Source organism: Clostridium thermobutyricum, assembly GCF_000371465.1.
Taxonomy (GTDB): domain Bacteria; phylum Bacillota; class Clostridia; order Clostridiales; family Clostridiaceae; genus Clostridium; species Clostridium thermobutyricum.
On record NZ_KB850956.1, the window covers coordinates 1,551,660 to 1,609,330 of the forward strand.

Genomic DNA, 57,671 nt, shown 5'->3' on the forward strand with positions numbered 1-57,671 from the left:
ATATTTACAACCCCTTCTGTTCTTATTTCTACATCATTTGGAATTTCATTTAATGAAAGTACTATTATATGTGGAAAAACCATTTCTATAAGTTTTCTAAAAGCTGGTCTAATATTTGGTGAAACAAGTATTATCGGTTGATTATTATTAAAATAAACCGAATCTACAGTGTTACGTACTCCATTAAATATCCTTGTAGTTGTATCTGGATCAATTGCCGGAAATGATCCTTGAATTGATTTTTGTATATTATTTGAAATAAATTCTTCTATTTCTGGATTTAAAGTTACCACTATAATTTTTCTTTCATCATCTATAAGTTGATTGCATATAGTTCTTGAAAGAGAAAATCTTACATACTCAGTTAATACTTCAATATCCTTTGTACTTCTTGAATTATCTGCTAGAGATTCCATAATTGTTACCATATCTTTTATAGGAACTTTTTCTCTTAAAAGATTTTGTAAAACTTTTTGAAGCTCTCCAATAGTTAAAAGGTCTGGTATCAATTCTTCTACTACTGCACTATATTTTTCTCTAGTATTATCAACTATAAGTTTTACTTCTTGCCTTCCTAAAAGTTCAAATGAATGTGATTTTATAGTTTCTGTTAAATGAGTTACTATAACTGTTATAGGATCAACTACTGTAAGTCCTTTTATTTCTGCTTCTTCTCTTTGATCTGTATTTATCCAAACTGCTGGAAGTCCAAATGTTGGTTCTATTGTTTTTATTCCTGATATTTCAGAACATTCCCCTGTTGGATCCATAGAAAGAAGCATATTTGGCATAAGTTCTGATTTAGAAACTACTGTTCCTCTTATTTTTATTTCATATTCATTTGTTTTTAGCTGAAGATTATCTCTAATTCTTATTGGTTGAACAACTATTCCCATTTCTATTGCACATTGCCTTCTTACAGAAGCAATTCTCTGAAGTAAATCTCCTCCAGTACTTTCATCAGCAAGAGGAATAAGTCCATATCCAATTTCTACTTCCATAGGTTCTACAGAAATTAAATTCATTACATTTTCTGGTTCTGTATTTTGAATTTCTTCATAATCTTCTTCTTCTTGAATCATATCAATTTCATTTCTCTTTCGCTCTTCTTTATATAAAAGATAACAAGCTGCTCCTGTTGATGCTGAAGCTAAAAGAAAAGGTGCTGCTGGCATATCTGGAACTATTGCTAATGAAAACATTACAAAGCTTGCTATTCCAAGAGCAACTGGAAAAGCTGTAAGTTGTTTACTTATAGTTTGACCAAAATTATCAGAATTTCCTGATCTAGTTACAAGAATACCTGAAGCTGTTGAAATAAGTAATGCTGGAACTTGACTTACTAGTCCATCTCCTACAGTTAGTCTTGTATAAAGTACAGCTGCATCTCCTACTGCTAAATCTCTTTGAATAACTCCAATTACAATTCCTGCAAGTATATTTATAACAGTTATTATTATTCCTGCTATTGCATCTCCTTTTACGAATTTAGATGCTCCATCCATAGCTCCATAAAAATCTGCTTCTGATTGAAGATCTTGTCTTCTTTTTTTAGCAGTTTCCTCATCTATAAGTCCTGAGTTTAAGTCAGCATCAATACTCATTTGTTTTCCAGGCATAGCATCAAGTGTAAATCTTGCAGATACTTCTGAAACTCTTCCTGCCCCATTTGTAATAACAACAAATTGAATAACAATTATAATAAGGAAAATAATTATTCCAACTACATAATTTCCTCCAATAACAAATTCTCCAAAAGCCTCAATTATACTTCCTGCATCTGCTTCACTTAATATAAGTCTTGTTGAAGAAATATTTAATCCTAATCTAAAAAGAGTAGTAACTAAAAGAAGTGTTGGAAATATTGATAATTGTAATACGTGTGTTGTAAACATAGTAATCATTATAATAACTACTGACATTGTTATATTTAATGCTAAAAGTACATCTAGAATTCCCTTTGGAAGAGGAATAATTATCATTAAAACTATTCCTATAACTCCAAATGCAACCATGACATCCATATTATTTTTTAAACTAAGTTTCTTATTTAACGGTGTCATAATACCCCATCCTTTTCTCAATCTTATTTATTCCTAAGCTTGTACACCATAGCAAGTATCTCTGCAACAGCATTATATAATTCAATTGGAATTTCCCTATCTATATCTATAGTTTCATACATAAGCCTTGCAAGCTCTTTATCTTCCATTATAGGAACATTATTTTCTCTTGCTATTTCTTTAATCTTTAGTGCTATATGGTCTGCTCCTTTTCCTATTACTATGGGAGCATTTCCACTATTTTCATCATATTTTAAAGCTATTGCAATATGAGTTGGATTTGTAATTACAACTGTTGCATCTCCAACAGCTTGCATCATTCTTCTAGTTGCCATCTCTCTTTGTTTTTGCTTTATTTTACCTTTTAATTGAGGATCTCCTTCCATTTGCTTAAATTCTTCTTTTATTTCTTGCTTAGTCATCTTTAAATCTTTTTTATGAAATCTAAACTGTATAAAATAATCTATTCCTGCAAGAACAATTAAGATAAGAGTTATTTGAAGAAAAATACCTATTACTAAATTTTTAATTTCATTTCCAATACTATCTATACGTAAATTAGATATTTGTAATAAAGAATCATAATTATCTACTATATAGTTATATCCAATGAAAATTACTACTGATACAACTATTAAATTTTTTACCAAATCAACAGCACTTCTTTTAGAAAACATATTTTTAAACCCATTTATAGGATTTAATTTATTAAACTGCATTTTTAAAGATTCTCCAGTTAATATAAAACCAGTTTGTCCAATACTTGCAACTATTCCTCCAATCATCATAGGTATAGCAACAGGAAGTACACAAATTAAGACTTTTATAGTAACATCAACTACAATTCCATTAATAGTCATTAAACTTATTTCTTTTAACATTCCTTCAGTTAAAAAATAAAAAAGTATATTTTTTAAATTTCCTGCTATCATTCCACTTATTCCTGCTATTAAAAGTGTACTTATAAGAATACCAACTGCAAGTCCTATATCTTTACTTCTAGCAATTTGACCTTTTTTTCTTGCTTCACTTTTCTTTTTTGGAGTTGCTTCCTCTGTTTTTTCTTCACTTCCTATAACCACAATTGGTACAGCAATAAGTAATTTAAATATATTTTCAAAAATATTAGGAATATTATGTATTGATCCTATTATTATTTTTATTGTAATTGGAAGTGCAATAATAAAAGTTATTAATGCAACTGTTATTTTTACTGGCATTCCTAATATCATTACATTTATAGCTGGAACTGCTCTAGAAACAAGAGCTAAACAAATATCTGTTATAAAAATTATTATTAAAAATGGTAATGCTATTTTTACTCCAACAAAAAATAATTCTGTTAAAGTCCTCATTACTTCCATTATTGTTTCACCATAAACTATAGTTTCTCCTAATGGAACTATCCTAAAACTTTCTATTAAGAGCTTTAATAAAAGGTGATGTCCATCTATAATAAAAAATATTGCTATAGATATCATATAAATTAAGTTTGATATTAATGTTGCATTTATATTTGTTGCAGGATCTAACATTGAAACCATTGAAAGTCCACCTTGCATATCTATAAATGCCCCTGCCATCTTAAAGAATAAAAATATTGCATTTATTAAAAATCCTATTATAACTCCAGTTATTATTTCACTTACAACTGCAAACCAAAGTGAAAAATTTCCGTTTATACTTTGTATATTAGAATAATCTATTCCATCTATTATGCAAAATGCTATTATTATTCCAAGCATCCCTTTTAATATTTGTGGTGTTCCTTTTGGAAATAAAATACTAAAGCTTAAAAATAAAGCTGTTATTCTTATAAAAACTAATGTTAATCCTAGAAAATATAATGTATTTACCATATTCCCACCTTAGGTTGAAATCTTTATAATCATTTCAAAAATTCTTTCTGTAAATCCCATCATAGTATGAAGCATAAAACTTCCTAAAAATAATCCAACAGCAGCTACTGCTAAAAGCTTTGGAACAAAAGTTAATGTTTGTTCCTGTATTTGAGTAGTTGCTTGAAGTATACTTATTAAAAGTCCAACAACCATAGCAACAATTAATATTGGTCCTGCTATTTTAAATGCTGTTTTTATAGCATCTGAAACTATTCCTATTACAAAATTTTCAGTCATATTTTACTCTCCTTTTATCCAAAACTTAGTATTAAAGACCTTACCATTAGATACCATCCATCAACCATTACAAAAAGTAATAATTTAAATGGAATTGAAACCATTACTGGAGGCAACATAAACATTCCCATAGACATTAATACACTAGCAACTACCATATCTATTATTAAGAAAGGTAAAAATATTAAAAATCCTATTTGGAAAGCTGTTTTAAGTTCACTAATAGCAAAAGCTGGTATGATAACTGTTAATGGAATATTTTCTTTAGTTATTTTTTCTTTATCTAAATTTGAGCTCTCTATAAATAACTCTAAATCTTTTTGTCTAGTTTGCTTTAGCATAAAATCTTTTAGAGGTTTTGTTCCTCTTTCTATAGCTTGTTCCTGTGTTATTTTTTGTTCACTATATGGATTTAATGCCTTATCATTTATTTCCGCATAAATCGGTCTCATTATAAATATTGTTAGAAATAAAGCTAGTCCAACTAATATTTGACTTGGTATAGATTGTTGAGCCCCCATTGCTGTTTTTAAAAATGAAAATACTACTGCAATTCTTGTAAAAGATGTTACCATTATTATTAAAGAAGGTAATATCGCAAGCATTGTGAAAAATATAAATATTTTTATATTTTGAACATATTCCTTTGGACTTCCTTTCTGACCAAAAGAAATATTAACATCTGGTACATTAACTGAATCTGGTACAGCACTAGCTATTATATCTGGTATAAAAACACTTCCTATTAAAATTGTTAAGAGTGCTATAAATAAAATCTTTTTTCTCTTACCCATTTTTTTCTTCCTTCGCCTTAATTTTTTTAGCTATAGTACTTATTCTACACATCATTTTATCTTCAATAACTTTATAAAATTCTTTTAAATCCTCTTCTTTTTGTTTTTTCTTTTTTTCAATTTCTAATATTTCTTCTTTTGTTAATTCTTTAAGTTTTTCTGTATTTCCATTTGATGTACTCATTATCCATCCCTCTTCGCCCACTTTAACTATTAAAAGAGAAATATCTTTTCCTATTTGTGTTCTATCTATAACTTTTATATATTTATCACTACTGACTTTTTTAACTCCATTATTTGCAAATTTAAAGGTTAAAAACATCAGTAAAAGTACCACACCTAATGAAATTACTAATTTTAAGAACATTAATCCTAATTCCATAATTTTTCTTCCTTACTGTACTATAATATCGTTCATGTAAACATCTAAAACTACAGGTTCTTCTAATGATTTATTTAAGCTTTCTCTTAAACCTGCTTTTAAATTCTCCTCATTTCCAGCTTTAAAATCTTCTGATTTTTTTGATTTAAAATAAAATATAGCTGAGTCTCTTAAAACTACTACATTATTTTCTAAAATTTTTACTGCTTCTTTATTTTTTGAATCATATCCTAAACTAAGATTTACTTTTACATATCTGCTTCTTTTGTCATTATCAAGATTAACCATTATTTCTCCTAAATCTTGATAAGCTTGAATAACAGGCTTATCTACATTTTGATCTTTTGATTTCATCCAAAAATAAATGCCTCCAAAACTTGTAACTCCTAATATTGCTAGAGCCAAAATTATTATAAATAAATTTTTTCCTTTTTTGCCTTTATCAACTTTTTTATCACCCATATTACCTCTCCTTACCTTCTGCTACTATTAGTATATTTACTCTTCTGTTTTTAGATTTATTTTCTATTGTTGTATTAGAAACAAGAGGCTTATATTCTCCATACCCTGAAGCACTAAATCTAGATGGATTCAATCCTTTATCACTTATAAAATACTCAACAACTGATAATGCTCTTGCAGTTGATAATTCCCAGTTATTTTTATATTCTGATGTATTTATTGGAACATTATCAGTATGTCCTTCTATAACAATTGAATTAGGCATTTCTTTTATTAATTTTGATAACTTATTTAATATTTCTTTACTATCACTTTTTAAATTAGATTTACCTGATTCAAAAAGAATACTATCTTTAAGTTGTAATATTATCCCTCTTTCATCTTCAGTAATTTCTACTACTTCATCTAAATTATTCGCTACAGAAAATCTTTTTATTTCGTCATACATAGAATGTGATGATGGGACTATTACATCTCCTTCTAATTCTCCTTCTTCTTCTCCACCTATTACTGGTACTTCTCCATTATAAAGATTATATTTAAGTACTGAATCTCCTACTTTACCTACCATAATTTCATTAAATGCCTTAGATAATTGACGAAGCTTGGCTTCATCTACTGTAGACATTGAGTAAAGAAGTATAAAAAAAGTAAGAAGTAACGTTATACAGTCTGAATAAGTATTAAGCCATTCATCGCCTCTCATTCCTCCATTATCTGTCTTCTTCCTTTTTCTAGGCATTTTTAAACAACTCCTTCGCTACTTTCCATATTACTTTTTAAAAATTCTAGTTTTTCACTTGGAGTAAGATATGTTATAAGTTTTTCTTCAACAATTCTTGGATTTACTCCTGATTGTATTGAAAGAATTCCTTCTACCATCATTTCTCTAGTTGATACTTCTAAAGCTGTCTTTTTATTTAAATTTGTTGCAATTGGAATACAAAATAAATTTGCAAGTATAGTTCCATAAAAAGTAGTTATTAAAGCTTTTCCCATTCCTGATGCTATAGTTGTTGAATCAGTTAAATTTTGAAGCATTTGAATAAGTCCTATAAGAGTTCCTATCATCCCAAATGCTGGTGCAAAAGCTCCCCATGTTTGGAACATATCAGCTCCTATCTTATGTCTGTTTTCCATTTCAGAAATCTCTAGTTCTAAAATTTCTGAAATAGTCTCAGGTTCTATACCATCTACAACCATTTGAAGTCCTTTTTTTAGAAATTCATCTTCTATAGTTGAAATTTCATCTTCTAAAGATAAAAGCCCTTCTCTTCTTGCTCTTTTTGAAAGTTCTGAGAATCTATTTATTATTTCAGATTTAGATGATTTTGTGCTCTTAAATGCCTCTCCTAAAATACGACCCATTCTTTTTAAATCAGCATTATCTATAGTTATCAAAATTGCACAAAATGATCCTCCTACTGTTATTGCTATAGAAGGCATATCCCAAAATAAAAGTAAACTACTTCCATTTGACATTGCCCAAGCTAAAAGACCTATTCCTATGACCAGCCCAACACCTGTTAATGCATCTGACTTTTTCATAATTATTCCCCCCTAAATTCTATAAGTAACTATCCTATTTTTATATTTAATTACTTCTTCTACAACTTCATCTACACTCTCTAGGACAATATACTTTTTTCCATTAGTTAAGGTTATTATTGTTTCAGGGACTTCCTCTATTTTCTCTATATGGTCTGCATTTAATATAAATTCTTTATTATTCATTCCTGTTACATCAATCATAAAATTTCTCCCTTTTAACCTATTTAAAGTTAGAGAAAGAAAACTTTCTCTAACTAAATTTTATATAAATTATCTTTTTAAATTTATAATATCTTGAAGTACTTCATCTCCAGTAGTTATCATTTTTCCACTTGCTTGGAATGCTCTAGTAGTTACTATCATATCTGTAAATTGTTCTGCCAAGTCTACATTAGACATTTCAAGCATTCCTTGAATATTATCTCCATATCCTTTACTATTATCCTCACCTAAAGTTCCAACTCCACTTTTTATAATAGCTTCACCAGAGTTTACAGAACCTGAATAAAGATTTCCTCCCATACTAGTTAATCCTTCTGGATTTTTAAAACTTGCCATAGCAATTTGTCCAAGAGCTGCAACTCTACCATCTTCTAAAACTCCTGTTATTATTCCATTTTTATCTATAGAATAAGTTTTAACTCTAAGCTCTTGATTAGAACCTGGCATTCTTACTTTATCTGGAATTTTTAAGGTTTTAAGTTCAGAATCATATGCTTTAAGTTCTCCTGCTCCATTAACAAAATTTAATACTCCATCTTCTCCTAAACTTTGTACTGGTGTACCACCTAAAACAATATCTGATTCTGTCCCACTTATTACTCCAGGATTTCCTGAAATAGTTATCCCTTGATTTATTCCTGAATCTCTCAATGCTTTATTTAATGCATTTTGAATTGAAGTTCCTGTTGTAGCTCCATTAGTTACTAAATCTGCATTTATTACTATAGTTTTATTTTTAGAATCAATTGTTGCTTCTGTTTTTGTTCCAGCAGTTATTTTTCCTATTTGTATTGTATAATTATTTAGAGAACCTCCTGGTCCTAAAGTAACTTCCATTCCAAATAAATTTACTTTTCCAGGTGATTTTAATTCTTCTCCACCTTCAATAGCATTTGACATCATTTGATCATTTATTTTTCCTGTACCTGATAATTTTATTTTATATTCTTTCATTCCATCATCATCAAGCTTTAATGCATTTTTTATTGCCCCATTAAGCTTTTCTTCTAAACTTCTAGCTGATACACCCATTAGATCTAAGAAATTACCGTTTATAATTATTTTTTCTATTTTTCCTGTTGATCCAAGCTTTACTTCAATTGGATCTGTTCCTGAATAATTTATATCTCCAACTTCAAATTTAACATCATTGTAGTTTGAATTTTGAGGCATTTCTATATCAATTCCACATATATTTACAACTCCAGGAGCTTTAGGATTAACTCCTTTATCATCTACTTCTATATGTTTAAATGTATCATTATTAGGATTTGTTATATTAGTTCCTGTAACTTCTATAGTTAAAAGGCTTTCATCAAAACTATCACCTAATGCTTTCTTTAATTCTTTTTTTAATTCAGAATTAACTTCACTTGTAGTAGCTCCTTCTTTGACTTTTATTTTTAAATTTTTAGGACCTGCCGTAACTTCTACATTTTTGCTCATTGTATCTGATACTTCATATGAAATTTTATATCCATTAAAATAGCTTGATTTTCCAAGTGTCAATTTTAATGGTGGATCAACTGTTCCATCACCTTTTATAGTAGTATTAGGAGCTACAGCATTAACTCCACCTTTTGCTTCTCCTTTTATTCCTTTAAGAGGTGTAATAGATCCTGCCATTATTACTTCTTGATCTATTCCTACTTTTTCTAATTCAGAATTTATTATATCTTGAAGATCTTTTCCTGAGATTTTTTCTTGCTCAACAAGATTAGCTTGTACTATTATTTTTTTATTATTTTCATCAATACTAGCTTTTATATCAACATCTACTCCATTTTCATTTTTTAAAGGTTCAACTGTATGTTGAAGTTCAAAAACATATCCATTTAATGAACTTCCTTCTGTAAACTTAACAGTACATCCTGAAAAACTTAAGCTACTTGGAGATGTTGAATCTGATCCTCCTATTATTTTATCTGTACTAAGATTTGAAATAGTCATAGGTTTTCCTGACACAAATACTTCTTGAGATATTCCTGCTGCTGTAACTCCTTTATTCATAGCAAGTTGAATTTGATCTGTACTAACTGATCCCGGACTTGAAAAATCTCCACTTACTATAAGTCTTTTATTTTCTTTATCTACTTCACAAGAAGTTACAGTTCCTGGTCCTACTTCTCCTAACACTACTTTATATTCATTAAGTTGAGAACCTGGTCCAAATCTTACATCTAATCCAGCTGCTGATATAGGCTGTGGTCTTTGTGATGTAGCTTGCATACCATTATCATCATTAGTTAAAGAGTATCCCATTACTCTAAATCCATCTCCTGTTAAAAGATTTCCCTCTCTATCTAAAATAAATGATCCATCTCTTGAATACATAATGTCATTTTGTGAATTTCCAGTAGGTGTTAATGTATGTGCTCCTGCTCCATGATTAACATTTAGACTTCCATTAAAAACTTCTGGTCCTTTACTTACCATAAAGAACCCATCTCCATCTATAGCAACATCTAAATTTCTTCCTGTTGGTTGCATCATTCCTTGTGTCATTACTGTGTCTATACTAGCAAGTTGAACTCCAAGTCCTACTTGTGAAGCATTTTTTCCCCCTTGATTTGCTGAAGGTGACATAGCTTCTGAAACATTTTGTCTAAGCATATCTGAAAATCTTGCTCTTGAAGATTTAAAAGCTGTAGTTCCAACATTTGATATATTATTACCAATTACATCAAGCTTAACTTGATTTACTTTCATACCACTAATTCCTGAATACATTGATCTTAACATGTCTTTTCCCCCTAAATTCTATAACTTTTCCTGTTTCCGTCATTCCACAGGATAGGCCTCCTTTATCTAGGTCCAGCCTATAAAACTACTACGCTATCTATATTTGTATATATATTTTCTTTCGCTCTTTCCCTAGATATAGCTGTAATTACTGTTCTATTTTTTATACTTGTAATTAAGGCCAAATCTTTATATATCATTAGTGAGTTTTTTGATCCTTTTTCTTCAGCAAGTTTAAATCCTTTTTCTATATTTTTCATATCTTGTTTATTAAAATTTATTTCTTTTAACCTAATTTCCGCATGCTTTGAAATAGTATAATTTATTTTTTCTATTTCATTTTTTAGAGCTTCATTAAAACTTGTATTTCTACTTACTTCTTTTTTCTTTTGATTAATATTATTGCACCCTATATCTAATACTCTATGTGCAACTCCATTAATCATTCTATACCCCATAAATTCTCACGCCTTTTTTATTTATTTTTAATTATTTTCAGGCTTATTTATATCTTCAAAATCTCCAACTTTAATTATCTTATCGTAGGTATATTCTTTTATTTCTCCTGACTCAAGTTCTACTCTTACTTTTACAACTCCATCATCTTTAAAAACACCTTTAACTATTCCTTTTAAATTATTTTTCTGCTCATCTTGTTCACTTAGCTCAACATTTTTTCCTATAAATGAAGAAGCAACTAAAAATGACATATTTCCGTTCATATTATTTATAGAAGGAAGAGAATAATCTGGAACATCTAACACCGTTACAACATCCTCTATTTTAAAATCTTTATAACTGTTTTTCCCATATTCATTTACTTCTAATGAAATAACTGTTCCCGAACTTGTTGAATTAACTCCTTTTACTACTCCTGTATATGGATTACCATTTGAATCCACAACATTAACAGTTACTCCTTTTCCAACTAATTGTTGAGCAGTATATTTTGTCATAGTTTCATTTAAATTTGTCATTTGTTCCATAGCTGAAAATTGGGCCATTTGAGATACATATTGTGTTGAGTCTATATCTTGTGTTGGGTCCTGATTTGCAAGTTCTGCAGCTAATATATTAAGGAACGCATTTTTATCCATATTATCTCCTGGTTTAATAATTTTAGTTCCTCTCTCTGTCGCACGTGCACCATCATAACTTAAATTATTTTTTATACTAATATCACTTGGCATATTTTACTTCCCCCTAAGCTAATGTATTTAAAAGTATATCTTCTTCATTTTCTTTTATTTCTTCTAAGTCTAAGTCTTCATTTTCATAATTAAAATTACTATCTTCTTTATTTTCTCTACTATTTTTATTAAATTCATTTTCATTATAAAAAGTAGTATCTTCATAAAGACTTATATCTACATTTGATATTTTTAATCCATTTTCTACTAATAGCTTTTTTATTTCACTTGAGTTTTGAGAAATTAAATTAAATGTATCTTTTGAATTAGCTTTTAAAGTTGCCTTTAAAACCTCTTCATCTTTAGATATATTTATTATTATTTCTCCTAAATCTCTTGGATAAACTTTTACGGTAAGTTCTTTAACACCATTAATATTCATATATTTTATGCTCTTTATTAAATCAGTATTTATATTACTTTTTCTAATAACTACAGGTTCATTTCCTTTTGTAGCTTTATTTAAAACCTCTAGCCTCCTATTAAATAAACTTTTATTTTCATTTTTATCTAATATTGAAGCTAATATATCATCTTCATTCTTTTCTGATACTAAGCCTTCTTCTTTCCCTTTTATTTTTATATCTAAAGGTTTTTCTTCGTTAAAATTTGATTTAATTTCTCCTAAATTCTCAATACCCTCTTTTTTATCACTTAAATTATTTAGATAATCTAATCCTTTAATTACATCTTTTAAAGATATATGCTTTTCATCTTTTTTCATATTATTATCAATATTTAATAAAATATTTTTAAAATTATCTTTTTCATATATCTTTATTAAATTCTCATCTTTTATATCGTAATTCTTTATATTTATTAATCCTTTTAATAAACTTTCAAAAATATTTTCTTTTAACTCTTTAAAATCTATATCTAGTTTTAAAGTAATATTTTCTATATTTGAAAATTCTTCTTTTGATAATTTTTCTTTTAATTCTTCTAAAAATTTAAAATCTATTTTTTCATTGTTTTTTATTAAATTATTATCTAAAAAATTAGATGTTTTTATTTTTTCCACTTCTCTTTTTAATAAATCTAAATTGAAGTTTATATTCTCTAATTTTAAATTAAAATCAGTTAAGTTTTCACTTCCACTTTCTAACTCTTTAAAATCTTTTACTAATGTTTGGATTAATGAGTACAAACTTAAAATACTAATAACATCTTCTTTTAAATCACTATCTTTAATTTTTTCTAAAGAATCCAAAATTACTTTATTATCTAAAAAGATATCCTCTTCTTTTTCGAAAGTTTTTTTATTTAATTCATTTACGTTATTTTCATCAAAAGAATCTTTTTTTTCTATTTTTTTGCTAGCTTCTTTTCCTTTTTCTAAAATGCTTTTAAAGCTATCTTCATTATTTATAGAGGTTCCTTCTTTTTTAATATTTAATTCAATATTTTTAGGTTCTAATGAATTGATATTTTTTAATAAATTTAAATTCACTTTTTCACCTCCTTTCAATATTTCTTATGTAACTATAAAGTGCAAACTCATCATTATTTATAGATTCCATTCTGTCTAACTCTTTAAAAAACTTTTCCTTATCTTTTTCTTTTAGCTTTTCTACTGTTTTTCGTTCCTTTTGTTTCACTATAAGATCTTCTCTTCTAAAATAAAGTTCTTTTTCTTTTATTTTTACTTGTTTTTCTGCTTCTTTTTTCCCAATTTCTAAAGCTTTTAAATAATTTCTTTTTATCTTCTGATAAATTAAATCTTCATCTGTTTTTATACCACTATATTTCTTTATATCCTCTTTTATAATATTTAATTTTTCTTTTTCTTTATTTAAAGCTTTCATACTTTCTCTAAAAAGTCTTTTACTCTCTTCTTCCTTTTCTTCTCTTAAATCTAAAAGTTTTTGAAGTTTAAATTCATATTTTACGCTTCCCAAAAGTTATCAATCCTTTACTTAAAAACTGATGTTAATTTATTTATACTATCAATAAAATCTGATTTTTCATCTATCCCTTGTTTTAAATAAGCTTCCAAGTATTCATGATATTGTATTGCCATATCAACTTTTTTATTAGAGCCTTTTATATAAGCTCCTATATTTATCAAATCCTCTGATTCAGTATATGCTGCTAAAAGTTCTCTTCCTATAGAAGCTGATCTTTTATGATTTTCCTCAGCTATTTGAGACATAAGTCTACTTACACTATTTAATACATCAATTGCAGGATAATGATTTTTATGTGCTAATTTTCTAGATAAAACAATATGACCATCTAATATTCCTCTTACTGTATCTGCTATTGGTTCATTAAAATCATCTCCATCAACAAGAACAGTATAAAATGCAGTAATAGAACCTTTTTCTGATGTCCCTGACCTTTCCATAAGTTTAGGTAACATTGCAAATACAGATGGAGTATATCCCTTTTGTGCTGGTGGTTCTCCAATAGCAAGCCCAACTTCTCTTTGAGCCATTGCAAATCTTGTTACTGAATCCATCATAAGAATTACTTTTTTTCCTTTATCTCTAAAGTACTCTGCAATAGCTGTTGCTGTTAATGCTCCTTTTATTCTTATAAGAGCTGGTTTATCTGAAGTTGCACAAACAACTACAGTTTTTTTCATTCCTTCTTCACCAAGATCTTTTTCTATAAATTCTAATACTTCACGACCTCTTTCTCCAATAAGCGCTATAACATTTATATCTGCTTTTGCCTCTCTTGCAATCATTCCTAAAGTTGTTGATTTTCCAACTCCACTTCCTGCAAATACCCCTATTCTTTGACCTTCTCCGCAAGTTATAAATCCATCTATTGCTCTTACGCCTGTAGGAATAATATCTTTTATTCTTTTTCTCTTTAATGGATCTGGTGGCTGATTATCAAGTGGATATTCTTCTCCTTTATCTAAAACTTCATTAGTTAAAGGATTACCAAGCCCATCTAATATTTTTCCTAAAAGGTCAAAAGAGCATTTCACATTTAAAGGTTTTTCTGTAGGAATTACTTTACATCCAGGTGATATACCTATTAATTCTCCAAGTGGCATTAAAATAACATAATTATTTCTAAATCCTACAACTTCACAGTCAATTTCTTTTCCAGCTTCGTTATACACTAAACAACGTTCTCCAACAAAAGCTTTTATTCCTTTAACTTCAATAGTTAATCCTATGACTTTTCTTACTTTACCTTCTACATAGATTGTATTTTTTTCTCTGATCTTTTTTTCTAGATTTTCAAAATCAATATTTATCATAAGTTTTACCTACCCAATAACTCTTCTTTTAATTTTTCTAACCCTATTTCTATACCAGTTTTTATTATTCCTGTTTCTTTTTCAATAATAACTTCTCCTTCTGGCAAATTATCTTTTATAGAAAATATTCCTTCTTTTATACCTAAAGTTAATTTCCATCTTTCTATATTTTCCTCTACTATAGGGATATTAACTTCATTACATTTTATTAGTATAGTTTTTTCTCCTTTTGCTTCTTCTAGAGCATTTTCTATCATTGAAATAAAAAACTCATCTTCATTTATTTTTTTATTTAATATTCTTTCTGCTATAGTAAAAGATAATTTCTTAATTTCTTTTTCTTTTGATTTTAAATAATTATTATAATCTTCTGTTGCCTTTTTTAAAATTTCTTCTGCATTTTGAACTATCTCTTCTGAAATAGAAATAGCTTTAGGAATTATTTCTTCTTTAGCTTTTTTTTTAGCATCTTCAATTCCATTATATAACCCTTGTTTATAACCTTTTTGATAGCCTTCTCTTTCTAGTTTGCTTGCTCTCTCCATAGCCTGCATTATTATTTTTTCTTTTTCTTTTTTAGCACTTTCTAATATTTCATTTGCAACATCTTTATAACACTCTTCTTTTATGTTATTTTCTTCTACTTCAGGCTTTTCACTTTCTTTTTTATAGTTAGTTGATATTTCTATTTTTTTCCCTTTTACTGCATAAGCACTTTTTGTTACACTAGATGATAATTGCATCTTCTCCACCTCTTGAAACAATAATCTCTCCTGAATCTTCTAATCTTCTTATAATACCAACAATTTTTTGTTGAACTTTTTCAACATCCATAAGTCTTACTGGTCCTAAGAATTCCATATCTTCTTTCAATGCTGCAGCTGCTCTCTTAGATTGATTTCTATAAATTGCTTGTGCAACCTCTTCAGAACATCCTTTAAGTGCAAGTGCAAGTTCTTTACTTTCAACTTGTCTAAGAACTTTTTGAATACAAACATCATCAAGAGTAATAATATCCTCAAAGACAAACATAGAACTTTTAACTCTATCAGCAAGTTCAGGATCTTCCCCTTCAAGGCCTTCTGTAATATTCTTTTCAGTTGTTCTATCAACTTGATTTAATATATCAACAAGAGTATCTACTCCACCTAAAGCTGTCATTTCTGTTTTTACAACAGAAGATAACTTGTTTTCTAATACTTTTTCTATTTCTTGTATAACCATAGGTGATGTATTATTCATTGTTGCTATTCTATAAGCTACATCACTTTGAACATCTTCAGGTAATTCTGATAAGACTTGAGCTGCTTTATCAGCTTGAAGATAACAAAGTATTAATGCTATAGTTTGAGGATGCTCTGATGTTATTACATTTAATAATTGATGTGCATCAGCTTTCCTTGCAATAGAAAAAGGTCTATATTGGGCTGTTGCCTCCGAAACTTTCTCTAATATTTCCATAGCTCTTTGACTTCCTAAAGCTTTTGAAAGTAGTTGTTTTGCATATTCCATACCACCTTCTAAAATATATTCACGTGCCTTATTTATTTGTAGAAATTCATTTAAAATTTCTTGTCTATCATCTGAGTTAACACTAGTTATATTTGCAATTTCATATGTTATTTTTTGAATATCACTTTCAGGTAATCTTTTTAAAATGCCTGAAGATATTTCTGGGCCAAGAGTTATAAATAATAATGCAGCCTTTTGAACTCCAGTGGCTTTACTTTTATCTTTAGCCATAATTATCACCTCTCATTTTCTGATAACCAAGACCTAATAACTTCTACTACTTGGTCAGGCTTTTCCTTTGCATAATTTTTAACTTCATTTTCAAGATGTAATTTTTCATTTTCATTTCCAAAATCAATAGGTTTAAACATATTTTCAGAGTTTTTAAAATCTTCTGTTCCAACAACTACATCTAATCTTTTTTCTTCTTTTTCTTCTCGCTTTTTATTAATAAATTTAACTAAGAATATAATTAATCCTATAATTAAAATTATTCCTAAAACTAACATAACAAGTTTTATAATTTTTTCTCTTTTTAATTGCTCATTAAATTCTTTTATTTGATTTTCTTGTTCCATTTTTATAGCTGGATCAAAATCCATACTTGCAACTGATATTTTATCTCCTCTTTCAGAATTAAGCCCTATTGCATTTTCTACAGATTGAGTAATAGTATTTATAGTTCCTGTATCAAGATTACCATCAATTATTACAGAAGCAGTTAATCTCTTAACTTCTCCTGGTGCACTTATTACTTGAGTTTCTGTTTTTCCACTCTCATAATTTGTGCTTTGCTCATTTTTACTCGATTTTACACCTGAATTATTTTCTCCTATTGTATTACTCATATTATTATCTACCGGACTTTCACTTGTTGCTCCATTTGAAGTTGAATTTCCTTCACTTATAATTTGTTGACTTACTATAACTTTATTTGGATCTATAACTGTCTCAGTTTTTTTCTTTGAATCAAAATCTAAATCAACATTTACTGTTGCCTTAACTTTTCCTTTTCCTAAAACAGGTTCTAAAAGTGATACTATTTCTTTTTGTAATTTTTCTTCATAATCTCTTTCACTTTTATATTGAGTATCTAATGAATTTACTCCACCTGCACTTAATCCATTTTCATAATCTATCCCTTGAGATAAAAGATTCATATTTTGATCTATTACTTCAATATTTTCTTTAGGAATATTTTGTATACTACCTGATACAAGTGAAACTATAGATTTTACTTGCTCTGTATTAAGCTTTCCTCCCACATTTAAAATAACTGCTGCTTTTCCTGGTTCTTTATTTTCCACGAAAACAGAATCTTTAGCTGGTGTTATGTGAACTCTAACATCTTCTACTTGCGGAAAGCTTTTTATAGTTCTTTCAAGCTCCCCTTGGAGCATTCTTTGTTTCTTTAAATTAAATTCTTCATCTGTCATCCCAAATGACCTACTATTATCCATAAGCTCATATCCTTTGCTTCCTTCTGATAATTGTGGAGCTAATTCTAACCTTAATCTATCAACTTCATCTTTATTAACTAGTATGTTATTTCCTTGAACTTTCATATCTACTTTATTTTCTTTTAATTGATTAGTAACTATTTGTGCATCATTTGGATCCAAATCTGAAAATAATACTTTATATTTATTTGCAGAATTATAAAAAAGCAACATTATTATTGCTATTATTATTGAAACTAGAGCTACTATAAGAGCTATTTTCACACCTTTACCAAGAGATTTAAATTTTTCCCATACCCCTTTAAAAACTTCTTTAAGCTTTCTCATTTTTCTCTGCTCCAATCTTTTATAACTGCATTCTGTTTATTTCTTGATAAGCCTCTACTATCTTATTTCTCACCTCAACTGCAAATTGTAATGAAAGTTTTGCTTCTTGTCCTGCAAGCATAACTTCATGAATATCTACATCTTCTCCTTTTATAAATCCAGTTTGTTTTTCTTCCGAAATAAGTTGTAATTCATTTATTTCATCTAATTTCTCTTTAAATTTATTAGAAAAACTTATATCTTTCGCTTTTTCTTTTTTACCATTTTGAAATATCTCTTCATTTGGCGTAAATCCGTTAATGACCATTTAACTTCCTCCTAATTATTTACCTATTTCTAAAGCTTTCATAAACATACTTTTACTAGCATTTAAAGTGTCAATATTTGCTTCATAAGCTCTAGTTGCTGCAATCATATCTGCCATTTCATTTAATACATTTACATTTGGCATTAATACATATCCATCTTCATCAGCATCAACATGTCCAGGATCATAAACTTTTCTTAAAGGTGATTTATCCTCTACTATACCAACAGCTTGTACTCCATTTCCTTTTAAATTTGAATCTAAAGCTTCTTTAAAAACTGCAATTTTTCTTACATAAGGCTTTCCATCTTCCCCTCTAGTTGTCATAGAGTTTGCTGAGTTTGATGCAATAGTGTCCATTCTAAGCCTTTCAGCAGCTAGCCCACTCGCACTTATCCTCATAGTTGAAAACGCATTCATTTAATTACCTCCCACCTCTTATTATATAGCTAATATTATTAAGTTTCCCTGATGCTTGTTGTACCAAAGCATTAAACTTAAGAGTATTAGATGCTTGATTTGTTTTTTCTATATCTAAATCAACGTTATTTCCATCACTTCTCATACTAGTTGATGTATCTTTTGCTAAAGTTATGTTACCTAAATTATCCCCATTTTCTAAATGTTTTGAATTTGTTTTTTTTAATTTAAAATCACTTATAGCTTTATTTAAATTTTCTTCAAAAACAACAGTATCTCTTTTGTAATTTCTAGTATTTATATTTGCTATATTATTAGCTATAGCTTTTCCTCTAAGACTTGAAGCTTTTAATCCTTCTTTCAATAAACTATATGAATCTGATGAATTTATAGCTTTAATAGTCATTTTTCACACTCCTCGTCTAAAATTTTATGTATTAAATTTTACAATAATTTCATCTATTATTAACATTATACATTTATATTATAATTTATTTTACAAATTTTTTCTATTTAATTTTACAAAGTTATAAAATTTCTTTTTAAAATAAAAAAAAGTTAAATCTTATTTTAGATTTAACTTCTCATTATTATTTTCTTATTCTTTCTAAAATACTTAATATTTCTTTAGGTAATTTATTGCTTTGAGACATTAATGCCATACTTGCGTTTATTAATATATCTGACTTTGAATATTCAAATATTTCTAATGCTATATCAGAATCTTCTAATGCACTTAATGCTTTTTCACTTGTTATATTTACAGAATTTAAATATTCAGCTCCATTTTCTACTCTTTTTTGAATTGATCCATAAATACTTCTAACATTACCAACTAAAGCTATTCCATCATCAACAGTTTTTATTGCTCTATTTGAATCTTCTAAAGTTTTTATACTTATATCTCTTATAGAGTTTCCTTTAGAATCAACTATATTTTGAGATTTTAAATTATATTTTGGAATAGTTATAGTTTCATCACTTAATGCCCCTGAAGTTGTTTTTATATTATTAGGATAATTATTGTCACTAACTTTAATATCTCCAATTAAACTTCTTCCATTAAATGAAGATCCCTTAATTATTTCATCAATACTATCTTTTATATAGTCTATTTCTGCTTGAATAATTTCTTTATCTGATTCATTATTAATATCACTTGCGCCTTTTACAGTAAGCTCTTTCATTCTTAATAATAGGTTACTTATTTCAGATAAAGACCCATCTGTTGCTTGAAGCATAGAATTAGTATCTTGAAGATTTTTTTCTGCCATTTGTAATGATTTTATTTTAATTTTTAATTCATCTGATTGCCCTATTTTATTTGGATTATCTTTAGCTGATAAAATTTTCTTTCCTGAAGATATTTTTCTAAGAGCATTAGCATTATCTATTTCATTCTTTTTTTGATTTCTAAAAATATTTAGAGAATTTAAATTTGTATTTAACCTCATATTAAAAACTCCTTTCATAAGTTTTATCTACTTTATTTTCGTCACACTATATAAAAACTTTATAAAAAAAACTCTAAGCAAAAATGCTTAGAGTTTTTATTTTAGGTATTATCTTAATAATTGAAGTACTCCTTGAGGTACTTGTTTAGCTTGAGCAAGCATAGCTTGAGAAGCTTGTGATAAGATATTAGCTTTAGAGAAGTTTAACATTTCCTTAGCCATATCTACATCTCTAATTCTTGATTCTGCTGCTTGTAAATTTTCAGCTGAATTATCATTAGTTGCAATAGTGTGCTCTAATCTATTTTGAAGTGCTCCTAAATTTGCTCTTTGTTCAGAAACAGTTTTTATAGCATCATCAATAGTTGTAATCGCAGCTGTAGCATCGTCATGATTATCGACAGTTAAACCTTCTACTCCTAAAGTTGCCGCTGTCATATCTTCTATTGTAATTTCTAAACTTTGGTCTGTATTTGCACCAATTTGAAGTTTACCTGTAAAACTTCCATCTAATAATGCTTGACCATTAAACTGTGTTTGTTCACCAATCCTAGTTATTTCCAATGCTAATTCAGTTATCTCTGCTTGGATAGCTTCTCTATCTTGCTCTACATTTGTGTCATTTGCCCCTTGAACTGCTAATTCTCTCATTCTTTGAAGCATGTTATGTGTTTCATTTAAAGCGCCTTCAGCTGTTTGAATTAAAGAAACACCATCTTGAGCATTTCTTGAAGCTCCTTCAAGCCCTCTGATTTGGCCTCTCATTTTTTCTGATATTGCAAGTCCTGCAGCGTCATCTCCAGCTCTATTGATTCTTTGACCTGAGCTTAATTTTTCCATTGCCTTACTTTGCATGTTGTTGTTGATCCCCATTTGCCTGTGAGCGTTCATAGCACTCATGTTGTGATTAATAATCATAATAAATTCCTCCCTGAATTTTAACTTAAGACGTCCTTGTCTTTTATTAATTTATTTTTATTTAAAACTTTTTAAGTTTTATACTTATTTATCGATTTATAATTTTTATACTTTATAGATTTTTTAAATTTTTTTATTTAAAAAACTATTTTTCTTTACACCATAACTATAATTATTTCTCATAAGCTTTCTTCTTTTAATTAAATCCAACTCTTTTTTTACTTCATTTTTTTTAATTTCAAGTTTTCTTAAAAGAATTTTTTCATGCTTTTCTATATCCCAAGTTTTATTAAACTCTTTTAAACTATCTATTACATCTTCTTTTTTAAGCTTTTCTATTATATCTTCTCTCTTTTCTATGGATTCTTCTATATCTTTATCTAAATCAATATCCTTAATAGCTTTTTCAGTTATTTCTTTATATTCTAATAAAAGTTTATCTATCACTATACTACACCATTCCTAATTGTTGCATTAGATATGAGCTTTGATTATTCAATTTAGACATTTGAGTTTCAAGCCTAGAAAATTGAAGATAAAAAGCATTTTCTCTTCTTTTTAAATCTTTTTCCATTTCAGCGATTAATTTTTCTTTTTTTTGCATTTCTTTAGTTAAATCATTATTAAATGAAGTAACAGAGTTTTCCATACCTGCTTTTTTCATAAGTGGAGCTGTAACTGTCTCAAACTCATTATAAAGAGTATCTTTCATTTCTGATAAAATTCCTTTTGAACCTTTTTCATTTCCTATAAATAAATTTTTTATTTCAGCTCCATTTGCTTTTAAAGCTTCCTCTAATTTTTTTTCATCTATAGTAAAGGTTCCATTTTTATCTCCATAATCAGATACTGGACTTATTCCTATTTTTTCTAAATTTATTCCTTCCATTGTTTTTCTCATAGTCTGTTTTAGATTATTAGATATTCTTTCTAAATCTGAATCTCTTCTTAATAAACCTTGTTTAGATTTTTGATTCCAAAGTTTTATTTCATCTTCGCTCATCTCTTTTTTTTGTTCTTCTGTAAGAGGAAGATAATCTCTTGCTCTTTTTTCATTTGTTAACTTGTTTATATTACCTATTAAATTATTATAATCATTTATAAAATTAACTATTAAATCTTTCGTTTTAGTTACATCAGTTTTTCCTGTTAATTTAACTTCTCCATCTGTAACATCATTAAATTTAAAAGTTACTCCATCTAAAGTTACTGAATTTGTCTTTCCTTCATATACATAAGGTTTATTTCCACCATAATCTATAATAACTTTAGCATTTTTACCTTCTATTTTCTCTCCAATAGAATTAAAATCTGTTTCATTAACCTTTTTACCTAAAACTTCAAAATCAGTTTCTTTTCCAGTTCTATCTGAAGAAAGAACAATTCCTCCTGCTAGTTCTGAATACTTTGCAGTTACTTCAATACCCTCACTTTTAAACTTAGAATTTAATTCTTTTATTATTTCATCATTACTAAGTTTTACTTCTTCGCCCTTATCATTTTTCTTAGTTAAACTTATTTCAATTTCTTTATCTTTCATTTTAACTTTTAATGTTTCAATGTTTTCAATATCTTTTTCATTTAAAATATTTTTTGTATTAGTAGCTAAGCTTTCTACATTTACTTTATAATTTATTGCTTCAGCTCCAGTTCCTCCTGTAGCTGAAACTGCTCCACTGCTTGATTCAAAAGATACTGATTGCCAAGCACTACTCATAATAAGTGAATTTTCACTATTAGTAGTAAAATATTTATTATAAAAACTATTAGCTTCTTTTATAGTGTTTCTATACATCTCTTGTCTAAATTCTAATAATGATTTATCTTGCTTTACTCTATCAACTCTTGTCTTATATGGCTTCATCATATCTTTTATTAAACTATCTGTATCTAATCCTGTTGCAAGACCTGTTATTCTCAAATTTTCCACCTCTCATATTATTTTTTAGATTTCTTCTCTACTTCATACCATAAATCTCTTACTTCCTCTATTAATGGTATAACCTTTTCTAACTCTTCTATATCCTTTTTTAAATTTGCTTTAACTAAGCTTTCTTTTATAAATGCATAAATATTAAATATATTTTTTGCCCATTCCTCAGAATTAGTATCTAAAGAAATCATAAGTTCTGAAAAAATATCCTGTGCCTTAATTAAATTTTCATGAGCTTTCCTTACATTTCCTTCTTTTAAAGCCTCTCTTGCTATTTTAGAAAATTTAACTGCTCCATCTACAATCATAAGTAAAAGCTGATCTTTAGAAGCATATGTTATACTATTATTTTTATATACATTGTATGCATTATTATACATTTATCTCACTACCCTTTCATATCTAAAATAGTTCCTATAGAATTATCTTTATCTATGTCTTTTTCTCCTTCTATATTAAGTTTTTCATTTATATATCCATCTATAGTTACATAATTTTTAACTATTTTATTTTTTTCTTTATTCTCTTTTTCCTTATCATCTTTATAGTTAATTTTGATTTCTGTTGATTTATTTAATTTATGGATTTTTCCATTTTTAGTTTCATCCTTTATCTTTCTTCTTATATCAGTATCAATTTTATTTAACCTATATTCCATAAAATTAAACCTTGTTATTTATTATCATTCCAGCTTCTTCACAAAACTTAGCAATCATATCTATTATCTTTTCTGGTGGAAATTCTAATATTACTTTTTTGCTAGTTTTGTCTATTATCCTTATCATTATATCTCCAAGCTTTTCATGTACTTTATATTCCGCATAAGTATTATCTTTTTTTAAATATTTATTTAATTCTTTTATGGATTTATCTAAATCACTTACACTTAATTTATCCCCACTTACTTTTAAACTTTTTTCTCCACTAGTGTTTTCTGCTATTTTTTCTTTTCTGTAAATATCAAATCCTCCGTAACTATTATCATTTAAAAATTTGATATCCATATTTAACCCCACTATTTTAATTTTATATTTTTAAGCATTTCTAAATCAAAATCCATTGCTTTTTTATTTTCAGTTTCCACTTCTTTATATAACTCTTTTCTAAGTATTTCTATTTCTTTAGGTGCATCAATACCTATTTGAACTGTACCATTTTCAAGTGCAACTATTTTTATTTCTATGTCATCACCTATAATGACAGATTCTCCTTCTTTTCTTCTAATCACTAACATACTTTACATCTCCTTTTTTATTTGATGTTTTATCCTGTATTTTGGGTTATCCAAAATTATTTGTTCTCCTAATCCATTTTTAATATTTATCACAATTGGTGCTGATAAGTTAGCTGTTATTTTTCTTATATCACTATTTAAAGTAACAGTTGAATAAACTAGTATATCCTTTGAATCATCTACTTTTAATCCATTTACTATTCTATCTTCTAATTTAAACTCATAATCTTCTTCTACTAAAAATGGTGATATTATCACAAATGAAATATTTTTATCTTCTAATGACTTCAAAAAACAAAATGGTTTATATTCTTCACTTTCAATTATTACAAACTTTTTTAAATTATCAAAGCCAGGCAATGCCTTTTTAAAAGTAACTTCTAATTCCTTTGTACTTTTTTTAATAACTTCTTCTTTTAACTCCATATTTTTCATCCCCTCTATCTTAGATAGTCCATTAAAGTTGGTGGAAGTACTTTTGCACTTGTTTGAAGGGCAGCTATATAAACTGTTTCTGCCATTGCTGCTTCCATTGTTTTTTCAGTTATATCTATATCTTCATTATTAGATAATAATTCTTTCATATTTAAATTTTCATCTTTATTTTTTTCTAAAGCAGATTCCATTCTATTTTGCATCGCTCCAACTTCTCCTCTTATTTGCATAAGATTTGAAATTACACTATCTAAATCTCTTAAATTTTCTCCTATTACTTTATCCATATCTTTTTCATCTTCTGATTTTAAATTATATTGAATATCCTTCATAAGAAAACTAAAATCTATTTCTTTTCCTTCTTTAGACTTAAAGTTTACTATCTCCATTGCCGTAACGTTATATTCTATTTTTACTCCTTGAGAAATTTCAACTACTAAATCTGAGCTTAACATTTTTATTTGATTTTGATCTCCATTTGGTATATTTATTTTTGCTCCTGCTTTATCTACAAAAACTAACTCTTCATTTTGAACATCAGTAGGTTTACTTGTACCTTTTGTTCCTCCAAATATATATTTTCCATCAAAATTTGTATTTAAAATTTGAGAAATTTCTCTAGTTTGTTGCTTTATTTCTTCTTGAATAGCTTTTCTTTCATCTTCTCCATAAGCAGCATTTCCTGCTGATACCATAAGCTCTCTAGTTCTTTGCATTACATTTGTAAGTTGATTTAATGCTGTATCTGTTGCATCTAAAAAATTTATTGTATCTGTTATATTATTGTTATATTGTTTATTTGCATTTATGTCTGTATGAAGTTGCATAGATCTTGCTACTTTAAAAGGATTATCAGATGGTCTTCTTATTTCTTTACCTGACGTTAGTTGTCCATTTAAAGTATTTAAATTATTTAAGTTTTTTCTCATATCCCTTAAATAATTATTAGCCATCATTGTATTTGTAATTCTCATTTAAATTCCCCCTTACCTTTTAAGTCCGTTTACTACTACCTCTAAAAGTTCATCTACTGTTGATATTACTTTTGCATTTGCATTATAAGCATGTTGAAATTGTATTAGATTAGCCATTTCTTCATCAAGAGACACACCAGATATTGAAGCTCTACTAAGCTCTAAATTTGCAAGAAGTTCTTCTTGATTTTCTACCATTCTCTTAGCTTCCTGTGCTTGTATCCCCAATCTATCAATTGTATCTTTAAAATATGAATCCATTGTCATTCCATTATCTGCATTTAAAAGATCCATTCCATTATTCACTAATCTACTTCCTCCTTTTGAGGAAATAAACACATCTTCTCTACTTTGAATTTTAGTTCCAAAATCTTGTATTCTCATTATTGAATTTCTAAGCTGAGCTATTGAAAGTGCCCTTCTTCCATCTGTATCCCCATCTACATTGTTTTGTCCAGTATATGCATATAAATTATCATTAGTCTTAGTTTTTATTTTCATTACATCTTTAAGAATTTCTTTATTTATAGTGATATTTTTAGCTGTTATTTCTTTTTCAGATTCTAATATTTCTCTTAAATTTGCCATTTCATTTGCTGAATTATATTTAGCAACATCATTATTAACAAATAGAGGCATATAATCCATATCAGGATGTCCTGAATTAGATATTGCAGATGTTTGTCCACTATGAATTGCATTTACTGAAAAAGCTATAGCTTTTGCTAATGAATTTAATTCATCTATATATTTTTGAATATCCCCTTGAATAGATATATTGCCTGATAATTCTCCATCTAAAGGACCAAATATCATAAGTTCTGATGCTGAAATAACCTCTCCATTTTTTATTGGATAACCATCACCTTTAGTTGCTTGTCCATCATTATTAGCCCAAATAACGCGAGAAGCTTTTAAATTTTTCGCCTCTTCATCAGTCATTCCTACTACTTTTATAGTTTGCATATTTTCTGAACTATCCATATTTCCACGCTTATAATATGTTATTAAATGTACATTAGGATCATTTGGATCTTTTTTTATATCTGTTATCATTGAAAACCTAGCTGTATCTGTACTAGGATTTGAAGATATAAGATTTGGAGCTTTCATTCCTCCTGGATTTTCTGGTTTTAAATCAACTCCATTAAATTCTCCTTTATCAACTTGAATATTAAATTTATAACTTAATTGATCTAAGAGTAAATCTCTTTTATCTAAAAGATCATTAGGTGCATGTCCAGCTGTTGTTATTGAAACTATTTCTTGATTCAACCTATTTATTTGATCTAAATAACTATTTATCTCAGCTACATTACTTTTAAGCATCATTTGAGCATTTTTTTGTAATTCTTCAAGTTTTGTATAAGTGTGATTTAACGCATCTGTTAATGCTAAAGTTTGTTGTGCTACAACTGTTCTTGAATTTGAATTTTGAGGTTGTTTTGAAAGCTCTTGAAAAGAATCAAAGAATTTTCCCATCAAAGTTGAAATTCCATTTTCTGAAGGCTCATTAAATATTGTTTCTACCTCAAATAGATATTTATTTCTAACATCATATTTTCCTATAATGCTAGTTTCTCCTCTAACTTGATAATCTAAAAAAGAATCTCTAACTCTTTCTATAGCTTGTATTTGTGCTCCTGTTCCAACTTGTCCCTTTCCTATACCTGAAGTTGATAATCCACCATGAGCTCTAGTTGTTTCTATTTTTGCTCTTTGTCTTGAATATCCAGGTGTTTTCACATTAGAAATATTATGAGAAGTAACATCTATTGTTCTTTGTTGAACATTAATTCCCCTTTTTGCTATATTAAATGTTGAAAATAATCCTGACATAATATTTCTACCTCCTTAAAGCTCCATAAGAATTATATGTTTTTATATCCCTTTTCGGATTAATTATATTTAATATTTGATGATTAAAACTTAATCCTTGTCTTATAAGCATTTCATTAGTTTCTTTTTGAAGTTTTAAGCTATGAAGAGTTTTCTTTATTTCTCTATAAATATTATCTAATTCTACATCATCTAATTTTTCTATTAACTCTCTCATATTATTCCCATTTGTAATTTTTCTTCTTTCTACTTCCCATTCTGCAACTTCTTTGTTACAAAGCTTTATTTCATCTACAACTTCTTCTAATCCAAATATATCTTTCTTCATTATTAATTTAAATTGTTTATCCAAAAGTCCTAGCAATCTATTTAAGGATTTTAATTCTTCATTTAAAACCTCCTTAATTCTCATATCCATTATCTCCCATGTATTTTAATATTTTTTTTGTAAGTTCTCTAGAATTCACTTTATAAGTTCCACTTTCTATTTTTTCTTTTATTTCAGCTACCTTTTTCTCTCTATCAACTTCATTATAATTAATTAAATATTCATTTAATACTTTGCCTAAAGAAGATATTTCTATTTTATCTTTACTGAAAGTTTTATTTATTTTATTTTTTGCATGAAGCTTATTAACTGAATAAATTCTTATATTATTATTTATTCCATTTAATTTCATTCTTACTCCTCCACAAATTTATATAACTTATTATCGTTTACTAAAAAAAATACTTTAAAATTTTTATCTAAATAAATATTAATGTTTTATTAATAAAATATTATTTTTAATAAAAATAGAGCAGTAAATTTTATTTACTGCTCTACAATTATGTTATTTTAATGATTTTATTCTATCTGAACTTGAAGCTATGCTTGTTATTCTAACACCAAAATTTTCATCTACAACAACAACTTCACCATAAGCTATATTTTTTCCATTAACAAGTATTTCAACAGGTTCTTCTGCAAGTTTTTCAAGTTCTATTAACGAACCAGTTCCAAGAGATAATATATCTTTTATACTTTTTTTAGTTCTTCCTAAAACTACTGAAATTTCAAGTGGAACATCTAATATTAAATCAATATTATTAGGAACTTCACTTTTATTTTTACTTTCTTCTAACTTTCCAAAACTTGCCTCATGGACTTGAACTTTTTCAACATTTATATTTCCAGAAGATAATCTTGTATAATTACATGATGTATTTTTATTAATTATTTCTTTTTCAATTACATCATTTTTTCTTTCTACTATAGTTTCAGTATTAATTTTTTCTTCTTTATCTTCCTCTTCATTTCCTGTCATTATTGAAACTATTTTTTTTGCAGTTTTTAATGGAAGTATTTGCATTATATTACTATCAACTAAATTTCCAATAGTCATTTTAAATGAAACTCTAACTATCTCTTCATCTTCTGGAATTTTATCAGTTAAAATATCTCTTTCATCACTCCATATTTTACAACTTGGAGGAGATATATTTACTTCTCTAGCAAACATAGTTGCCATAGATGTGGCAGATGAACCTATCATTTGATTCATAGCTTCACTTACGGCACTTAATTCTAAATCTGATAAAATCTTATCTTCTTCAACAGTTCCATCTCCTCCCATCATAAGACTTGATATAACTGCTGCATCCTTTGTCTTTATTATAAGAATATTTCTTCCTACTATTCCTGATATATATTCAACATCTAAAACCACATTAGGAGTATCAAAATTCTTTTTTATTTCTCCTAAAGTTGTCATACTTACTACTGGAGTAGTAATATTTACACTTTGTCCTATTATTTGATAAAGTGCCGTAGAAGCTGATCCCATAGATATATTACCAATTTCCCCTAATAAATCTTTTTCAATTTCAGTTAAGTCATTTCCAATTATTTTATCACTACTTCCTCCACCATTTAATAGTGAATCTATTTCTTCTTGCGATAAAAAACCATTACTCATATTAATTCACACCCTCATCTATTATATCTAAGATTGATACCCCTAAATTTTTTCCAATAATCCCTGGCTTAGCATAGAAACATTCTTCATTTTCTACATATACCTTTATAGGATCTACTGTCTTTCTTTCTAATCTTATAACATCCCCTACTACAAGATTTAAAAAATCATCTACAGTTATAGTAGATTTTCCTAAATCAGCATGGATATTAACATCAATCTTATCTAACCCTTCTCTTATTTTTTCTTTAGATATCTCTTGTAATCCATTTTCCTCTTCATTTCTGAACCAATATTGAACTACAAGCTTGTCCAAAACTTTTTCAACACTTAAATATGGAATACATAAATTCACAAAAGTTATTGTTTTACCAAATTCAACAGAAACAGTTATTAATGCAATTGGTTCATTTGGTGCTAAAGTTTGATTTAATATTGGATTTGTTTCAAGTGCTTCAACTTCTGGTTCAACATTTAATATATCTTCCCATGCATTTTTCATATATAAAATCATTTCTGTTGTCATTTGCTTCATTATATTTTTATCAATTTCTGAAAATTCTTTATTTATCTTTATTTTATTTCCACTTCCACCTAATAAAACATCTATTACTGAAAATGAAAATTCCGGATTACATTCTAACATTAAACTTCCCGCAAGTGGTGGCATCTTAAATATAGTCATCATTGTAGGATTTTGAACTGAATGTATGAATTCATCATAAGTTATTTGCTGTACCATCTCTATTTTCATTTTAACATTCTTTCTTAATTGTCCTGTTAAAAAGTTTGATACTCCTCTTGCAAAATTATCATATATTAATTCTAAAGTCCTTATATGTTCCTTAGAAAATTTTTGTGGACTTCTAAAATCATAAATTTTAACTTTTTGCTTTTCTTCTTCTTTAACATTATCTGCTTCTATCTCACCTGAAGACAAAGCAGACAATAGAGCATCTATTTCACTTTGAGATAAAACATCTGCCATATATATTCCTCATTTCTAACTAATTTAGTAATTTTTTAATATCAATTACTATTAATAGTTTATCCTCATACTTTATTATACCTTGTATATAATCTTCACTACTTTCACTATCTAAAGTTCTTAATTCTTTATCATCTAAAGATAAAACTTCTTCTACCCTATCTACTAATATTCCTATTTCTTCTCCATCAACATCTAAAATTATTATATTCTCTTGATTTTCCGAATGACTTATATTTAATAATAAGTTTATATCTACTAAAGATTTTATACTTCCCCTTAAATTTATTAAGCCTTTTATGTGACTTGGGGCTTTTGGTACTTTTGTTATGCTCATAATATCATTTATACTTTGAACTTTTTCAGTATTAACTGCAAAATATTCATCTCCTAGTTTAAATACAACTATTTGCATTGTAAAAATTCCCCTCTATACTTTAATTTTATCCTAATACTTTTTTAACTGCTTCTAAAACTCTATCAGCTTGGAATGGTTTTACTATAAAATCTTTAGCTCCTGCTCTTATTGCATCCATTACCATTGATTGTTGTCCCATTGCTGAACACATTATAATTTTTGCTTCTGGTGAAAAAGCTCTTATTTGTTTTACTGCTTCTATTCCATCCATATCTGGCATTGTTATATCCATTGTAACAATATCTGGTTTTTCCTTTTTATAAAGATCTACAGCTATTTGTCCATTACTAGCTTCTCCTACTACTTCAAACCCATTTTTCTCTAAAATATCTTTTATCATCATTCTCATAAAAGCTGCATCATCAACTATTAATACTCTTGCCATTGTAAATTACCTCCAATTCTTAATTTAAACCTATCTTTTTTAACATTTTTTCTAATGACCCTGGCACTGGTATGTAGTAAAAATTTATGCCAAAATCTCTTTCACTTGAATCTTTAAATCTAGTTTCAATATCTAATATATATTCATCATATTGATACGATTCTAAAAATACAGTACCAATTATTGCACTTAACATATCATAAGCAACAGCTGGCACAGATGGACTAATAGAAAGTCCTGTAAATTCAGATATAGAATTCATATATCCTGCTGACATAATATTTCCTATTTCACTTAAAACTGAAATACCTATCTCTGAAATTTTTTCTTCTCTCATTCCAGATAAACCTTCTATTATTTTTTCAGCTAATTCCTTTTCAAAAATTATTAATATATTTCCTTGTATATCTCCAAGCACTCTTAATATTATTCCATATACTTCTTTTTCTCCTGCTACTTCATATATATCATTTAGTTTCACCATATTAACTGATGGCACATTCATATCTACTTTATGTCCTAAAATCAAAGATAAAGATGTAGCTGCATTTCCTGCACCTATATTAGATACTTCCTTTAAAGCATCTAATTGTATAGGTGTAAAAATAGATGAATCCATAACTCCCCTCCTAAAGCTAATATAAAACTCCAACATCAAGAATTAGTGTTACAAGTCCATTTCCAAGTATTGTAGCACCAATATATTCATTTAGATTTTTTAATGTTCTTCCAAGAGGTTTTATAACAATTTCCTGTTGTCCTATTAAAGAATCTACAAGAAGTCCAAAAGTTTTATCTCCAGCATTAACTATTATCACAAATTTTTTATTTTTATCACTTGAATTAATACCTAATCTTTCATTTAATCTAACTAATGGAATTACATCATCTCTATATATTATAACTTCTTTTCCATTAATTTTCTTTATATTTTCTTTACTATAACTTATAACTCTATCAATAAATCCTAAAGATATAGCAAAAGTTTCTTCTCCAACATTTATTAATAAAGCTTGTATTATTTGAAGAGTTAAAGGAAGTCTTATTATAAAAGTTGATCCAATTCCTTCTTCACTTGTTAACTCTACAGATCCACCAAGAGATGAAATTTTTGTTTTTACAACATCCATCCCAACCCCTCTTCCTGATATGTCAGTTACTACTTCATTTGTACTAAATCCTTGAGCAAATATAAGATTTATTATATCATTTTCACTCATTCCTTCAGTAGAAATTCCAACGCTTTCAGCCTTTTTTCTTATTTTATCTACTTTTATTCCTGCTCCATCATCAGTAACTTTTATAAGTGCCTTAGTACCTTCTTGATAAGCTTGAAGTTTTATAGTTCCAATAGGATTTTTTCCTCTCTTTATTCTCTCTTCTCTACTCTCTATACCATGATCTGCTGCATTTCTTAAAAGATGAATTAAAGGCTCTCCTATTTCATCTATTACAGTCCTATCTAACTCTGTATCTGCCCCTTCTATAATGAAATTTATTTCTTTATTAAGCTCAACAGAAACATCTCTTATCATTCTGGGAAATCTATTAAATACAACATCTAATGGAAGCATTCTTATCTTCATTACAAGATCTTGAAGCTCTGATGTTGTTCTTCCAACTTGTTCTAAAGTTTCATTTAACTCTGTTGATTTATTATCTATAACTATTTGTTCTAATCTAGTCCTATAAATCACTAATTCTGAAACCATATTCATAAGATTATCTATTTTCTCTAAATCAACTCTTACAGATTGATGAACTTTTTTATTTTTTATCTTTTTCTCTTCTTTAATTTTTTCTACTTTATTTATTTCTTTTGGTTTAACTTCAACAGTTTCTTTTATTATTTTTTCATCTATTTTAGATTTACTAATATTTTTCATTTTTGTAATTTCTACATTTTTAACTTCAACACTTTCAACCTCAGATATATTTTCTATAAGACTTTTAATTTCCTCTTTTGTACTAGTAGTTAATATTATAAATTCTAATGTAAAATCAAATTCTTCATTTTCAATTTTTTCTGTAGAAGGATTTGATTTAATTATTTCACCTTTTTGTTCTAAATCCTGAACTATCAAAAAAGCTCTAGCAGATTTTAGTAAAGTAGTTTGGCTTAATACTATTATCAATTCTAAAGCATTATAATCTCTTTCTATAGCTTGCTTTATTATTGATAAATCATATTCATTTAATTTTAATGACTCTTTAGAATCTAATATTTCAACTTCTTCCTCTTTACTTTCTTCTAAATCCACTTTTTTAGTTTTCTCTAAATCTTCAATTATTTTTTTTATATCTATAACAGAGTCTGAACCCTCTTCAATTATATTTATCATTTTTTCTAATGTATCTAAGCAATCAAATAAAACAGTAACAACATTTTGAGTTACTTTCATTTTTCCATCTCTAAATTCTGATAGGACATCTTCCATACTATGTGTTAAATCGGCTATATCATTAAATCCCATTGTAGCAGCCATTCCTTTAATTGTATGTGCTACTCTAAATATTTTATTTAATGTATCTACATCTTCAGGACTTTTTTCTAACTCTAATAATGACTCATTTAAAGTTTGTAAATTTTCCATTGATTCTTCTAAAAACATTGTCATATATTGAGATGTATCCATAATTAACCCCTCCTTAGATTTTCTTATATATAAATGTAGATTCTTTTTCTAACCCATATTCTTTACAATTATATATACTTTCCGTTGCTCCTACAAATAAAAAGCCTCCTACTTTTAAAGAATTAGAAAACTTTCTGAAAATTTCTTTTTTAGCTTCATTTTTGAAATATATTACTACATTTCTACATACAATTAAATCAAAATCTTTTTCATATTCATCCATAATTAAATCATGCTTTTTAAATGTAACTAATTTTTTTATATCATTAGAAATATAATATTTTGTATCCAATTTCTTAAAATACTTTTTTTCTATTACCGGCAATATATTTCTAGTTTCATTTTCATTATAAATTCCAATTTCAGCTTTTTTAAGTACAGTACTATCTATATCTGTAGCAACTATCGTATGATTTATTAATGGATTAATTTCCTTTAACATAATTGCCAAAGTATATGGTTCACATCCTATTGAACAAGCTGCACTCCAAATTTTTAAACTACTTTTATTTTCCAAAATATTTTTTTTAAGTAATTTATTTAATTCTGAAAATAGCTCTGGATTTCTAAAAAATTCTGTAACATTAATAGTTATATAATCTAAGAATTTTTGCCTCTCTTCATAATTAGTTTTTAATAATTTCGAATATTCTTTAAGACTATTTATTCCTATTCTATTCATTAAAGTTTGAATTCTTCTATTCAATTGAGCTGGTTTATACGCTGATAAATTTACTTTTAACTCTTTATATATCCATGCATGGAACTGATCAAAATTCATAATTCCTCCTAATTACTCATTATCCTCTAATAATTCTCCTATTTTAACTCCTATTTGTTCTATTTCTAATATATAATCCACTTTTCCTGTTTCTATTGCAGCTTTTGGCATTCCATAGATTAATGCTGTTTTTTCACTTTCAGCAATTATTGTTCCACCTAATTCTTTTATTTTAACTATTCCATCTGCTCCATCTTTCCCCATACCAGTTAAAATACAAGCAAGTATATTTCCTTTATATACTTTAGAAGCAGATAAGAATAGCTTATCTACAGCAGGCTTTACTCCCCAAATTGAATTACTATCATCAAAAATAATTTTCTTATCTTCTGAAATACACATATGTATTCCACCTTTTGCTATATATACTTTATCATTTTCTATATTCATTCCATCTTCTGCTTCAACTACTATAAAATTTAAACATGATTTATTTAATCTTTCAGCAAAAGATTTTGTAAAACCAGTTGGCATATGTTGAACAATTAAAATAGGTCTGTTTATTTTTCTTTTTATACTTGTCAAAACTTTGGTCAGTGCCCTTGGTCCTCCTGTTGAAGCTCCAATTAATACGACATCTATATTCTTTTTTATATGTTGCTTATTAAATAAATTAACTTTATCTATATAATTTCTCTTATGTTCACTATTAATACAAGCTTCAATTTTACTTATAAGTTCTTTTTCTATCACTTTAATTCCATCTATTGTAAAGTCACACACATTTTTTATAAAATATGTATTTTTATAATTTTCAAATTTAGAATTTTTTAAAAATTCTTTTTCATCTGACTTACTTATAACTAATATATTTGTATCTATTTCACTTAGAATATTTTCTTGAATCATATCTAATTTATCAGCTTCTTCTTCATTTAAATCTAATATAATTAAATCTGGTTCAGATTTTATTATTTGTTTCACATACATTTTAACATTTCTAAATCTATTTATAATTTTAAAATTATTAGTTTTATTTATAAATTCACAAATTTTTCCTCTTATAAAGGCTGATTCATCTATGACTATAACTTTTTTAATATTTTTCATAAATATATCCTCCTCATAATTCTTTTATACCTTCTCCAACTATTCTTAAATTAACCTTTCCTGTTAAGGAATCTACTATCATTGTTCTTCCTTTATTTCCTCCAATATCTTCTGCAACGATATCTATTTTTTCCTTTTTCAAGGATTCTCGTACTGCTATTCCATTTCTTTTCCCTATATCACTTATCATTTTAGAATCACTAAAATTAAACATTGATGCTCCACCAGCTATTTTTGCTATTAAATTACTTCTTTCACAACCAAGATCTATCATTTCATTTACTAATTTTGGAATAGCCAAGTCAGCAAATTTTTTTTCATTATCAATATTCTTAAATCTTTTACTATCTGATAACATTATATGAGCAAGTCCAACAACTTTTGTTTTTGTATCATATATACAAATTCCTACACATGAACCTAATCCAATAGTCATTATCTTTTTAGGTGCTTTTACAATTTTATAATCAGCAATTCCTACTTTAACTTGTTCGACTATCATTTTTCCTCCTAAAATATAGACTCTTCTTCTTCCTTCTTAAGAATTTTATCTAAATCTAATAATATAACTATCCTTTCATCAAGTTTTATAAGCCCTTTTATATACTTTCTTCCTATCCCAATAGTTATTTCTGGAGCTTCCTCTAAAAGTGATTCTTGAACATCTTTAACTTCATAAACATTATCAACTATTATTCCAAATTTATTTTCATCTCTTTTTATTATTATTATTTTTTTATTTTCATCATTTTTTTCAACAAATCCAAATTTTTTATTCATATTTATTATAGGTACTATTTTATCTTCATGTTTAATTACTCCTTGAACAAAATTCGGTGTTTCTGGAAGTGGTGTTGGTTCTTCATAACCTATTATTCTTTCTACTTGATTTATATCAGTTGAAAAACTCTCATTATTTAGACTAAATATTAGTATTTTTAAATTTTGATCCAAAGTAATCACTCCTATAAATTTAATTTTTCTATTTCTATTTCCCCATTATTCATAAAAGCTTTTAAATTTTTGCTATCTTTATCTATTGCAATGCTTTTATTACCAAATTTAATTATTGTATTTCTATATACAATATCTCCAATTATTTTACCTTTTTCTCCAGCTTTAAGTATTGTAGTAGCTCCTCCACTACTTCCTACTGTTTTACAAGTTATACTTCCTTCTGCAGTAATACTTCCACCTCTTACAACAGAATTTTCTAAGAGAAATTTAACATCCCCTCCTGCTCTTATTTTTGATATATATTCACCTTTCCCAGTAAAAATAATATCTCCTGAGCATTCTATTTTAGTATCTTGTGCATATCCTATTGTTAAATTCCATTTTTCTTTTATAAATTCTTCTCTATTTTTTATTTCATTTTCCAATAAAGATATTATTTTATATAATTCTTTTTTATTTTTTATTGTAAGAATTCCAGTTCCCATAAATTTTTTCCGTATCAAATCTAAAATATCTTCATTTTTATTTTTGTAACTTAATACTTTAAATAATACTTTATTAAAATCTAATAATTTTTTATCAATTATTACTTTAAGAATACTTCCATATCCTTTACTTATAAGATTTCTATTATTATTAATTAATTGTTCTGAGTATTCTTTTAAAATACTTATTTTATTTTTTAATACTTTTAAATTCTCTATATACTCTAATAAATTTTCATCTTTGACTCCAACTAATATAGTTGATTGAATTACACTCCCATCAATAAAAGCATCCTTTTTTGAAACTACTTTAGCACTTTCTGCATTTCCTTTTATAATCATAGTATCTCCAGAAGCTACAGTCATTCCAATACCTATATTTCCATTTATACACAAGTTCCCTAGAAATTGTACATTTCCACTTTCCATATTAATATCTTTATTAATTTCCAATACTTTTGAAACATTAAATGTATTCTTTTTATAATCAAATTTTCCATCAATAGTTGCTATAATTTCATCCCCCTTTATATAACAGCCATTTTTACAAATTATCTTTGAAGTCTTTTTAATTTTACGATGTATTATTTCTCCATATACATCTTGTCCATCTTTACCTAATTCACCTCTAATTATTTTACCTATACATTCCCCTTTTCTAACCATATTAATATTATTTTTATTTCTATAATCAATTCTATCGTTTACAATTTTATTTTCTTTAAAAAATAAAGATTTTACTATATCATCATTATCATTTATAGAATTTACTCCAAGAGCAAAAATCCCTGATAGTTTCATATCATTTTTATCTAATAATTTTTGTATATTCTCATTTTGTATTCCTATTTTTATTCCATATTTATTTAAAATAAATAAAACTTCTTCTAGTGTATACCTATTAGCTTTTATAATCTTATCTTCTTTTAGAAACACCTCTAAAAATCCATTATTTAATCTTTCACATAATTTATATTTTATAGAATCTTTATAAGTAATTTCTCCTAAAACTTCTAAATTATTATTTCTTACTTTTAATTTTAAATTTCTTTTTGGAGTCTCATTATTTAAAATACATATTATTTTATCTTCTTTATTTACTCTTATATTTCCTACTACCTTTTTTTCATTTATTAAAACTGTAATATTATCTTTGCATTTTAATATAAGAGAGTCTAAATTATATTTACTTATATCTATTGTTATAATTTCTTTATATTCAAAAGCTTTATTTTCTATACAAATATTTTTTGAATTCATGATATACTACCTCAATTGTAATTATTCTCCTTTAGTATATCATATTTATGTCAAATTAGTAATTTTTTATTAACTATTTATACATTATTCTTTCTTTTATTTCCAATTCAATATTTTAATATCACTATTTCTTTTGAAATTTATCAAATAAGGATTTCCAACTAAATCTAACAATGGCTTATCACTTAAAGAATCTGAAAACATATATGAATTTTTAAAATCAACTTCTATATTATTTTCCTTCAAATATTTTTTTAATCTAATTACTTTTTCATTTCCTTTACAATTTAATCCATCCATCTCTCTTTTAAATTTTCCATTTTCAAATTTAAATTTAGTTCCTATAATGTGATCAACTTCTTTTATATTATAAAATTCATTTAAATAAAACTCCGGAGAAGCTGATATTAAATATACATCTAAACCTTCATTTTTTAACTTTTTAATCATATTAATAGCATCCTTATAAAGAATACTACTTAATCTATTTTTATAAAAATCTTTTACTTCTTCTGCAAGCCTCTTTTCTTCAATTCCTTCTATGAATTTTAAAAAACTTTCTTTAACTCTTTTTTCATCATAAATTTTTATTCCATACATTAAACCTGAAAATATTGCTCTAGGCAAAAATTTTAAATTTTTTTTATCTTTTTTTATCATATAAGCAAAAAATTGCATTAAAGTTTCTTTTCTAGTTATTGTGAAATCTACATCAAATATTGCTAATCTTTTCATCATTTATTTAATCCTTTCTAATATAATATCCTATATTATTATATAATAAATTTTAATTTATTAAACAAAAAAATACATTAAAGCATAGATAGGAACTATACTTTAATGTATTTAAAATATCATCATTTTAATTCACTTAAAAACTTTTCAATTCTATTTAATCCTTTTTCTATATTTTCAATAGAAATAGCATAAGATAATCTAATATATTGGTCTAATCCAAATCCTATCCCAGGTATTACAGCTGTATCTTTATTTTCTAAAAGAATTTTTGAGAATGTAAGTGAATCATTTATTTCTTCATCATTAAATTTTTTTCCATAATACTTACTAATATCCACCATAACATAAAAAGCACCTTTTGGTCTTATTATACTTATATCTTTTATAGATGTTAATTTATCTATCATATATTTTCTTCTCTTATCAAATTCTTTTATCATTTTATCCAATTCATCTTTTGGACCATTTAGAGCTTCTACTGATGCATATTGAGTTATAGAATTAGTATTAGATGTCATATGACTTTGTATACTTGTCATAAGTTTTATAACCTCTTCGCATCCAGCAGCATAACCTATTCTCCATCCAGTCATTGCACTTGATTTAGATAATCCATTTATAACTATTGAATTCATATAAGCATAATTTGAAAGAGATGCTATACTTATGTGTTTTTCTCCTTCATAAACTAATTTTTCATAAATTTCATCTGATATAATTATAAGATTATTTTCTTCTGCAAATTTAGCTATTTCTATAAGCTCATTTTTTGAATATACAGTTCCTGTAGGATTATTAGGACTATTTAATATTATTCCTTTTGTTTTATCTGTTAAAGCTTCTTTTAATTTTTCTACAGTAAATTTATAATCATTTTCCTTTCCTGTATTAACATATACAGGAACACCATCTGCTAATTTTATTAATTCTGGATAACTAACCCAATATGGCACTGGTACTATAACTTCATCACCTTTGTTTAAAATTGCCAAAAATGCATTTGCAAGGCATTGTTTAGCACCTGTGCTTACTATTATTTGTGAAGTTTTATATTCTAAATCATTATCTGTTTTAAACTTTTTAACTATAGCTTCTTTTAACTCTTGTATACCTGATGTAGCTGTATATTTAGTTTTTCCTTCTTCCATAGCTAAAATAGCTTTATTTATTATATTTTTAGGAGTATTAAAATCTGGCTCTCCTGCTCCAAAGCTAACAATATCTATTCCTTTTGCTTTTAATTCCTTTGCTTTTGCAGTTATATTTAATGTTATAGATGGTGCTATCTCCATTGCTTTTTTTGAAAATTCCATACCTTACATTCCCTTCTATATTTAATTACTATTTAAAAGTTTATTTAATAAAATCTCATTTACTCCTTGACTACCTATTATTACTCCATCAGAATTTAAATCATGAAAATCACTTCCTCCAGTAATAATAAGCTTATATTTCTTACTTATATTATATAGAAAATTTGTTTGTTCTTTACTATGACTTGGATGATATACTTCTACACCCATAAGTCCATAACATTTAAGTTCTCTTATTATTTTTTCTATATCCATAGCTCTATATATTTTACCTGGATGAGCAATTACAGGAACTCCACCACTTTCTTTTATTAATTGTATTGCTTCTTTATATGTTAGCTTTCTTCCTTTTTCATAAGCTTCCTTACCCTTAACTAGATATTTATTAAATGCTACTTTAAAGTTATCTTCATAACCACATTTCACAATTTCATTAGCAATATGTGCCCTTCCAACTGATGAATTTTCTGATATAAGTTTTTCAACATCTATATATATATCAAATTTCTGTAGTTTATAACAAATTTTCCTTGCCCTATTAGCTCTTTCTTCTTTCAATTTATTAACTCTTTCTATCAAAAGCTCATCTTTATAATTTATAAAATATCCAAGTAAATGGATTTCTAATTCATTAATTTCTGTACTAAGTTCTATCCCAGAAATTATTTCTATATCTTTAAAGTCTTTTTCTAGAATATATTGAGAATCTATAGAGTCATGATCAGTTATAGATATATATTTAACGCCTTTATCTATTGATAACTTTATTATTTCCTCTGGTGTAAGTTTGCCATCTGAATAGGAAGAATGAATATGTAAATCAGCATATTTCATAACTTAACACCTTCCTTTTCTCTATATAGAATATACCATTATTAATATCTAATGTAAATCAATTATTTTACATTTTTTCACAAAAAGAGAGTGGCAAATACCACTCTCTTTAAAATATTATTCTGCTGCTAATGTTTCATTATAGTGTTTAGCTACTCTATCAAATTCTTCTTCTTCTGGAACTACTAATTCCTCATCTTCAGCTCTGAACATAAATACAGAATCATCTTCTGGATTTTGAGCTAATACATATTCATTACCTTCAAATTCAAAAGCATCTATAATAGGGCAAGAAATTTCATTACCTTCATCATCAACTAAATCTACAACGAAGTGTTCGTGTTCATGTTCTCCACATCCACATTCGTGATCATGTTCATGACCATGGTTTCCACATCCACATCCTTCTCCGTGTTCATGGTTTCCACCACATCCACATCCTTCTTTTTCTTCTCCATGGCATCCACATTTATTTAATTCTTTATCCATATTGAATTCCTCCTTGTTTTCCTTTATGTTATAATTCTACCCTTAAACAATAAAAATTAAAAGTAATTTATTTAATTTTTAATCTTTTATAGGTGATTTTTTTCTTAATAAATCCAATTAAATTCATATTTTCCATATTAAGTTCTAAAATTTCATTTAACTTTAGATTTGAATAAAAAAAGAACCTAGATTATAATCTAGGTTCTTTATATATTAAAGATTATTTTCCAGCTAACTTTTTGTAACCTTCTAATCTTTCCATTGCATCTTTGTAAGTTTTTTCAAATAGTGCTTCTGCAGCTTCTGGGAATGCTTTAGCAAGTGAAGCATATCTAACTTCTCCCATTAAGAATTCTTTGAAGTCTCCAGTTGGTTCTTTTGAATCTAAAGTGAATGGATTTTTACCTTCATCTTTTAATGCTGGGTTAAATCTGTATAATTGCCAGTATCCACAATCAACAGCTTTTTTAGCTTCTACTAAGCTGTTACCCATACCAATCTTAATTCCGTGGCTAATACATGGAGCATAACCTATAATTAATGATGGTCCTGGATACGCTTCAGCTTCAGCTATAGCTTTAAGAACTTGGTTCTTATCAGCTCCCATTGAAACTTGTGCAACATATACATATCCGTAAGACATTGCGATCATTCCTAAATCTTTCTTCTTAGTTCTCTTACCAGCAGCAGCAAATTTAGCTATTGCAGCAGTTGGAGTAGATTTTGATGATTGACCACCTGTATTTGAATAAATTTCTGTATCAAATACGAATATATTTATATCTTCACCTGAAGCAAGAACATGGTCAACTCCACCGAATCCGATGTCATAAGCCCATCCGTCTCCTCCAAATATCCATTGTGATGGTTTGATTAAGAAGTCTTTTTCAGCTAAGATTTCTTTAGCTAATTGATTATCTGAACCTTCTAAAGCAGCTACAACTCTATCAGCTCTTTCTCTAGTTCCTTCACCAACTTCTACTTGGCTTAACCAAGCTTCTAAAGCTTCTTTAGCTTCACCAGTTAATACTTTTACAGCTTCTGTAGCTTTTTCTACAAGTCTTTCTCTTATAGTCTTAGCTCCTAAGAACATACCTAATCCGAATTCAGCATTATCTTCAAATAATGAGTTTGCCCAAGCTGGACCGAATCCTTTGTGGTTAACTGTATATGGAGTAGCAGGAGCTGATCCTCCCCAAATTGATGAACATCCAGTAGCGTTTGCTATCATCATTCTATCTCCAAATAATTGAGTTACCATTTTAGCATATGCAGTTTCTCCACATCCAGCACAAGCTCCTGAGAACTCAAGTAATGGTTGCTCGAATTGGCTTCCTTTTAAAGTTGTTTTCTTCATTGGATTAGCTTTTGCTGAAACTTTTTCTATAGCGTAATCCCAGTTAGCTATTTCAGCTTCTTGAGTGTGAGCTGGTTTCATAACAAGTGCTTTTCCTGGTGCTGGACAAGCTACAGCACAACAGCTACATCCTGTACAATCAAGTGGAGTAACTTGGATTCTGTATCCCATTTCTTCTTCTGATTTAATTCCTTTAGCTGGAACTATAGTCATTCCTTCAGGTGCATTAGCTTTTTCTGATGCATTGAATAAGAATGGTCTTATAGCAGCATGAGGACATACTACAGCACATTGGTTACATTGAATACACTTATCAGCATCCCATTCAGGAACATTAACAGCGATTCCTCTTTTTTCATAAGCAGCAGTTCCTGCTTCAAAAGTACCGTCTACCATATCCATTAATGTTGAAACTGGTAAATCAAATCCTTCTTGTTTGTTCATTGGATCAACTATATTCTTAACAAATTCAGTTTTCTTGTGGTGATCTTCTACAACTTCGTCTTTAGCGTCTTTCCATGAAGCTGGTACATTTATTTCTACTATTGATTCAATTCCTTTATCTATAGCAGCATTGTTCATATCAACAACTTTTTGACCTTTTTTACCGTATGAAGTAACAACAGCATCTTTTAAGTATTTAACTGCATCTTCAACTGGGATAATGTTAGCTAACTTGAAGAAAGCTGATTGCATTATCATGTTGATTCTTCCACCTAATCCAATTTCTTGAGCTATAGCAACAGCATTTAAAGTGTAGAACTTAATGTTGTTTTCAGCTATATATCTCTTATAAGATCCTGGTAAGTGTTCTTCTACTTCTTCTGGTGTCCATATTGTATTTAATAAGAATGTTCCATTTTTCTTTAATCCATCTAGAACATTATATTTGTGAACATAAGCTTGGTTGTGACATGCAACAAAATCAGCTTTATCAATTAAATAAGGAGATTTGATTGCTTTTTTACCAAATCTTAAGTGTGATACTGTTATACCACCAGATTTTTTTGAATCGTATGCAAAGTATCCTTGAGCATACATGTCAGTGTGGTCACCGATAATTTTGATAGCACTTTTGTTAGCACCAACAGTACCATCTGATCCAAGTCCCCAGAACTTACATGCAGTAGTTCCTTCTGGAGTTGCATCTATATCTTCATGTACTTCTAATGAAGTATTTGTTACATCATCATTAATTGCAAGTGTGAATCCATCTTTTGGTTCTACTTTAGTTAAGTTTTCATATACTGCAGCAATATGTGATGGGTTAGGGTCTTTTGATCCTAGTCCGAATCTTCCACCAACGATTACTGGAGCATTTTCATCACCATAGAATGCACTCTTAACATCTAAGTATAATGGTTCTCCTGCTGATCCTGGTTCTTTAGTTTTATCTAAAACAGCAATTTTCTTAACTGTTGTTGGTATAGCTGCTTTTAATCTCTTAACATCAAATGGTCTATAAAGTCTTACTTTAACTACCCCAACTTTTTGTCCGTTAGCATTTAAGTAATCAACAGTTTCTTCACATACATCTGTAACTGATCCCATAGCTACGATAACTCTGTCTGCATCTTTTGCTCCATAGTAATCGAAACAGTGGTATTCTCTTCCTGTTAATTTAGTTATTTCAGCCATGTATCCTTCAACAATATCTGGAACTGCATTGTAGAATTTATTAACTGCTTCTCTTGTTTGGAAGTAGATATCTGGGTTTTGAGCTGTTCCTCTTGTTACTGGATGACTTGGGTTTAATGCATTTGCTCTGAAAGCATTTAAAGCATCCCAATCAACTAATTCTTTTAATTCTTCATGTTCTATAACTTCTACTTTTTGTATTTCGTGTGAAGTTCTGAATCCATCAAAGAAGTTTAAGAATGGAATTCTTGATTTGATTGCTGCTAAGTGAGCAACTGCTGATAAATCCATTACTTCTTGAACTGAACCTTCTGCAAGCATTGCAAAACCTGTTTGTCTTGCTGCCATAACGTCTTGGTGATCTCCAAAAATACTTAATGAAGATGTAGCTAATGCTCTAGCTGATACATGGAATACTCCTGGAAGTAATTCTCCTGAGATTTTATACATATTTGGTATCATTAATAATAAACCTTGAGAAGCAGTGTAAGTAGTTGTTAATGCTCCTGCTTGTAATGATCCGTGAACTGCTCCAGCAGCACCTGCTTCTGATTGCATTTCCATAACCTTTACTGGTTGACCGAATATGTTTTTCATTCCTTTAGCAACCCACTCATCTACGTGTTCTGCCATTGGTGATGATGGTGTAATTGGGAATATTGCTGCAACTTCTGTAAAAGCATATGAAATATGAGCTGCTGCAGTATTACCGTCCATTGTTTTCATTTTTCTCATCGCGTGACCCCTCTTTCATTATAAAAAATTTATAAATTTAGAAAATTTAACTCTAAATAAGCGACATTTATTTAGAATTTTTTATAATAAATAAAATTCAATTTTAAGAAACTTTAAGTTAGTAAAATTTAATTTTATTTAATAATAAATGGTTAACATTAAAAAAATATTTATCCACAGAACATTTTTTTAATATTTCCCTATAAAAATAGGTACTATTTTGCACCTACTCTTATAGTTTTACCCATCCTCTTTATTATATATCACTTTTTTATTTTTGCAAGTTTTGCTTGAAAATACTTTGTATTTTTTTACATTTTACTTTTATCGATATTTTACTTACGTTTACTCTCTATAGTACTAGTTATAACGCGTATTATCTCTTTAACTCCGTCATTCATATTACTTTTATTCATAGAGTCAATTAAATTTTGTTTACTGTTTTTTAACATTAACACATTTTTTACTAATCCAGTTTGAGCTAATTCCTCTTCTTCTACAGCTAAGGCAAATCCTTCTTTCTTGAATGAATTTGCATTTAATATTTGATCTCCTCTACTTTGATTTCTTGATAATGGAATTAAAAGAGTAGGTTTTCTTAAAGCTAAAAATTCAAATATAGAGTTTGCCCCAGCTCTGGAAATTATATAATCTGCTGCTTGCATTAAGTTAGGTAACTCTTCTCTTACATATTCAAATTGTTTATAACCATTTATTCCTTCTAAATTTTTATCTAAATTTCCTTTTCCACATATATGAATTATGTTATTATCTTTTAATAATTCTTGTAAATTTTCTCTTATTCCATCATTTATTACTTTAGCTCCTAGACTTCCTCCCATTGCTAAAATAATATCTTTGTCATCTTTAAACCCACATGCTTCTTTTCCAAGTATTTTTGATCCTTTTAAAATTTCTCTTCTTATTGGGCTTCCAGTTAAAATTCCTTTATTATTTTTTACATGTTTTAAGCTTTCTCTAAATGTTACACATAATTTATCACAAAATGGTGATGCAAGTTTATTTGCAAGTCCTGGAGTCATATCTGATTCATGTGCAATAACAGGAATTTTTTTTATTGAAGCTGCTATTACTACTGGTACAGTTACAAATCCTCCTTTTGAAAATATTATGTCTGGCTTCTCTTTTCCAAGTATTCTTAATGCTTGAGCTACCCCTTTAGCTACTTTAAATGGATCAGTAAAGTTCTTTATATCAAAATATCTTCTAAGTTTACCAGATGATATTCCATAATAAGGAATTCCCTCTTTTTTTATAATATCCTTTTCCATTCCATCTTTACTACCAATATATTTTATTTCAAAATCTAATTCTTTAAGAGCTGGTACTAATGCAAGATTTGGTGTTACATGTCCTGCTGTCCCGCCTCCTGTCATTATTATCTTGTATTTACTCAAAAAATATCCTCTCCTTAATTTTTCTAAAATCTAAAGCTTTTTATTCCTAATTGAATAGTTTTTTCATTATTGAATTCATTTATTTCTGGATAATAAATTATATCCATATTAAAATCACAGTATCCAATATCTTGAAGCTTTAAAAATTCTTCTTCTCCAAAGGCATTTTCATACGCCTCTTTAAAATCATAAAATTTAGTAAAATTTACTCCATCTATAGTTTTACCATTTTTCATAGATATTTTAAACCTTAAAAAATTTTTTTCTTTTCCCATAAATATAACTCTTTTTACATTAATATTTTTAGCACCAAAACTTGGCATTCCATTTCCTTTTCCAAAAGGTCGCATTCTCTCTAATTCTTCAATTATTTCAAAGTCTAAATATTCTACAGAAAGTGCTGTATCTAAATGAGTTTTAGGAATTATATCTTCTTCTGTTAATTCACAATTCATATTTAATTCTTTTCTTAATCTTACTATATTCTCTTCTTTTAAAGATAAACCTGCTGCCATTGGATGTCCACCAAATTTCTCCATTAAATTTTTACACTTACTAAGTTCTTCAAACATATTGTATTCTTCTATAGATCTTCCAGATCCTTTTGGCATATCCTTTCCTTTTGTTAAAACTATAGTTGGAAGATTATATCTTTCTCTTATTCTTCCTGCAACTATTCCTGCAATACTTTCATGTATAGTCCTTTCATAAACTACTATGACTTTATCTCCATCTTTAAGTTCTTTCTCAACTTTTTCTGTTACTTTTTCTATACTTTCTATAGTTAAATCTTGTCTTGTTATATTTAAATCATTTAATTTTTTAGCTAATTTTTTTGCTCTATCCTCATTTTCTGTAATTAAAAGTTCTACTGATATGTCTGCTATTTCTAATCTTCCTGTAGCATTTATACAAGGCCCTATAACAAATCCAAAATGATATTCATTTATTTCTTTATCATTTAAGTTTTTGATTTTTATAAGCTCTTTTAATCCTAAATTTTTAGTATTATTTATTAATTCTAAAGCTTTTTTAACTATTATTCTATTTTCGTCTAAAAGATCAACAACATCACATACAGTTGCTATTCCAACACATTCTAAAAGTTCTATTTCTTCACCTTGAATTCCAAACTCTTTATATAAAGCTTGAATAAGTTTAAAGCTTACTCCTGCTCCACAAAGACTTTTAAAAGGATATTTACAATCTTCTCTCTTAGGATTTATTACTGCATCTGCTTTAGGCATCTTTTTTGTTTTAACCCCATTTTCATCTACAATAGGTATATCATGATGATCTGTTAAAACTACTGTTAATCCTAATTCTTTTGCTAACTCTACTTCTTCGAATGCAGAAATTCCATTATCGCAAGTTAATATTATTTCTGCCCCTTCTTCTTTAAGAATTCTTATCCTTTCTTTATTCATACCATAACCTTCTGATTCTCTATTTGGTATATGATAAGTAAAATTAGCACCTAATTTTTTTAATCCTTTATATAAAGTTGCTGTACTACAAACTCCGTCACAATCATAATCTCCATAAATAACAATTCTTTTTTGATTTTTAATTGCATCTTTTAATATTTCTACACCCTTCTCTAAATCTTTTAGAAGATAACTATCATGCATATCATTTATATCTCCATAAAGAAAAAGAGAAGCTGCTTCTTTACTATCAATTCCTCTATTACTTAAAAGTCTTAATGTCAATTTTCCCTCATTAAGCTCATTAGATAACTTTTGGAATTCTGTCTTTTTATTCTTTAAAAGCCACTTCTCTTTCATTATTTACCACCTATCTAATTTTATAAAGCATTCCTTTTTCTAAATTTATCGCTTCATCTTCATAATCTAATTCTCTTAAAATTGTATATGAAAATTCCATTGCTGTTGCTGGACCTCTACTAGTTATTATATTTTCATCTATAACTACTTTATCTTCTTTATAGTTTACTTCATTTTCTCTTTCTAATGCATTAGGGTATGAAGTAACATTTTTCTCTTTTATTAAACCTGCTCTTTCTAAGACTATTGGTGCTGCACAAATAGCAGCCAATTTTTTTCCTTTCTTATACATTGATTGTATAATTTCTATTACTTGTTTATTATCTCTTAAATTAGCAGCTCCAGGCATTCCTCCTGGTAAAACTATCATATCATAATTTTTTATTTCTTCACTTAATAAACAATCTGCTTTTACAGATATTTTATGAGAACCTTGAACTTCAATATCATTTATTGATACCATTTTACAGTCTACATTTGCCCTTCTTAAAATATCTACAACTGTTAAAGCTTCAATCTCTTCAAATCCATTGGCTAATAAAACAGCTACTTTTTTCATAAACATCACCTCTATTTTATTAATTGAACTGATTTTATTTCATCATCAATAGTAAGTTCAACTACACTTGCACCTCTTCCTGCTCTATTTTGTAGTTTTAACATACCAACTATTATTATATCTTCTTTTTTATTTTTAGTAGTTACAGAAAGTTTATATTCATCATTTTCCATATATTTTGCATAAACAACCTCTTCACCATCTTTTAATGTTATTCCTGTAACTCCTGATGTAAATTTACCCATAGCACTTACTCCATCAACTGGGAACTTAATAGTTACACCTTTTTTTGTTACCATTACTATATTTCCTATTTCTAATGGGCTTATTAGAACCATTATAACTCTATCATCTGATGATTTTAATTTATAATATCCTTGAGTTACATAATCTCCATCAAATTCCTTAAGTGATGTTTTCTTTATTATACCTTTTTTGGTTACAGCATACACTCCTAACTCCTCAGTATAATTTTTAATAGAAGTTATTTTTATTATTTTTTCATCTTTCTCTAATCCATCTATTACATCACTTAATTTAAGATCTTCTTTTATAACATTTTGAACTAAAAATGTTTTTATTTTAAACATATTTCCTTTATCTGTGAATAATAATAAATCACTTAATGTATCTGTATATGTTTTTAATTCATCATTTCTACTAATTCTACTTGAAAGTTTTAATACATTTTTATTTCCTAATGCTATTCCAAACTCTTTAAACTCTAATTCTTTTATATATTCATATTCTATAACTTTATCTTCTTTTGATAAATTAAATAAATATGTTCCTAAAATATTTCTTGGTTGATGTTTAATTTCTCCAATTTCTAATTGGAATTCCAATCCTAAAGCTGTTTTAACTCTTAAAAAATCTTCTTTATTTTCTCCTTCAAAAAGAGTTGCTTTAACCACTTCTTCATCTTCTTTAAGTTTTATTGCTTGAAGTTTAGTATAATTTGTTTTGAAATTATCTAAAGAAGTATTTTTTATCATTCCTGTATTAGTTATAAATTGAATATAGTTATTTTGATTTAAAGTAGTAACTGAAATTGTATTAATTATCTTTTCTTCATCTAAATTAAATCCTTTAATTAGATTTTCTATTCTTTCACCTTTATCTTTCCATTTACCTTCTGGAATATTTATGCCTCTAATTTGATACATATTCCCCTTATCTGTAAATATTAAAAGTGTATCTCTAGTATTAGATTCAATTAAAAATCTTAAGAAATCGCCTTCTCTATAGTCAATTTCATTAGCATCTGCATTAGATCTAATGTAATTTTTATAAGGTATTCTTTTTATAAATCCATCATTTGACATTGTAATCATAACATCTTCAACAACTACTAATTCTTCTACATCAATTTTTGCTTCACTATCATCTTCAATTATAGCTGTTCTACGATTATCTCTATATTTTTCTGTAATTTCTACCAATTCTTTTTTTATAACTTTAAGCAATTCCTTTTCATTACTTAAAATTTTTCTTAATCTTTTTATAGTTTTTTCTAATTCTGCATATTCTTTTTTGTATATATTAATTTCTAGTCCAGTTAATCTATATAGCATCATTTCTAAGATAGCATTTGCTTGTATTTCACTAAATTCAAATTGATTCATTAAATTTACACAAGCATCTTTTTTAGATTTTGACTCTCTTATAGTTTTTATAACTTGGTCTAAAACATCAATTGCTTTAATAAATCCTTCTACTATATGAAATCTTTTTTCAGCAAGCTCTAATTCTTTTTTAGTTCTTCTTGTAACTATATCTTTTTGATGAGTAACATAGTGCTCTATTATAGTCTTTAATCCCATTTTCTCAGGTTTACCATCAGCTAAGGCAACCATATTAAAACTTATATTACATTGAAGATCTGTTTTCTTAAAAAGATATTTTAAAACTTTATCTACTGTTTTTTCATCTGCTGCTTTTTTAAATTCTATTACTGCTCTTATACCATTTCTATCAGATTCATCTCTAATATCAGTAATACTTTCTAAAACTTTAGAATGCTTTTTATCACCTGTCATTTCTGATATAGTTTGAAGAATTTTTGCTTTATTTCTTCTATATGGAAATTCATTTATTACTATTCCAAGTCTTCCATTTTCTAATGTTTCAATACTTGTTTTAGCTCTATAACTAACTTTTCCATCTCCAGTTTCATAAGCAGAAAGAAGCGAATTCTTCCCTATAAGAATTCCTCCTGTTGGAAGATCAGGGCCTTTTATATATTCCATAAGACCTTTTGTATCTATATCATTGTTATCTATATATGCAAGTATTCCTTCAGTTACTTCTCCTAAATTATGTGGAGGTATATTAGTTGCAAGTCCGACTGCTATACCAAATGCTCCATTTACAAGTAAATTTGGATATCTACTTGGCAATACTTTAGGTTCCATTTCACTATCAGAATAGTTAGGTACCATATCTACTGTATCTTTATCTATATCTCTAAGCATTTCCATAGCCATATCTGAAAGCCTAGCTTCTGTATATCTCATAGCCGCTGCTCCATCTCCATCTTGTGAACCCCAGTTACCATGTCCGTCAATAAGTGGATTTCTAGTGCTAAAATCTTGAGCTAAAATTACCATAGCATCATATACTGATGTATCTCCATGAGGATGATATTTTCCTAATATATCTCCAACTATTCTTGCTGATTTATAGTAAGGTCTATCTGGAAAAGCCTTTAACATATGAGCCCCGTAAAGTATTCTTCTATGAACTGGCTTAAGACCATCTCTTACATCTGGAAGTGCTCTATCTTTGGCAACTTCTATTGCATATGGAAGATAGTTATCTGGCATTGCTTCTTCAAGAGGCACTCTTATAATATTTTTATCTATTGGTATTGTATTACTTATTTTCTTTGCCATAAAAAATTCCTTTCTTAATTAAAATTCGCCATATTTATACATATACTTTCTTCTTGGCTCTACTATGTCTCCCATTAAAAGAGAAACCATTTTTTCCGCTTTTGCTGCATCTTCAATAGTAACTTGAAGTAATGTTCTTGTTTCTGGATTTAAAGTTGTATCCCAAAGCTGATCTGGATTCATCTCTCCAAGTCCTTTATATCTTTGAATTAAAGCACCTTTTCCTATTTTCTTTTTAACCTCTTCTAGTTCTTCATCTGTATATGCATATTCAAATACTTCTTTATTTTTAACTTTTTTATATACTTTATAAAGAGGAGGCTGAGCTAAATAAAGATGACCATTTGCAATTAAAGGCCTCATATATCTATAAACATATGTCATCCAAAGTGTTCTTATATGATATCCATCTACATCAGCATCACTCATTATTATTATTTTATTATATTTTAAATCTTCTTCACTATAGTTATCTAATGTCCCTGTTCCAAGAGCAGTATTAAATATTTTAAGTTCTTCTGAAGCAAGTACATTTTCTAATTTTTGCTTTTCTGTATTCATTATTTTACCTTTTGAAGGCATTATACTTTGGAATCTTCTATCTCTTGCTTGTTTTACTGATCCTCCAGCTGAATCTCCCTCTACAACAATAAACTCATTATAAGTTTTATCTTTTCCAGTACAAATTGCAACTTTTCCTGCAAGTGGAGCTGTACCTTTTCCTATTTTTTTCTTTTCAGCTTCATTTATTTTTTTAATTTTTTCTCTTCTTTGAGCAGCTGATAGTGCATTATTAATTATTTTTGTTCCTAATTCTTTATTATCTTCTATCCATTCTCCAAGCTTAGTATAAGCAAGCTCATTCATCATAGTATAAGCCTCATTATTTCCAAGCTTAGTTTTAGTTTGTCCTTCAAAAACTGGATTTGAAATCTTTATTCTGACTATTGCAGTCATTCCCTCTCTTAAATCATCACCTTCAAAATCCTTTTCTTTTTCTTTAACTATTCCAAGTTTTCTTGCCCATTCTTTAAAAGCTCTTGTCATTCCAGTTTTAAAACCAGTTTCATGAGTTCCTGCTTCAGTTGTAGGAATATTATTAACATAACTAGCTATGTTATCTGTAGTAGAATCTGTAAATTGCATACAAACTTCTCCCTCCATAGCTATTCCTCCAATTTCTTTTCCACCTTCAAATAAAATTGGATCTTTATGAAGAGGTGTTTTACTTTCATTTAAATATTCAATAAAATCTAAAAGTCCTCTTTCTGAATAATATTCTTTTTTAATTTCCTCATCTTTACGATTATCTATAAGCTCAAGTCTCATTCCTTTGTTTTGAAATGCAAGTTCTTGTAACCTTTCATCTATTATGTCAAACTTAAAATCAGTTACTTGGAATACGTCTTTATCAGGTAAAAATGTTACTTTAGTTCCAGTATCCTTACATTTTCCTATCTCTTCTAAAGCAGTTACTGGAGTTCCTGGCATAATCTTATTTAGTTCTTTATCAAATGCATATTCAAATCTTTGCTTATATATTTTCCCATTTTGATGAACTTCAACTTCTACCCATTTTGAAAGCGCATTAACTACAGCTGCACCAACTCCATGAAGTCCTCCTGAAGTTTTATAATTTTTATTGTCAAATTTTCCTCCTGTATGTAATTCTGTATATACCATTTCTACTCCACTTTTTTTCTTTATTGGATGTATTCCTGTAGGTATACCACGACCATTATCCATTACAGTTACACTTTTATCTTTATTTAATATTATAGTTGCTTTATTACCATATCCATTTGATATTTCATCTATAGCATTATCTAATATTTCCCACACACAATGATGAAGCCCTTTTGTTCCTGTTGACCCAATATACATTCCTGGTCTAACTCTAACTGGCTCTAATTTTTCTAAAGATGTCAGAGACGTAACATCATATGAATTTTTATTTTCCATATATATTTTCCTCCATTATTAAATCATTTGATTATATACTTCTATAATACTTGAAAGAGTTTCTTCTCTATTTTTATTTTCTATAATTTTTATAAATTGTTTTTTACCAAATCCATTCATATACATTGGATCATAGTAATTTAACATAAGATTTATACAAGCCTCTTTATAGTTTCCTTCTTCTATCATCTTCTTATACTCTTCAACTTTTTTATAGCTTAAATATTTTTTTATATTTTCCAATGCTCTTATTAATTCTCTTATACTATTTTCATCTTTTATATATTCTTTAATTAAAATATCACATCTATTTTCTATTGAATCTTCAATCCAGATTTTTTCCCCTTTCATCATATTGTTCCAAATAAAATCAGGAATTATTATTCTTCCTATTCTTTTGCTTTCACCTTCAACAAATACAATATCGCTTTTTCTATTTAAAAGTTTATGGAAAACTTCTGTCTCAAAAGTTTTTTGTGTATTACAATCACCTAAAGATACTGAACCTAAAAGAGATCCTCTATGATTTGCGGCTCCTTCCAAGTCTAAAATATCAAAACCTCTTCTTTCTAATTCTTTTAAGTATTCTGTTTTACCTACACCTGTTTTACCATATAATACTATAAACTTTACATTTTTTGTAATATTATCGAAATTTTCATTTATATATCTTCTATATTCTCTATATCCACCTTTTAATTTATATACCTTTATTCCTAAAGAATATAAAAGAGAATGTATACTACTACTTCTCATTCCTCCTCTAGCACAAAAAACAACAACTTTCTTTTTTTCTACTGAATATAATCTTTGGAATTGTTCAAAAATTTCAGGTAATCTTTTACTTATGTATTCTATTCCTTTAGTCCTTGCTTCTTCAACACTACTTCTTACATATAAAGTTCCAACCATTTCACGCTCATCATCAAGAAGTACTGGTATGTTTATAGCTCCTTTAATTGTAGAAGCTTTATATTCTTTTGGACTTCTTACATCTACAAAAACACAATCTTTTTCATGCATTACTTCTTCATATTCCACTATATTAAACATTTTCTTACCTCGTTCTCTTTAATCTCTATATTTTATCATAGCTTAACTTAAAAAAAAATCAATAAAATATTCAAGGTCTACCTTTCGGTAGACCTTGAAAAACTTTATAAGTCACATATTTCAACATTTCTTACATGTTTTGTATGACTCCATTCTTTCTTATTTTTATTGGCAATTCCTTGTATTGTAATTGGAATCCAAGAAAGTGTATATAATCCATATAATAAAAATCTATAGAATAATTTAAAATTATTTATTCCTAATATTACAATAGTTAATACTAAGAATACCACATTATATGCCACCTCAACTATTATCCAAGAATAAACTGATGGTATAAGTGATGATAATAAAGGTACAAAAAATACGTTCAATGAATATAAAAACATCATCACAAAGAATCCATTAGATACTTTTTTCTCTAATTTAAGTACTAATGGTGTAATTAAGAATTGGCAAACTATAAATACTTTCCAGCCAACATCGCTAAACATACTAGTTATAGTAAATACTCCAGATGTATGTAAAGTGCTTTGAACAAGAGTCAATACTGCTGATATACCTAATAGTAATGTTACAAATGGTTGCATTACATATAAAGCACAATCAAATATATACCATTTTTTCTCTTTTATTGCTTTCTTAGTTAATTTAAAGAAATATCTTGAAGCTACATCTGCAAATCCTTGCATCCATCTTTTTCTTTGAGCCCAAGACTGCTTTAATGTTAATGGCTTTTCATCAAATATTTTTGCATCATGAGCCCAACCAACTTTTTCTCCATTTGATACTAGCTTACAAGTAAACTCTAAATCCTCAGTTAAGCAAGTTGCTCCCCAACCTAACTCTTTTAGAATACTTACATCAATAGCGAATCCTGTTCCCCCAAGTTGATTAGAAAAACCTACATTTCTTCTTGCTAACTGGAACATTCTATTTTGTGACCAGAAAGCTATTGAATATGACATTGTTATCCAAGAATCATTTGGATTTTTACTATCAATATATCCTTGTACAACTTTATATCCTTCTGACATCTTTGAATTTATTTCTTTTAAGAAGTCTTCATGAACTAAATTGTCCGCATCAAAAATACAAATAGCATCATATTGTTCTTCCATTTCAAAAAGATTTGAGAACATCCATTCTAAAGCATATCCTTTTCCTCTTTTTTCTTTATTAAATCTTTCAAATACATTTGCTCCATGTTTTCTAGCAATTTCTGCAGTTTTATCTGTACAATTATCAGCTATAACAAATACATCATATAATTCTTTTGGATAATTAAGCTTTGCCATACTATCCACTATTCCAGATATAACTACTTCTTCATTATGTGCAGCTACTAACATTGCAAACTTTTTCTTTGGTGTATAGTCTTTTATATCTTTTTTTCTACCTAGACCTATAAATCCTAAAACTAAATAGTACATTGTGATTAAAAAAACCAATAACTGAAACACAGCAGTTACACCGTAAACAACGTTTCCCATTAAATTCACTCCTAAATGACAAATGGAAATTATTTCCCCATTCATTTCTTCTATTTTCTTTATAAATGTACGTCCTTTTAAATATAATTCAAGATAGTTTAAAAATCAAGTGTATAAATCTTATTTTTACCTTATTTTTAATTAATAATTTCTTAATATTCGTAAATAAAAAAAGATAACCTAATCTATACTTTAGGTTACCCTTTTTTATTTAATTTTAAACTATACCTTGTGCCATCATTGCATCTGCTACTTTTAAGAATCCTGATATATTTGCTCCAACAACTATATTTCCTTGTTTTCCATATTCTTTAGCAGCTAAACTTGCATTTAAATAAATATTTTTCATTATAGTTTTTAATTTTTCATCTACTTCTTCTTTAGACCAAGATAACCTCATACTATTTTGTGACATTTCTAGTGCTGAACATGCTACTCCACCTGCATTTGCAGCTTTAGCAGGACCAAACATAACTTTATTTTCTAATAATAAATCTATTCCTTCTAAAGTTGTAGGCATATTAGCTCCTTCTGAAACACATATAACTCCATTTTTAACTAACTTTTCTGCATCCTCTTTATTAATTTCTCCTTGAGTTGCACATGGAAGAGCTATATCACATTTAACATTCCATATGTTTCTACATCCTTCTACATATGTTGCATTTTTTACATAGTTTAAATATTCTTTTATTCTTCCTCTTTTAACTTCTTTTATTTCTTTAACAACATCTAAATCTATTCCATTTTCATCATAAACATATCCATTTGAATCACTTAAAGCTACAACTTTTGCTCCAAGTTCTGTTGCTTTTTCTGTTGCATAAATTGCTACATTTCCTGAACCTGATATTACAACTGTCTTTCCTGAAAAACTTTCTCCATTATCTTTTAACATTTCCTCAG

Annotated in this window: 58 protein-coding genes and 1 pseudogene (2 of these 59 cut by a window edge); all 59 read right to left on the reverse strand. The window is 27.6% G+C overall.

Annotated features, from left to right (window positions below):
* A protein-coding gene (flhA, locus tag HMPREF1092_RS07210) for a flagellar biosynthesis protein FlhA (RefSeq protein ID WP_002597989.1) crosses the window boundary here: on the reverse strand, positions 1-2,063 show its 5' portion. The gene continues 4 nt to the left of window position 1, outside the view; 2,063 of the gene's 2,067 nt are visible here — the first part of the coding sequence; it begins with the start codon at positions 2,061-2,063; its stop codon lies beyond the left edge, outside the window.
* A gap of 23 nt (positions 2,064-2,086) precedes the next feature.
* A complete protein-coding gene (locus tag HMPREF1092_RS07215; RefSeq protein ID WP_002597990.1) occupies positions 2,087-3,922 on the reverse strand; it encodes a fused FliR family export protein/FlhB family type III secretion system protein in 1,836 nt (611 codons plus the stop codon).
* A gap of 9 nt (positions 3,923-3,931) precedes the next feature.
* The gene (gene fliQ, locus HMPREF1092_RS07220; protein ID WP_002597991.1) at positions 3,932-4,201 is read right to left on the reverse strand and encodes a flagellar biosynthesis protein FliQ; all 270 of its coding nucleotides are present in this window, start codon (positions 4,199-4,201) and stop codon (positions 3,932-3,934) included.
* A 14-nt stretch (positions 4,202-4,215) separates the two neighbouring features.
* Complete coding sequence (gene fliP / locus HMPREF1092_RS07225) at positions 4,216-4,995, reverse strand: flagellar type III secretion system pore protein FliP (protein WP_002597992.1); 780 nt, start codon at positions 4,993-4,995, stop codon at positions 4,216-4,218.
* Positions 4,988-5,377, reverse strand: coding sequence for a flagellar biosynthetic protein FliO (locus HMPREF1092_RS07230; RefSeq protein WP_002597993.1), 390 nt, complete (start codon positions 5,375-5,377; stop codon positions 4,988-4,990). Before HMPREF1092_RS07230 ends, fliP begins: the two co-directional genes overlap by 8 nt.
* 12 nt (positions 5,378-5,389) lie before the next feature.
* The gene (locus tag HMPREF1092_RS07235; RefSeq protein WP_002597994.1) at positions 5,390-5,839 is read right to left on the reverse strand and encodes a flagellar basal body-associated FliL family protein; all 450 of its coding nucleotides are present in this window, start codon (positions 5,837-5,839) and stop codon (positions 5,390-5,392) included.
* 1 nt (position 5,840) lies between these two features.
* Complete coding sequence (locus tag HMPREF1092_RS07240; protein WP_002597995.1) at positions 5,841-6,581, reverse strand: OmpA family protein; 741 nt, start codon at positions 6,579-6,581, stop codon at positions 5,841-5,843.
* Between the two features lie 2 nt (positions 6,582-6,583).
* Entirely contained in the window at positions 6,584-7,387 is an 804-nt protein-coding gene (locus tag HMPREF1092_RS07245; RefSeq protein ID WP_002597996.1) for a motility protein A, read from the reverse strand.
* Positions 7,388-7,399: 12 nt separating this feature from the next.
* The gene (locus HMPREF1092_RS07250; RefSeq protein WP_002597997.1) at positions 7,400-7,591 is read right to left on the reverse strand and encodes a flagellar FlbD family protein; all 192 of its coding nucleotides are present in this window, start codon (positions 7,589-7,591) and stop codon (positions 7,400-7,402) included.
* A gap of 69 nt (positions 7,592-7,660) precedes the next feature.
* Positions 7,661-9,874 (reverse strand): flagellar hook-basal body complex protein, encoded by a 2,214-nt coding sequence (locus HMPREF1092_RS07255; RefSeq protein WP_423219193.1) that lies wholly within the window; start codon positions 9,872-9,874, stop codon positions 7,661-7,663.
* A pseudogene (locus HMPREF1092_RS17745) lies at positions 9,856-10,354 on the reverse strand (flagellar hook-basal body complex protein); the annotation flags it as partial. The gene HMPREF1092_RS07255 and the pseudogene HMPREF1092_RS17745, both read right to left, overlap by 19 nt.
* 77 nt (positions 10,355-10,431) lie before the next feature.
* On the reverse strand, positions 10,432-10,812 hold the full coding sequence (locus HMPREF1092_RS07260; RefSeq protein WP_002597999.1) for a TIGR02530 family flagellar biosynthesis protein: 381 nt from the start codon (positions 10,810-10,812) through the stop codon (positions 10,432-10,434).
* A gap of 27 nt (positions 10,813-10,839) precedes the next feature.
* The gene (locus tag HMPREF1092_RS07265; RefSeq protein ID WP_002598000.1) at positions 10,840-11,544 is read right to left on the reverse strand and encodes a flagellar hook assembly protein FlgD; all 705 of its coding nucleotides are present in this window, start codon (positions 11,542-11,544) and stop codon (positions 10,840-10,842) included.
* 13 nt (positions 11,545-11,557) lie between these two features.
* Positions 11,558-12,994: a flagellar hook-length control protein FliK gene (gene fliK, locus HMPREF1092_RS07270; protein ID WP_002598001.1), complete on the reverse strand. Its 1,437-nt coding sequence runs from the start codon at positions 12,992-12,994 to the stop codon at positions 11,558-11,560.
* A 4-nt stretch (positions 12,995-12,998) separates the two neighbouring features.
* Positions 12,999-13,442: a flagellar FliJ family protein gene (locus HMPREF1092_RS07275; RefSeq protein ID WP_002598002.1), complete on the reverse strand. Its 444-nt coding sequence runs from the start codon at positions 13,440-13,442 to the stop codon at positions 12,999-13,001.
* Positions 13,443-13,456: 14 nt separating this feature from the next.
* On the reverse strand, positions 13,457-14,764 hold the full coding sequence (gene fliI, locus HMPREF1092_RS07280) for a flagellar protein export ATPase FliI (RefSeq protein ID WP_002598003.1): 1,308 nt from the start codon (positions 14,762-14,764) through the stop codon (positions 13,457-13,459).
* A 5-nt stretch (positions 14,765-14,769) separates the two neighbouring features.
* Complete coding sequence (locus tag HMPREF1092_RS07285) at positions 14,770-15,507, reverse strand: FliH/SctL family protein (RefSeq protein ID WP_002598004.1); 738 nt, start codon at positions 15,505-15,507, stop codon at positions 14,770-14,772.
* The gene (gene fliG, locus HMPREF1092_RS07290; RefSeq protein WP_002598005.1) at positions 15,491-16,507 is read right to left on the reverse strand and encodes a flagellar motor switch protein FliG; all 1,017 of its coding nucleotides are present in this window, start codon (positions 16,505-16,507) and stop codon (positions 15,491-15,493) included. Before fliG ends, HMPREF1092_RS07285 begins: the two co-directional genes overlap by 17 nt.
* A gap of 5 nt (positions 16,508-16,512) precedes the next feature.
* Positions 16,513-18,063, reverse strand: a complete 1,551-nt coding sequence (fliF, locus tag HMPREF1092_RS07295; RefSeq protein ID WP_002598006.1) for a flagellar basal-body MS-ring/collar protein FliF — start codon at positions 18,061-18,063, stop codon at positions 16,513-16,515.
* 19 nt (positions 18,064-18,082) lie between these two features.
* On the reverse strand, positions 18,083-18,370 hold the full coding sequence (fliE, locus tag HMPREF1092_RS07300) for a flagellar hook-basal body complex protein FliE (RefSeq protein ID WP_002598007.1): 288 nt from the start codon (positions 18,368-18,370) through the stop codon (positions 18,083-18,085).
* 15 nt (positions 18,371-18,385) lie between these two features.
* Entirely contained in the window at positions 18,386-18,790 is a 405-nt protein-coding gene (flgC, locus tag HMPREF1092_RS07305) for a flagellar basal body rod protein FlgC (protein WP_002598008.1), read from the reverse strand.
* 4 nt (positions 18,791-18,794) lie between these two features.
* Entirely contained in the window at positions 18,795-19,196 is a 402-nt protein-coding gene (flgB, locus tag HMPREF1092_RS07310; protein ID WP_002598009.1) for a flagellar basal body rod protein FlgB, read from the reverse strand.
* Between the two features lie 184 nt (positions 19,197-19,380).
* Positions 19,381-20,244 carry a flagellin gene (locus HMPREF1092_RS07315; RefSeq protein WP_002598010.1) on the reverse strand — a complete coding sequence of 288 codons (864 nt, stop codon included), beginning with the start codon at positions 20,242-20,244 and terminating at the stop codon, positions 19,381-19,383.
* Positions 20,245-20,352: 108 nt separating this feature from the next.
* Positions 20,353-21,162, reverse strand: a complete 810-nt coding sequence (locus HMPREF1092_RS07320; RefSeq protein WP_002598011.1) for a flagellin N-terminal helical domain-containing protein — start codon at positions 21,160-21,162, stop codon at positions 20,353-20,355.
* A gap of 123 nt (positions 21,163-21,285) precedes the next feature.
* Positions 21,286-21,609: a hypothetical protein gene (locus HMPREF1092_RS07325; RefSeq protein WP_002598012.1), complete on the reverse strand. Its 324-nt coding sequence runs from the start codon at positions 21,607-21,609 to the stop codon at positions 21,286-21,288.
* A gap of 4 nt (positions 21,610-21,613) precedes the next feature.
* On the reverse strand, positions 21,614-23,083 hold the full coding sequence (gene fliD / locus HMPREF1092_RS07330; RefSeq protein WP_002598013.1) for a flagellar filament capping protein FliD: 1,470 nt from the start codon (positions 23,081-23,083) through the stop codon (positions 21,614-21,616).
* Positions 23,084-23,100: 17 nt separating this feature from the next.
* Entirely contained in the window at positions 23,101-23,475 is a 375-nt protein-coding gene (fliS, locus tag HMPREF1092_RS07335) for a flagellar export chaperone FliS (RefSeq protein ID WP_002598014.1), read from the reverse strand.
* An 8-nt stretch (positions 23,476-23,483) separates the two neighbouring features.
* A complete protein-coding gene (locus HMPREF1092_RS07340; RefSeq protein WP_002598015.1) occupies positions 23,484-23,753 on the reverse strand; it encodes a hypothetical protein in 270 nt (89 codons plus the stop codon).
* Positions 23,754-23,757: 4 nt separating this feature from the next.
* Entirely contained in the window at positions 23,758-24,099 is a 342-nt protein-coding gene (locus HMPREF1092_RS07345; RefSeq protein WP_051070318.1) for a flagellar protein FlaG, read from the reverse strand.
* Between the two features lie 11 nt (positions 24,100-24,110).
* Positions 24,111-24,329: a carbon storage regulator CsrA gene (gene csrA, locus HMPREF1092_RS07350; RefSeq protein WP_002598017.1), complete on the reverse strand. Its 219-nt coding sequence runs from the start codon at positions 24,327-24,329 to the stop codon at positions 24,111-24,113.
* Positions 24,330-24,332: 3 nt separating this feature from the next.
* Positions 24,333-24,755 carry a flagellar assembly protein FliW gene (gene fliW, locus HMPREF1092_RS07355; RefSeq protein ID WP_002598018.1) on the reverse strand — a complete coding sequence of 141 codons (423 nt, stop codon included), beginning with the start codon at positions 24,753-24,755 and terminating at the stop codon, positions 24,333-24,335.
* A gap of 14 nt (positions 24,756-24,769) precedes the next feature.
* On the reverse strand, positions 24,770-25,738 hold the full coding sequence (gene flgL, locus HMPREF1092_RS07360; RefSeq protein WP_002598019.1) for a flagellar hook-associated protein FlgL: 969 nt from the start codon (positions 25,736-25,738) through the stop codon (positions 24,770-24,772).
* 12 nt (positions 25,739-25,750) lie between these two features.
* The gene (flgK, locus tag HMPREF1092_RS07365; protein ID WP_002598020.1) at positions 25,751-27,577 is read right to left on the reverse strand and encodes a flagellar hook-associated protein FlgK; all 1,827 of its coding nucleotides are present in this window, start codon (positions 27,575-27,577) and stop codon (positions 25,751-25,753) included.
* Positions 27,578-27,584: 7 nt separating this feature from the next.
* Positions 27,585-27,989, reverse strand: a complete 405-nt coding sequence (locus HMPREF1092_RS07370) for a flagellar protein FlgN (RefSeq protein WP_002598021.1) — start codon at positions 27,987-27,989, stop codon at positions 27,585-27,587.
* Positions 27,979-28,257 carry a flagellar biosynthesis anti-sigma factor FlgM gene (gene flgM, locus HMPREF1092_RS07375; RefSeq protein ID WP_002598022.1) on the reverse strand — a complete coding sequence of 93 codons (279 nt, stop codon included), beginning with the start codon at positions 28,255-28,257 and terminating at the stop codon, positions 27,979-27,981. The genes HMPREF1092_RS07370 and flgM overlap by 11 nt, the downstream gene beginning before the upstream one ends.
* A 153-nt stretch (positions 28,258-28,410) precedes the next feature.
* On the reverse strand, positions 28,411-29,535 hold the full coding sequence (fliY, locus tag HMPREF1092_RS07380) for a flagellar motor switch phosphatase FliY (protein WP_002598023.1): 1,125 nt from the start codon (positions 29,533-29,535) through the stop codon (positions 28,411-28,413).
* A 1-nt stretch (position 29,536) separates the two neighbouring features.
* Positions 29,537-30,523, reverse strand: a complete 987-nt coding sequence (gene fliM, locus HMPREF1092_RS07385; protein WP_002598024.1) for a flagellar motor switch protein FliM — start codon at positions 30,521-30,523, stop codon at positions 29,537-29,539.
* A 19-nt stretch (positions 30,524-30,542) separates the two neighbouring features.
* Positions 30,543-30,938, reverse strand: a complete 396-nt coding sequence (locus HMPREF1092_RS07390; protein WP_002598025.1) for a chemotaxis protein CheW — start codon at positions 30,936-30,938, stop codon at positions 30,543-30,545.
* Positions 30,939-30,966: 28 nt separating this feature from the next.
* Positions 30,967-31,326 carry a response regulator gene (locus tag HMPREF1092_RS07395; RefSeq protein WP_002598026.1) on the reverse strand — a complete coding sequence of 120 codons (360 nt, stop codon included), beginning with the start codon at positions 31,324-31,326 and terminating at the stop codon, positions 30,967-30,969.
* Between the two features lie 19 nt (positions 31,327-31,345).
* Positions 31,346-31,945 carry a chemotaxis protein CheC gene (locus HMPREF1092_RS07400; RefSeq protein WP_002598027.1) on the reverse strand — a complete coding sequence of 200 codons (600 nt, stop codon included), beginning with the start codon at positions 31,943-31,945 and terminating at the stop codon, positions 31,346-31,348.
* Positions 31,946-31,961: 16 nt separating this feature from the next.
* Positions 31,962-33,962 (reverse strand): chemotaxis protein CheA, encoded by a 2,001-nt coding sequence (locus tag HMPREF1092_RS07405; RefSeq protein WP_002598028.1) that lies wholly within the window; start codon positions 33,960-33,962, stop codon positions 31,962-31,964.
* 13 nt (positions 33,963-33,975) lie between these two features.
* Complete coding sequence (locus HMPREF1092_RS07410; protein WP_002598029.1) at positions 33,976-34,743, reverse strand: CheR family methyltransferase; 768 nt, start codon at positions 34,741-34,743, stop codon at positions 33,976-33,978.
* Positions 34,744-34,755: 12 nt separating this feature from the next.
* Complete coding sequence (locus tag HMPREF1092_RS07415; RefSeq protein ID WP_002598030.1) at positions 34,756-35,793, reverse strand: chemotaxis protein CheB; 1,038 nt, start codon at positions 35,791-35,793, stop codon at positions 34,756-34,758.
* 13 nt (positions 35,794-35,806) lie between these two features.
* Positions 35,807-36,295 (reverse strand): hypothetical protein, encoded by a 489-nt coding sequence (locus HMPREF1092_RS07420; protein WP_002598031.1) that lies wholly within the window; start codon positions 36,293-36,295, stop codon positions 35,807-35,809.
* A gap of 8 nt (positions 36,296-36,303) precedes the next feature.
* Positions 36,304-36,753: a chemotaxis protein CheW gene (locus HMPREF1092_RS07425; protein ID WP_040414067.1), complete on the reverse strand. Its 450-nt coding sequence runs from the start codon at positions 36,751-36,753 to the stop codon at positions 36,304-36,306.
* Positions 36,754-36,758: 5 nt separating this feature from the next.
* Positions 36,759-38,495 (reverse strand): FapA family protein, encoded by a 1,737-nt coding sequence (locus tag HMPREF1092_RS07430; protein WP_002598033.1) that lies wholly within the window; start codon positions 38,493-38,495, stop codon positions 36,759-36,761.
* Between the two features lie 96 nt (positions 38,496-38,591).
* The gene (locus HMPREF1092_RS07435) at positions 38,592-39,230 is read right to left on the reverse strand and encodes an HAD-IB family hydrolase (protein WP_040414069.1); all 639 of its coding nucleotides are present in this window, start codon (positions 39,228-39,230) and stop codon (positions 38,592-38,594) included.
* A 122-nt stretch (positions 39,231-39,352) separates the two neighbouring features.
* Positions 39,353-40,546 (reverse strand): pyridoxal phosphate-dependent aminotransferase, encoded by a 1,194-nt coding sequence (locus tag HMPREF1092_RS07440; protein ID WP_002598035.1) that lies wholly within the window; start codon positions 40,544-40,546, stop codon positions 39,353-39,355.
* 21 nt (positions 40,547-40,567) lie between these two features.
* Positions 40,568-41,380, reverse strand: coding sequence for a PHP domain-containing protein (locus HMPREF1092_RS07445; protein WP_002598036.1), 813 nt, complete (start codon positions 41,378-41,380; stop codon positions 40,568-40,570).
* A gap of 117 nt (positions 41,381-41,497) precedes the next feature.
* Positions 41,498-41,869, reverse strand: coding sequence for a DUF1292 domain-containing protein (locus HMPREF1092_RS07450; protein WP_002598037.1), 372 nt, complete (start codon positions 41,867-41,869; stop codon positions 41,498-41,500).
* A gap of 220 nt (positions 41,870-42,089) precedes the next feature.
* Complete coding sequence (gene nifJ / locus HMPREF1092_RS07455; RefSeq protein WP_002598038.1) at positions 42,090-45,599, reverse strand: pyruvate:ferredoxin (flavodoxin) oxidoreductase; 3,510 nt, start codon at positions 45,597-45,599, stop codon at positions 42,090-42,092.
* Between the two features lie 335 nt (positions 45,600-45,934).
* Positions 45,935-47,017 (reverse strand): undecaprenyldiphospho-muramoylpentapeptide beta-N-acetylglucosaminyltransferase, encoded by a 1,083-nt coding sequence (locus HMPREF1092_RS07460; protein WP_002598039.1) that lies wholly within the window; start codon positions 47,015-47,017, stop codon positions 45,935-45,937.
* Between the two features lie 23 nt (positions 47,018-47,040).
* Complete coding sequence (gene recJ / locus HMPREF1092_RS07465; protein ID WP_002598040.1) at positions 47,041-48,804, reverse strand: single-stranded-DNA-specific exonuclease RecJ; 1,764 nt, start codon at positions 48,802-48,804, stop codon at positions 47,041-47,043.
* Between the two features lie 10 nt (positions 48,805-48,814).
* Complete coding sequence (locus HMPREF1092_RS07470; RefSeq protein ID WP_002598041.1) at positions 48,815-49,363, reverse strand: DJ-1 family glyoxalase III; 549 nt, start codon at positions 49,361-49,363, stop codon at positions 48,815-48,817.
* Positions 49,364-49,374: 11 nt separating this feature from the next.
* The gene (locus HMPREF1092_RS07475) at positions 49,375-52,257 is read right to left on the reverse strand and encodes a DNA topoisomerase IV subunit A (RefSeq protein ID WP_002598042.1); all 2,883 of its coding nucleotides are present in this window, start codon (positions 52,255-52,257) and stop codon (positions 49,375-49,377) included.
* 18 nt (positions 52,258-52,275) lie between these two features.
* Positions 52,276-54,219, reverse strand: coding sequence for a DNA gyrase/topoisomerase IV subunit B (locus HMPREF1092_RS07480; RefSeq protein ID WP_002598043.1), 1,944 nt, complete (start codon positions 54,217-54,219; stop codon positions 52,276-52,278).
* 18 nt (positions 54,220-54,237) lie between these two features.
* Positions 54,238-55,272 carry a tRNA 2-selenouridine(34) synthase MnmH gene (gene mnmH, locus HMPREF1092_RS07485; RefSeq protein WP_002598044.1) on the reverse strand — a complete coding sequence of 345 codons (1,035 nt, stop codon included), beginning with the start codon at positions 55,270-55,272 and terminating at the stop codon, positions 54,238-54,240.
* 104 nt (positions 55,273-55,376) lie between these two features.
* Positions 55,377-56,765, reverse strand: a complete 1,389-nt coding sequence (locus HMPREF1092_RS07490) for a glycosyltransferase family 2 protein (RefSeq protein WP_002598045.1) — start codon at positions 56,763-56,765, stop codon at positions 55,377-55,379.
* Positions 56,766-56,982: 217 nt separating this feature from the next.
* Positions 56,983-57,671: the 3' portion of an NADP-specific glutamate dehydrogenase gene (gene gdhA / locus HMPREF1092_RS07495; protein WP_002598046.1), read on the reverse strand. The gene runs 658 nt beyond the window's last position; only the last 689 of its 1,347 coding nucleotides appear in the window; its start codon lies beyond the right edge, outside the window; the stop codon is at positions 56,983-56,985.

Coding starts and splice junctions, on each gene's coding strand:
- HMPREF1092_RS07240 (WP_002597995.1), bottom strand. CDS start 6,581: ATGCCTAGAAAAAGGAAGAAGACAGATAATGGAGGAATGAGAGGCGAT.
- HMPREF1092_RS07420 (WP_002598031.1), bottom strand. CDS start 36,295: ATGATAGTCGAACAAGTTAAAGTAGGAATTGCTGATTATAAAATTGTA.
- HMPREF1092_RS07265 (WP_002598000.1), bottom strand. CDS start 11,544: ATGCCAAGTGATATTAGTATAAAAAATAATTTAAGTTATGATGGTGCA.
- HMPREF1092_RS07260 (WP_002597999.1), bottom strand. CDS start 10,812: ATGGGGTATAGAATGATTAATGGAGTTGCACATAGAGTATTAGATATA.
- fliG (WP_002598005.1), bottom strand. CDS start 16,507: ATGGCTAAAGATAAAAGTAAAGCCACTGGAGTTCAAAAGGCTGCATTA.
- fliM (WP_002598024.1), bottom strand. CDS start 30,523: ATGGCAGATGTTTTATCTCAAAGTGAAATAGATGCTCTATTGTCTGCT.
- mnmH (WP_002598044.1), bottom strand. CDS start 55,272: ATGTTTAATATAGTGGAATATGAAGAAGTAATGCATGAAAAAGATTGT.
- fliF (WP_002598006.1), bottom strand. CDS start 18,063: ATGAGAAAGCTTAAAGAAGTTTTTAAAGGGGTATGGGAAAAATTTAAA.
- fliE (WP_002598007.1), bottom strand. CDS start 18,370: ATGGTCATTAACGGATTTACGCCAAATGAAGAGATATTTCAAAATGGT.
- fliW (WP_002598018.1), bottom strand. CDS start 24,755: ATGGAGTTAAAAGAAGAAGTTATTAAAAAAAGTACAAAGGAATTAGAA.
- fliQ (WP_002597991.1), bottom strand. CDS start 4,201: ATGACTGAAAATTTTGTAATAGGAATAGTTTCAGATGCTATAAAAACA.
- fliY (WP_002598023.1), bottom strand. CDS start 29,535: ATGAGTAATGGTTTTTTATCGCAAGAAGAAATAGATTCACTATTAAAT.
- HMPREF1092_RS07410 (WP_002598029.1), bottom strand. CDS start 34,743: ATGAATTTTGATCAGTTCCATGCATGGATATATAAAGAGTTAAAAGTA.
- flgC (WP_002598008.1), bottom strand. CDS start 18,790: ATGAATGCGTTTTCAACTATGAGGATAAGTGCGAGTGGGCTAGCTGCT.
- nifJ (WP_002598038.1), bottom strand. CDS start 45,599: ATGAGAAAAATGAAAACAATGGACGGTAATACTGCAGCAGCTCATATT.
- recJ (WP_002598040.1), bottom strand. CDS start 48,804: ATGAAAGAGAAGTGGCTTTTAAAGAATAAAAAGACAGAATTCCAAAAG.
- csrA (WP_002598017.1), bottom strand. CDS start 24,329: ATGTTAGTGATTAGAAGAAAAGAAGGAGAATCTGTCATTATAGGTGAT.
- HMPREF1092_RS07345 (WP_051070318.1), bottom strand. CDS start 24,099: ATGGATATCAAATTTTTAAATGATAATAGTTACGGAGGATTTGATATT.
- HMPREF1092_RS07430 (WP_002598033.1), bottom strand. CDS start 38,495: ATGAATTCAAAAAATATTTGTATAGAAAATAAAGCTTTTGAATATAAA.
- flgL (WP_002598019.1), bottom strand. CDS start 25,738: ATGAGAATTACAAATACAATGATGGCTAATAATTATTTAAGGGATATG.
- flgK (WP_002598020.1), bottom strand. CDS start 27,577: ATGTCAGGATTATTTTCAACATTTAATATAGCAAAAAGGGGAATTAAT.
- fliI (WP_002598003.1), bottom strand. CDS start 14,764: ATGATAAATATTGATTTTGAAAATCTAGAAAAAAAGATCAGAGAAAAA.
- HMPREF1092_RS07445 (WP_002598036.1), bottom strand. CDS start 41,380: ATGAAATATGCTGATTTACATATTCATTCTTCCTATTCAGATGGCAAA.
- HMPREF1092_RS07250 (WP_002597997.1), bottom strand. CDS start 7,591: ATGATTGATGTAACAGGAATGAATAATAAAGAATTTATATTAAATGCA.
- HMPREF1092_RS07395 (WP_002598026.1), bottom strand. CDS start 31,326: ATGGCAAGAGTATTAATAGTTGATGATGCAGCTTTTATGAGAATGATG.
- HMPREF1092_RS07230 (WP_002597993.1), bottom strand. CDS start 5,377: ATGGAATTAGGATTAATGTTCTTAAAATTAGTAATTTCATTAGGTGTG.
- HMPREF1092_RS07255 (WP_423219193.1), bottom strand. CDS start 9,874: ATGGGATACTCTTTAACTAATGATGATAATGGTATGCAAGCTACATCA.
- flgM (WP_002598022.1), bottom strand. CDS start 28,257: ATGAAATTAAATGGAATAAATAATAATATAAGAATTTATTCAGTTAAT.
- HMPREF1092_RS07235 (WP_002597994.1), bottom strand. CDS start 5,839: ATGGGTGATAAAAAAGTTGATAAAGGCAAAAAAGGAAAAAATTTATTT.
- HMPREF1092_RS07405 (WP_002598028.1), bottom strand. CDS start 33,962: ATGGATACATCTCAATATATGACAATGTTTTTAGAAGAATCAATGGAA.
- HMPREF1092_RS07450 (WP_002598037.1), bottom strand. CDS start 41,869: ATGGATAAAGAATTAAATAAATGTGGATGCCATGGAGAAGAAAAAGAA.
- HMPREF1092_RS07340 (WP_002598015.1), bottom strand. CDS start 23,753: ATGGAATATAGGTTAAATAAAATTGATACTGATATAAGAAGAAAGATA.
- HMPREF1092_RS07245 (WP_002597996.1), bottom strand. CDS start 7,387: ATGAAAAAGTCAGATGCATTAACAGGTGTTGGGCTGGTCATAGGAATA.
- HMPREF1092_RS07415 (WP_002598030.1), bottom strand. CDS start 35,793: ATGAAAAATATTAAAAAAGTTATAGTCATAGATGAATCAGCCTTTATA.
- HMPREF1092_RS07470 (WP_002598041.1), bottom strand. CDS start 49,363: ATGAAAAAAGTAGCTGTTTTATTAGCCAATGGATTTGAAGAGATTGAA.
- HMPREF1092_RS07390 (WP_002598025.1), bottom strand. CDS start 30,938: ATGCAAATAGTTGTATTTAAACTAGGAGATGAATATTTTGCAGTTAAT.
- HMPREF1092_RS07400 (WP_002598027.1), bottom strand. CDS start 31,945: ATGGATTCATCTATTTTTACACCTATACAATTAGATGCTTTAAAGGAA.
- HMPREF1092_RS07440 (WP_002598035.1), bottom strand. CDS start 40,546: ATGGAATTTTCAAAAAAAGCAATGGAGATAGCACCATCTATAACATTA.
- HMPREF1092_RS07320 (WP_002598011.1), bottom strand. CDS start 21,162: ATGATTATTAATCACAACATGAGTGCTATGAACGCTCACAGGCAAATG.
- HMPREF1092_RS07315 (WP_002598010.1), bottom strand. CDS start 20,244: ATGAGGTTAAATACAAATTTAAATTCTCTAAATATTTTTAGAAATCAA.
- HMPREF1092_RS07480 (WP_002598043.1), bottom strand. CDS start 54,219: ATGGAAAATAAAAATTCATATGATGTTACGTCTCTGACATCTTTAGAA.
- flgB (WP_002598009.1), bottom strand. CDS start 19,196: ATGACTATTAAAGCTATAAATTCATCAGATTCATATAGTTTATTGAAA.
- HMPREF1092_RS07370 (WP_002598021.1), bottom strand. CDS start 27,989: ATGAGAATTAAGGAGGTTTTAAATGAAGAATTAAAATCCTTAAATAGA.
- HMPREF1092_RS07475 (WP_002598042.1), bottom strand. CDS start 52,257: ATGGCAAAGAAAATAAGTAATACAATACCAATAGATAAAAATATTATA.
- fliS (WP_002598014.1), bottom strand. CDS start 23,475: ATGTATAATAATGCATACAATGTATATAAAAATAATAGTATAACATAT.
- HMPREF1092_RS07435 (WP_040414069.1), bottom strand. CDS start 39,230: ATGAAAAGATTAGCAATATTTGATGTAGATTTCACAATAACTAGAAAA.
- fliP (WP_002597992.1), bottom strand. CDS start 4,995: ATGGGTAAGAGAAAAAAGATTTTATTTATAGCACTCTTAACAATTTTA.
- HMPREF1092_RS07490 (WP_002598045.1), bottom strand. CDS start 56,765: ATGGGAAACGTTGTTTACGGTGTAACTGCTGTGTTTCAGTTATTGGTT.
- HMPREF1092_RS07215 (WP_002597990.1), bottom strand. CDS start 3,922: ATGGTAAATACATTATATTTTCTAGGATTAACATTAGTTTTTATAAGA.
- HMPREF1092_RS07285 (WP_002598004.1), bottom strand. CDS start 15,507: ATGCAATTATCATCTAGTGTAACAAAAAGTGCTTATGCAGTAAAAGGG.